Annotated in this window: 50 protein-coding genes and 3 pseudogenes (2 of these 53 only partly in view); 24 read left to right on the top strand and 29 right to left on the bottom strand. The window is 61.4% G+C overall.

The features are described from left to right. From mnmH to DNK50_RS13475, 4 genes are all read right to left on the bottom strand, one after another. A protein-coding gene (gene mnmH / locus DNK50_RS13490) for a tRNA 2-selenouridine(34) synthase MnmH (protein WP_112194483.1) crosses the window boundary here: on the bottom strand, positions 1-288 show its 5' portion. The gene continues 813 nt to the left of window position 1, outside the view; 288 of the gene's 1101 nt are visible here — the first part of the coding sequence; the start codon lies at positions 286-288; its stop codon lies off the left edge, out of view. After that, positions 288-1322, bottom strand: coding sequence for a selenide, water dikinase SelD (gene selD / locus DNK50_RS13485; RefSeq protein WP_112194481.1), 1035 nt, complete (start codon positions 1320-1322; stop codon positions 288-290). Before selD ends, mnmH begins: the two co-directional genes overlap by 1 nt. 94 nt (positions 1323-1416) lie before the next feature. After that, positions 1417-2166: a TerC family protein gene (locus DNK50_RS13480; RefSeq protein WP_032886672.1), complete on the bottom strand. Its 750-nt coding sequence runs from the start codon at positions 2164-2166 to the stop codon at positions 1417-1419. Between the two features lie 28 nt (positions 2167-2194). Continuing rightward, the gene (locus tag DNK50_RS13475; protein WP_112194479.1) at positions 2195-2446 is read right to left on the bottom strand and encodes a hypothetical protein; all 252 of its coding nucleotides are present in this window, start codon (positions 2444-2446) and stop codon (positions 2195-2197) included. A 134-nt stretch (positions 2447-2580) separates the two neighbouring features. Between DNK50_RS13475 and nhaR the strand changes: the two genes are divergently transcribed. Beyond that, positions 2581-3483 (top strand): transcriptional activator NhaR, encoded by a 903-nt coding sequence (gene nhaR, locus DNK50_RS13470; protein WP_112194477.1) that lies wholly within the window; start codon positions 2581-2583, stop codon positions 3481-3483. Between the two features lie 4 nt (positions 3484-3487). Here nhaR and DNK50_RS13465 read toward each other — a convergent pair whose 3' ends face one another. Next, positions 3488-4645 carry an MFS transporter gene (locus DNK50_RS13465; protein ID WP_099584884.1) on the bottom strand — a complete coding sequence of 386 codons (1158 nt, stop codon included), beginning with the start codon at positions 4643-4645 and terminating at the stop codon, positions 3488-3490. A gap of 240 nt (positions 4646-4885) precedes the next feature. Here DNK50_RS13465 and sstT point away from each other — a divergent pair, with 240 nt between their 5' ends. Next, a complete protein-coding gene (gene sstT, locus DNK50_RS13460) occupies positions 4886-6106 on the top strand; it encodes a serine/threonine transporter SstT (protein ID WP_099584883.1) in 1221 nt (406 codons plus the stop codon). A gap of 69 nt (positions 6107-6175) precedes the next feature. Here the strand turns inward: sstT and DNK50_RS13455 are convergent, their stop codons facing one another. Continuing rightward, positions 6176-6685 (bottom strand): DUF1993 family protein, encoded by a 510-nt coding sequence (locus DNK50_RS13455; RefSeq protein ID WP_032886679.1) that lies wholly within the window; start codon positions 6683-6685, stop codon positions 6176-6178. Positions 6686-6802: 117 nt separating this feature from the next. Between DNK50_RS13455 and DNK50_RS13450 the strand changes: the two genes are divergently transcribed. Further along, on the top strand, positions 6803-7450 hold the full coding sequence (locus DNK50_RS13450; protein WP_099584882.1) for a YceH family protein: 648 nt from the start codon (positions 6803-6805) through the stop codon (positions 7448-7450). Between the two features lie 119 nt (positions 7451-7569). Here DNK50_RS13450 and DNK50_RS13445 read toward each other — a convergent pair whose 3' ends face one another. Beyond that, positions 7570-8388 carry a shikimate 5-dehydrogenase gene (locus DNK50_RS13445; protein ID WP_112194475.1) on the bottom strand — a complete coding sequence of 273 codons (819 nt, stop codon included), beginning with the start codon at positions 8386-8388 and terminating at the stop codon, positions 7570-7572. Between the two features lie 156 nt (positions 8389-8544). Between DNK50_RS13445 and DNK50_RS13440 the strand changes: the two genes are divergently transcribed. The 3 genes from DNK50_RS13440 to DNK50_RS13430 all read left to right on the top strand — a co-directional run bounded on the left by DNK50_RS13440 (position 8545) and on the right by DNK50_RS13430 (position 9612). Further along, complete coding sequence (locus DNK50_RS13440) at positions 8545-8898, top strand: hypothetical protein (protein ID WP_099584880.1); 354 nt, start codon at positions 8545-8547, stop codon at positions 8896-8898. A 245-nt stretch (positions 8899-9143) separates the two neighbouring features. Next, positions 9144-9338 carry a hypothetical protein gene (locus tag DNK50_RS13435; RefSeq protein ID WP_032886687.1) on the top strand — a complete coding sequence of 65 codons (195 nt, stop codon included), beginning with the start codon at positions 9144-9146 and terminating at the stop codon, positions 9336-9338. Positions 9339-9429: 91 nt separating this feature from the next. Continuing rightward, a complete protein-coding gene (locus tag DNK50_RS13430) occupies positions 9430-9612 on the top strand; it encodes a hypothetical protein (protein WP_099584879.1) in 183 nt (60 codons plus the stop codon). A gap of 3 nt (positions 9613-9615) precedes the next feature. Here DNK50_RS13430 and DNK50_RS13425 read toward each other — a convergent pair whose 3' ends face one another. Beyond that, entirely contained in the window at positions 9616-10683 is a 1068-nt protein-coding gene (locus DNK50_RS13425; RefSeq protein ID WP_099584878.1) for an AI-2E family transporter, read from the bottom strand. Between the two features lie 160 nt (positions 10684-10843). Between DNK50_RS13425 and yegQ the strand changes: the two genes are divergently transcribed. After that, a complete protein-coding gene (gene yegQ, locus DNK50_RS13420) occupies positions 10844-12157 on the top strand; it encodes a tRNA 5-hydroxyuridine modification protein YegQ (protein WP_112194473.1) in 1314 nt (437 codons plus the stop codon). On the opposite strand, the pseudogene DNK50_RS29510 reads toward yegQ, so the two are convergent. The 3 genes and pseudogenes from DNK50_RS29510 to DNK50_RS13410 all read right to left on the bottom strand — a co-directional run. Then, a pseudogene (locus tag DNK50_RS29510) lies at positions 12154-12738 on the bottom strand (methyl-accepting chemotaxis protein); the annotation flags it as partial. The gene yegQ and the pseudogene DNK50_RS29510 overlap by 4 nt on opposite strands. 321 nt (positions 12739-13059) lie before the next feature. Further along, a pseudogene (locus tag DNK50_RS29505) lies at positions 13060-13833 on the bottom strand (cache domain-containing protein); the annotation flags it as partial. Between the two features lie 61 nt (positions 13834-13894). Then, complete coding sequence (locus tag DNK50_RS13410) at positions 13895-15214, bottom strand: Na+/H+ antiporter family protein (protein ID WP_162633411.1); 1320 nt, start codon at positions 15212-15214, stop codon at positions 13895-13897. A gap of 318 nt (positions 15215-15532) precedes the next feature. Between DNK50_RS13410 and DNK50_RS29500 the strand changes: the two are divergent. Beyond that, a pseudogene (locus DNK50_RS29500) lies at positions 15533-16801 on the top strand (chemotaxis protein); the annotation flags it as partial. A gap of 150 nt (positions 16802-16951) precedes the next feature. Beyond that, on the top strand, positions 16952-17707 hold the full coding sequence (locus tag DNK50_RS29495) for a methyl-accepting chemotaxis protein (protein ID WP_371926575.1): 756 nt from the start codon (positions 16952-16954) through the stop codon (positions 17705-17707). Between the two features lie 164 nt (positions 17708-17871). On the opposite strand, the gene DNK50_RS13400 is transcribed toward DNK50_RS29495, so the two are convergent. The 4 genes from DNK50_RS13400 to DNK50_RS13385 are packed head-to-tail and all read right to left on the bottom strand — an operon-like array spanning position 17872 to position 20469. Then, positions 17872-19191, bottom strand: a complete 1320-nt coding sequence (locus tag DNK50_RS13400) for a sensor histidine kinase (RefSeq protein ID WP_099584873.1) — start codon at positions 19189-19191, stop codon at positions 17872-17874. Further along, complete coding sequence (locus tag DNK50_RS13395; RefSeq protein WP_099584872.1) at positions 19188-19856, bottom strand: response regulator transcription factor; 669 nt, start codon at positions 19854-19856, stop codon at positions 19188-19190. The genes DNK50_RS13400 and DNK50_RS13395 overlap by 4 nt, the downstream gene beginning before the upstream one ends. Further along, positions 19856-20167: a PepSY domain-containing protein gene (locus DNK50_RS13390; RefSeq protein ID WP_099584871.1), complete on the bottom strand. Its 312-nt coding sequence runs from the start codon at positions 20165-20167 to the stop codon at positions 19856-19858. Before DNK50_RS13390 ends, DNK50_RS13395 begins: the two co-directional genes overlap by 1 nt. After that, entirely contained in the window at positions 20167-20469 is a 303-nt protein-coding gene (locus tag DNK50_RS13385; protein ID WP_099584870.1) for a PepSY domain-containing protein, read from the bottom strand. Before DNK50_RS13385 ends, DNK50_RS13390 begins: the two co-directional genes overlap by 1 nt. Before the next feature lie 158 nt (positions 20470-20627). Between DNK50_RS13385 and DNK50_RS13380 the strand changes: the two genes are divergently transcribed. The 4 genes from DNK50_RS13380 to codA all read left to right on the top strand — a co-directional run bounded on the left by DNK50_RS13380 (position 20628) and on the right by codA (position 25008). Beyond that, complete coding sequence (locus DNK50_RS13380) at positions 20628-21707, top strand: hypothetical protein (RefSeq protein WP_099584869.1); 1080 nt, start codon at positions 20628-20630, stop codon at positions 21705-21707. A 76-nt stretch (positions 21708-21783) separates the two neighbouring features. Then, positions 21784-22140, top strand: a complete 357-nt coding sequence (gene queD, locus DNK50_RS13375; protein WP_017736453.1) for a 6-carboxytetrahydropterin synthase QueD — start codon at positions 21784-21786, stop codon at positions 22138-22140. Between the two features lie 255 nt (positions 22141-22395). Beyond that, positions 22396-23688, top strand: coding sequence for a cytosine permease (codB, locus tag DNK50_RS13370; RefSeq protein WP_112194467.1), 1293 nt, complete (start codon positions 22396-22398; stop codon positions 23686-23688). 84 nt (positions 23689-23772) lie between these two features. Continuing rightward, positions 23773-25008 carry a cytosine deaminase gene (gene codA, locus DNK50_RS13365; RefSeq protein WP_112194465.1) on the top strand — a complete coding sequence of 412 codons (1236 nt, stop codon included), beginning with the start codon at positions 23773-23775 and terminating at the stop codon, positions 25006-25008. Positions 25009-25017: 9 nt separating this feature from the next. On the opposite strand, the gene DNK50_RS13360 is transcribed toward codA, so the two are convergent. The 5 genes from DNK50_RS13360 to DNK50_RS13340 form a co-directional block, all read right to left on the bottom strand. After that, positions 25018-27168 carry a lipase family protein gene (locus DNK50_RS13360; RefSeq protein WP_112194463.1) on the bottom strand — a complete coding sequence of 717 codons (2151 nt, stop codon included), beginning with the start codon at positions 27166-27168 and terminating at the stop codon, positions 25018-25020. A 4-nt stretch (positions 27169-27172) separates the two neighbouring features. Further along, on the bottom strand, positions 27173-27955 hold the full coding sequence (locus DNK50_RS13355; RefSeq protein ID WP_177411521.1) for a hypothetical protein: 783 nt from the start codon (positions 27953-27955) through the stop codon (positions 27173-27175). Next, complete coding sequence (locus tag DNK50_RS13350) at positions 27948-28784, bottom strand: DUF4123 domain-containing protein (protein ID WP_099584865.1); 837 nt, start codon at positions 28782-28784, stop codon at positions 27948-27950. The genes DNK50_RS13355 and DNK50_RS13350 overlap by 8 nt, the downstream gene beginning before the upstream one ends. After that, on the bottom strand, positions 28784-30802 hold the full coding sequence (locus DNK50_RS13345; protein WP_112194461.1) for a type VI secretion system tip protein VgrG: 2019 nt from the start codon (positions 30800-30802) through the stop codon (positions 28784-28786). Before DNK50_RS13345 ends, DNK50_RS13350 begins: the two co-directional genes overlap by 1 nt. Before the next feature lie 302 nt (positions 30803-31104). Then, a complete protein-coding gene (locus tag DNK50_RS13340) occupies positions 31105-32091 on the bottom strand; it encodes a diaminopimelate epimerase (protein WP_112194459.1) in 987 nt (328 codons plus the stop codon). Positions 32092-32265: 174 nt separating this feature from the next. On the opposite strand from DNK50_RS13340, the gene DNK50_RS13335 reads away from it, so the two are divergent. Continuing rightward, the gene (locus DNK50_RS13335; RefSeq protein WP_112194457.1) at positions 32266-33417 is read left to right on the top strand and encodes an MFS transporter; all 1152 of its coding nucleotides are present in this window, start codon (positions 32266-32268) and stop codon (positions 33415-33417) included. Between the two features lie 56 nt (positions 33418-33473). Here DNK50_RS13335 and DNK50_RS13330 read toward each other — a convergent pair whose 3' ends face one another. From DNK50_RS13330 to DNK50_RS13305, 6 genes are all read right to left on the bottom strand, one after another. Next, positions 33474-34385, bottom strand: a complete 912-nt coding sequence (locus DNK50_RS13330) for a hypothetical protein (protein WP_250926463.1) — start codon at positions 34383-34385, stop codon at positions 33474-33476. A 155-nt stretch (positions 34386-34540) separates the two neighbouring features. Continuing rightward, complete coding sequence (locus DNK50_RS13325; protein WP_112196935.1) at positions 34541-34768, bottom strand: hypothetical protein; 228 nt, start codon at positions 34766-34768, stop codon at positions 34541-34543. Positions 34769-34941: 173 nt separating this feature from the next. Next, positions 34942-35400 carry a hypothetical protein gene (locus DNK50_RS13320; protein ID WP_256595595.1) on the bottom strand — a complete coding sequence of 153 codons (459 nt, stop codon included), beginning with the start codon at positions 35398-35400 and terminating at the stop codon, positions 34942-34944. Between the two features lie 697 nt (positions 35401-36097). Continuing rightward, positions 36098-38503 (bottom strand): TonB-dependent receptor, encoded by a 2406-nt coding sequence (locus DNK50_RS13315; protein ID WP_112194455.1) that lies wholly within the window; start codon positions 38501-38503, stop codon positions 36098-36100. Between the two features lie 97 nt (positions 38504-38600). After that, a complete protein-coding gene (locus tag DNK50_RS13310; protein ID WP_112194453.1) occupies positions 38601-39545 on the bottom strand; it encodes a FecR family protein in 945 nt (314 codons plus the stop codon). Positions 39546-39574: 29 nt separating this feature from the next. After that, entirely contained in the window at positions 39575-40075 is a 501-nt protein-coding gene (locus DNK50_RS13305) for a sigma-70 family RNA polymerase sigma factor (protein ID WP_099584858.1), read from the bottom strand. 155 nt (positions 40076-40230) lie between these two features. Here DNK50_RS13305 and DNK50_RS13300 point away from each other — a divergent pair, with 155 nt between their 5' ends. From DNK50_RS13300 to DNK50_RS13290, 3 genes are all read left to right on the top strand, one after another. Then, positions 40231-41031, top strand: coding sequence for a glucose 1-dehydrogenase (locus tag DNK50_RS13300; RefSeq protein WP_112194452.1), 801 nt, complete (start codon positions 40231-40233; stop codon positions 41029-41031). Next, positions 41024-42865, top strand: a complete 1842-nt coding sequence (locus DNK50_RS13295; RefSeq protein ID WP_099584856.1) for a glycoside hydrolase family 15 protein — start codon at positions 41024-41026, stop codon at positions 42863-42865. Before DNK50_RS13300 ends, DNK50_RS13295 begins: the two co-directional genes overlap by 8 nt. Before the next feature lie 290 nt (positions 42866-43155). Continuing rightward, positions 43156-44061, top strand: a complete 906-nt coding sequence (locus DNK50_RS13290; protein ID WP_112194450.1) for an alpha/beta fold hydrolase — start codon at positions 43156-43158, stop codon at positions 44059-44061. Here the strand turns inward: DNK50_RS13290 and DNK50_RS13285 are convergent. Both DNK50_RS13285 and DNK50_RS13280 read right to left on the bottom strand, forming a co-directional pair. Then, the gene (locus DNK50_RS13285; protein ID WP_112194448.1) at positions 44058-46268 is read right to left on the bottom strand and encodes an ATP-binding protein; all 2211 of its coding nucleotides are present in this window, start codon (positions 46266-46268) and stop codon (positions 44058-44060) included. The two genes, DNK50_RS13290 and DNK50_RS13285, sit on opposite strands and share 4 nt — an antisense overlap. 110 nt (positions 46269-46378) lie before the next feature. Next, complete coding sequence (locus DNK50_RS13280) at positions 46379-47347, bottom strand: GlxA family transcriptional regulator (RefSeq protein WP_112194446.1); 969 nt, start codon at positions 47345-47347, stop codon at positions 46379-46381. Positions 47348-47436: 89 nt separating this feature from the next. Between DNK50_RS13280 and inhA the strand changes: the two genes are divergently transcribed. Next, a complete protein-coding gene (gene inhA / locus DNK50_RS13275; RefSeq protein ID WP_112194443.1) occupies positions 47437-48117 on the top strand; it encodes an isonitrile hydratase in 681 nt (226 codons plus the stop codon). Between the two features lie 33 nt (positions 48118-48150). On the opposite strand, the gene DNK50_RS13270 is transcribed toward inhA, so the two are convergent. Beyond that, positions 48151-48780: a LysE family translocator gene (locus tag DNK50_RS13270; protein WP_112194441.1), complete on the bottom strand. Its 630-nt coding sequence runs from the start codon at positions 48778-48780 to the stop codon at positions 48151-48153. A gap of 158 nt (positions 48781-48938) precedes the next feature. Between DNK50_RS13270 and DNK50_RS13265 the strand changes: the two genes are divergently transcribed. The 6 genes from DNK50_RS13265 to DNK50_RS13240 form a co-directional block, all read left to right on the top strand. Beyond that, positions 48939-49454, top strand: coding sequence for a sigma-70 family RNA polymerase sigma factor (locus DNK50_RS13265; RefSeq protein ID WP_099584851.1), 516 nt, complete (start codon positions 48939-48941; stop codon positions 49452-49454). After that, complete coding sequence (locus DNK50_RS13260) at positions 49441-50391, top strand: FecR domain-containing protein (RefSeq protein ID WP_112194439.1); 951 nt, start codon at positions 49441-49443, stop codon at positions 50389-50391. Before DNK50_RS13265 ends, DNK50_RS13260 begins: the two co-directional genes overlap by 14 nt. A gap of 105 nt (positions 50392-50496) precedes the next feature. Further along, positions 50497-52983, top strand: coding sequence for a TonB-dependent receptor (locus tag DNK50_RS13255; RefSeq protein WP_112194437.1), 2487 nt, complete (start codon positions 50497-50499; stop codon positions 52981-52983). Positions 52984-53417: 434 nt separating this feature from the next. After that, a complete protein-coding gene (locus DNK50_RS13250) occupies positions 53418-54857 on the top strand; it encodes an undecaprenyl-phosphate glucose phosphotransferase (RefSeq protein WP_099584848.1) in 1440 nt (479 codons plus the stop codon). Further along, positions 54857-56317, top strand: coding sequence for a mannose-1-phosphate guanylyltransferase/mannose-6-phosphate isomerase (locus tag DNK50_RS13245; protein WP_112194435.1), 1461 nt, complete (start codon positions 54857-54859; stop codon positions 56315-56317). The genes DNK50_RS13250 and DNK50_RS13245 overlap by 1 nt, the downstream gene beginning before the upstream one ends. A 1-nt stretch (position 56318) precedes the next feature. Then, positions 56319-56828: the 5' portion of a glycosyltransferase family 2 protein gene (locus DNK50_RS13240; RefSeq protein ID WP_112194433.1), read on the top strand. Its footprint extends 402 nt past the window's final position; the window shows 510 of its 912 coding nt (coding positions 1-510); the start codon lies at positions 56319-56321; its stop codon lies off the right edge, out of view.

Genomic DNA, 56828 nt, shown 5'->3' with positions numbered 1-56828 from the left:
AAAACAGTACAGGTAACCGTCGGGATGGGCTTGGGCGAATTGTGCCCACTGTGCAATGCGCTCGGCCTTGATGGCGCCGGACACCAATTCATGCCCCAACACAATCGCCGCCTGCTGCCCTTGCTGCTTGTAGCAGGTGCCGATGCGCTGGCGCTCGTCATCGTTCATCAACGGCAGGTTGACCACGCCGGGGAACGCGCCCTTGATGAATTCCACCGGCGCGCGGGTATCCATCATCGGCCGGTCGCTGAGGAAAATGTCGCGGTAATCGGTGATGTCAGTTGCCATCAAAACACCTCTACCGCGTTGGTCTGTCGCTCAACCAGAACGCCGATCGGCGCCATGCTCAAGCCCAGTTCCGCCGCCACGGCGTGGAACTCGGCGTCACCTTCAGGTGTGACGGCGATCAGCAGCCCGCCGCTGGTCTGCGGGTCGCACAGCACGCGCTTGTGCAGCTCTTGCACGCGCCCGAGCTTGCTGGCGTAGCTATCGAAGTTGCGTAACGTGCCACCGGGCACACAACCCTGATCCAGGTAGTACTCGACCCCAGGCAGCCGTGGGACTTTTTCATATTCGATGCGTGCGGTCAGGCCGCTGCCGTCAGCCATTTCCACCAGATGACCCAACAGGCCGAATCCGGTGACATCGGTCATGGCCGTTACCCCGGCCAGCTTGCCGAAGCGGCTGCCGGGCTTGTTGAGGGTGCACATCCAGTCGCGGGCCAGGCCGATGTCGGCCTCGCGCAGCTTGCCCTTCTTTTCGGCAGTGGTGAGGATGCCGATGCCCAGCGGCTTGGTCAGGTACAACTGGCAGCCGGCGGTAGCCGTGTCGTTGCGCTTCATATGGCGCTTTTGCACGATGCCGGTCACGGCCAGGCCGAAGATCGGCTCCGGCGCGTCGATGGAGTGGCCGCCTGCCAGGGGGATACCGGCGGCGTCGCACACCGAGCGGCCACCACGGATCACTTCCCGGGCAATCTCGGGCGCCAGCACGTTCACCGGCCAGCCGAGAATGGCGATGGCCATCAACGGGTCGCCGCCCATGGCGTAGATGTCGCTGATGGCATTGGTGGCGGCGATGCGGCCGAAGTCGAAGGGGTCGTCGACAATCGGCATGAAAAAGTCAGTGGTGGAGACCACGCCGCGCTCGTCGTCGATGGCGTACACCGCCGCATCATCCCGCGAGGCATTGCCAACCCACAGGTTGGGGTCGAGGTTCTGGGCGCCGCTGCCGGCGAGAATCACTTCCAATACTTGGGGCGATATCTTGCAACCACACCCCGCGCCATGGCTGTATTGGGTAAGACGAATCGGCTCGTTCATGTAGGACCTCACGCTATCAAGTGTCGGGATTCTAACAGACAGCAAAAAGCCGGCTGGGCTCTTGTGAGCACAGCCGGCTTTCAGGTTTCGGCGGTTACTGGCGGGCAGCGAGCAAACGCTTGTGGCGGTTACGTCGTGCGATGTTCAAGCACTCGATGGCCGCCGAGAAGGCCATGGCCGCGTACACGTAGCCTTTAGGCACATGGGCACCGAAGCCTTCGGCGATCAGCGTCATGCCGATCATAATCAGGAAGCCCAGGGCCAGCATCACCACGGTCGGGTTGTCGTTGATGAACTTGGCCAGCGGTTCAGCCGCCACCAGCATCACGATCACCGATGTCACCACGGCAATGATCATGATCGGCAAGTGCTCGGTCATGCCCACGGCGGTAATGATGCTGTCGATGGAGAACACCAGGTCGAGCAACAGGATCTGCCCGATCGCTGCGGCGAAGCCGATGGCCACGGTGTTGCCAACCGATGCTTTCTCTTCCGGCTCCGGGTCCATGCTGTGATGGATCTCGGTGGTGGCCTTCCACACCAGGAACAAGCCGCCGGCGATCAGGATCATGTCCTTCCACGAAAACGCCTGGCCGAGCACTTCGAACACCGGCGCCGTCAACTGCACGATGAACGCGATGGTGCTCAACAGGCCCAGGCGCAATATCAGCGCCATGCTGATACCGATGCGCCGTGCCTTGGCCCGGTGCTGCTCAGGTAGTTTGTTGGTGAGGATCGAGATAAAGATCAGGTTATCGATGCCCAGCACGATTTCCATGACGATCAAGGTGGCCAGTGCAACCCAGGCGGTGGGGCTGGCGGCCAGTTGTAAAAGGTAATCCATAGGTCAGTCCTGAGGTTGTGCTGGGAAATTAAGCTTCTTTACTGTTCGAGTCAGACTCTTTTTCTTCCTGATCGTCCTTTTTCTGCGGGCTGATCAGGCCTTGTGTCGCTTCACTCAATGCCTGCTCGGCGGCCTTGTGGGTGTCATCGATGGCTTGCTTGGCCGACTCGGTGGCCTTGCCCAACACCTGCTGCGCGCTTTTCTCGACCTGATCGCAACCGCTGATCACTACCAATGAAAGCGCAAGCAGCGATGCCGCGCCCAGGGAATTGAGTTTCATGATGTATTCCTCGTTAGAACCATTGGGTCCAAATAGTGGCCCCGCGATAGCGAGGCATTCTATGCAGGCGAACACTTCAGGAAAATTCGTATTTTTCTCGCGTATACTTCGTTTTTTACGAAGTGACGGCCGCGATGCTCAATTACCGACAATTGCACTACTTCTGGGTTGTGGCCAAGACCGGCAGCATTGTGCGCGCCTGCGAGCAACTCAACCTTACCCCCCAGACCATCAGCGGGCAGATCAGCCTGCTGGAGCAAACCTTCGGTATCGCGCTGTTCCAACGGGTCGGCCGCCAGCTGGAGCTGACCGAAGCCGGACGCCAGGCCCTGCCCTATGCCGAGCAAATGTTCCAGACCGGTAATGAATTGGAAGCGATGCTGCGCGCACAACCCAATGAACAGCAGATTGTGTTCCGGGTCGGGGTGGCGGATGTAGTGCCCAAGTCCATCGTTTATCGCCTGATCGCGCCGACCATGGAGCTGAGCGAGCCGCTGCGCATCACCTGCCGCGAAGACAAACTCGAACGCCTATTGGCCGACCTGGCGATCCAGCGCCTGGACCTGGTGATTTCCGACAGCCCCATGCCGTCGCACCTGGACATTAAGGGCTACAGCCAGAAACTGGGGGAATGTGGCATCAGCTTCTTTGCTACCCAGGCCTTGGCTGACCAACATGGCGGCGATTTCCCACAGTGCCTGCATGGCGCGCCGCTGTTGATTCCGGGCGCGGAGACGGTGGTGCGCAGCCGCCTGCAACGCTGGTTTGCCGAGCAGCAGATCCAGCCGAAGATCATCGGCGAGTTCGACGACAGCGCCCTGATGCAGGCATTTGGCCAATCCGGCAGCGGGATTTTTATCGCCCCCAGCGTGATCGCCGAAGAAGTCGTGCGCCAATACGGCGTGGCGCTGATTGGCCAGACTGACGCGGTCACCGAGTCGTTCTACGCGATCTCGGTGGAACGCAAGGTCAAGCACCCCGGCATCGTGGCGATTACCGAAGGGGCAAGGCGCGAGTTGTTTACCGCCCTGCCTTGACGGCTCAGGCCCTGGAGGCGACCGGTTGTTTGGCGGTCATCAGCCACAGCGCCAGCAGGATTGACACCAGAATAAACCCGGACGCTGCAAACCCCAGGCTGCCCAGGCCCAAGGTGTCGATCACCTGCCCACCGACCAACGCGCCCAAGCCAATCCCCAGGTTGGCCCCGGCAATGTTCAGCGACGCGGCAAACGCTGGCGCATGGGGCGCGGCCTTCATCAGCCGCACATGGCTGACCAGGAACATCGCTGCCTGGGTCACGCCCCACACCGCCATCGCCGCAGCCAGGCCGACGGTGGAATGAATCGCCGGGACCAATGCCACCATGCCGGCGATCATAAAGCCGCAGAACACCATCGACGCGATCAACGGGTGGCGATCCACCGCACGGCCGCCCAACGAGTTGCCGATCAATCCGACCGCGCCAAAGCCCATCAGGCACCAGCCCACCAACGTGCCATCAAACCCAGCCAGGCGTTCAAGGATGTCGGCCAAATAGGTGTAGGCCGTGAACATACCGCTGAACACCAGGATCGACAGCAGGATATGGCCCTGCATCAAGGGGTTGCGCAGGATCTTGAACTGCGAGCGCAGTGTCACCTCATCGTTCTTCGGCTTCGTCACCGGCAGGTAGATAAACAGCAGCAAAGCCTTGGCCAACGCCACCACCGCCAGGATAGCGAACGCGGTGCGCCAGCCGAACATATCGGAAATCAGCGTGCCCACCGGGATGCCGAACACGGTGGCGCAGACAATGCCGAAGCCGATTTTTTCGATGGCACGCCCGGCATATTCCGGGCCGACGATGTCGACCGCCGTTTCACTGGCCAAAGCCCAGAATACCGGCAGGCCGAGGGCCGGGATCAGCCGCGCCACGGCCATTACCCAGATATTCGGCGCCAACGCGGCCACGGTATTGGCCACCGCGAACATGATCAGGATGCTGATAAATAGGCGCTTGCGTGGGAAACGAGCGCAATACGCCGTCAGAAACGGCCCAAACGCTGCCACGGTGAACGCGAACAGCGTCACCAGCAGCCCCGCCTGGGACACGCTGACGTTCAGGTCCCGGGCAATCGACGGCAATAGCCCGACGATGATGAATTCTGTGGTCAGCACGGTAAAGCCGGCGGCCGACAGCAGCAGGATGGGAAACAGCATGAAAACTCCAGAAACAACGACATCAACGACAGCCCGAAGGGCCCGCTGACGGAATAGGAAAAGTGAGAGGGATGAATCTTAACAGAGTGTGTCCGGGTTTGACCAAGACCCTACGGCGCGGGTGACGGAATGCCGCATCGAGCGGGACGTGTCCTACAGCATGGTAGACTTGGCGCCTGTTCCTACAGCGCTTTCGCCTGCAATGCTGCGTCCTACTAAAAAAACTAGAGACAACTGTTTATGACTGCTGCCCCCTCCCTGTTGCAACGACTTATGCGCGTCAGCCTGGTTACCCAAATCGTTATCGGCCTGATCGCCGGTATCCTGCTGGCCCTGCTGATGCCCGAGGCCGCCCAGGCCACCGGATTTATTGGCAAGGTGTTCGTCACCGCGCTCAAGGCCGTGGCGCCGATCCTGGTGTTCGTGTTGGTAATGTCGTCGATCGCCAACCATAAACACGGCCAGGAAACGCACATCAAGCCGATCCTGTTCCTCTACCTGCTCGGCACCTTTGCCGCCGCAGTGGTGGCGGTGGTTGCAAGCATGTGGTTTCCGTCGCCCCTGGTGCTCGCCACCCACGAGGTGACCGTTACCGCCCCCGGCGGCATCGCCGAAGTGCTGCAAAGCCTGCTGCTCAGCGTGGTGGACAACCCGGTCAGCGCGCTGATGAACGCCAACTTCATTGGCATCCTGGCCTGGGCCATCGGCATGGGCATCGCCATTCGCCATGCGGGCGAAACCACCCGTACCGTGCTGGATGATTTGTCCAACGGCGTGACCCTGATCGTGCGCGTGGTGATCCGCTTCGCCCCGCTGGGCATTTTCGGTCTGGTCGCCTCGACCCTGGCCACTTCCGGTTTCGGCGCCCTGCTCGGCTATGCACATCTGCTGATGGTGTTGATCGGCTGCATGTTGTTCGTGGCCCTGGTGGTCAACCCGGCCATCGTGTTCTGGAAACTGCGCCGCAACCCGTACCCCCTGGTGCTGATGTGCCTGCGCGAGAGCGGCATCACCGCGTTCTTCACCCGCAGTTCGGCGGCGAACATCCCGGTCAACCTGGCGTTGAGCAAGCGCCTGGGCCTGCATGAAGACACCTACTCGGTGTCGATCCCGCTGGGCGCCACCATCAACATGGCCGGTGCGGCGATTACCATCACCGTGCTGACCCTGGCGGCGGTGCATACCTTGGGCATCAACGTCGACCTGCCGACCGCCGTGCTGCTCAGCGTGGTCGCGGCCGTGTGTGCCTGTGGCGCTTCGGGTGTGGCCGGTGGCTCGCTGTTGCTGATTCCGCTGGCGTGCAGCCTGTTTGGCATCCCGAGTGAAATCGCCATGCAGGTGGTGGCTGTCGGCTTCATCATCGGCGTGCTGCAGGATTCGGCGGAAACCGCGCTCAACTCGTCCACCGACGTGCTGTTCACCGCCGCCGCATGCCTGGGCAAGGAAGAACAGCCGGCTTAAACGCCGCTGACAAAAAAGCCCGGTGTGGTTCTTGAGTGAACCACACCGGGCTTTTTTATGGCTGGAGGCTTAGAAAGCGCCCATGTAGTCACGCTTGCCCACTTCCACACCGTTGTGGCGCAGCAAGGCGTAAGCAGTGGTGACGTGGAAGAAGAATTGCGGCAGGCCGTAGGTCAGCAGGTAGGACTGGCCGCTGAAGCGCTTCTCTTTCGGGGTGCCCGGGCGGGTGATGATCTCGATACCTTCCTTGCCGTCGACTTGCTCAGGCTTGATGGTGTCGACAAACGCCAGGACCTTGGCGATCAGCGCTTGCAGGTCGGCGAAGGTCACTTCGCTGTCTTCGTATTTAGGCACTTCGATCTCGGCCAGGCGCGCAGAAACACCCTTGGCGAAGTCGACGGCGATTTGCACTTGGCGCACCAGCGCGAACATGTCCGGGAACAGACGCGCTTGCAGCAGGGCGTTGGGTTCGATGTTCTTGGCGGTGGCGTGGGCTTCAGCCTTGTTCAGCACATCGCTCAAGGCGTTGAGCATTTGCTTGAAGACTGGGATGGAGGCGGCGTACAGGGAAATAGTCATGACAGTCTCATCGGTAATGGCAGGGTTGGAACCAGCGGCGATTATAGCCATGCCTGCGGCTTGTCTTTTATTTTTTCAGGATTAGGCTAGTGGCCTTCACTGCATAGGGAAAGCGCGATGACCGCCGAGCACGACACCGACACCCCTGAGCCGCGCCTGAACAGCACGGAAATCCGCATTCTGGGCTGCCTGATCGAAAAACAGGCGACCAACCCGGAAACCTACCCCCTGACCCTCAACGCCCTGGTGCTGGCCTGCAACCAGAAAACCAGCCGCGAGCCGGTGACAAACCTCAGCCAGGGCCAGGTCGGGCAAAGCCTTCGCGCTCTGGAAGGCCAAGGCTTTGCCCGACTGGTGATGGGCAGCCGCGCCGACCGCTGGGAACATCGCGTAGACAAGGCGCTGGAGCTCGTGCCGGCCCAGGTGATCCTGATCGGCCTGCTGTTTCTACGTGGACCGCAGACCGTCAATGAGCTGCTGACCCGTAGCGGGCGCATGCATGACTTCGAAGATGCCGAGCAAGTGGTGCACCAGCTGGAACGCCTGATTGCTCGCGGATTGGCGCTGCTGGTGCCGCGTCAGGCGGGGCAGCGTGAAGATCGCTATACCCATGCGCTGGGGGATCCGGCGGACATCGAGGTGATCATCGCGGCGCGGGGGAATCCGGTGGAGCGTGGGGCTGGCGTGTCTGCGGAGCGCATAGAAGAGTTGGAAGCGCGGATTGCCGCGCTTGAAGAGCGCCTGGCACACCTGGAACAGGCGTAACGCAGCAAACAATGTGGGAGGGGGCTTGCCCCCGATGGCGGTGGTTCAGTTGGAACAGCTTTGACTGACAGACTGCTATCGGGGGCGAGCCCCCTCCCACATTTGATCACCAGCAATCTTCAGCTTCGGGCGAAGGCCACGGCTTTTTCGAATTGATCCTGGGTTGGCCGCACCCCGGTATAAAGCACAAATTGCTCCAGCGCCTGGATTGCAATCACTTCCAGCCCGGTAATCACCCGCTTGCCTTGAGCCCGCCCACGCACGATCAACGGCGTTTCGGCGGGGATCGCCACCACATCGAACACAGTCTCGGCGTTATCAACCGCATCCGCTTCAAACGCCAGCGCATCGGCCTCGGCGCCGCCGGTCATGCCGATCGGTGTCACGTTGACCAGCATATGCGGCCGCATGTCGCCCAGTTCTGCACGCCACTCATACCCCAAGCTCTGCGCCAGCGCCCTGCCCGCGGCTTCATTGCGCGCCACGATCACGCCGTTGGCATACCCCCCGTCACGCAAGGCGCTGCCTACGGCCTTGGCCATGCCGCCGCTGCCGCGCAAGGCGAAGGTGGAATCTTTCGGCACAGCGTGCTTTTTCAGCAGTTGCTCGACGGCGATGTAATCGGTGTTGTAGGCCTTCAGGCGCCCATCGGTATTGACGATGGTGTTGAGGGAGGCGATGGCTTGAACCGAATCGTCGAGTTCGTCCACTAATTCAATGGCGGCCTCTTTGAACGGCATCGAGACCCCGCAACCGCGAATGCCCAACGCCCGGATACCGCCGATCGCGCCGGGCAAATTCTGGCTGCTGAACGCCTTATAGTAGAAATTCAGACCCAACTGTTCGTACAGGTGGTTATGAAACCGCAGGCCAAAATTCCCGGGGCGGGCCGACAGTGACATGCACAGCTGGGTGTCCTTGTTGGGGTGCATCTGCATGGATAACTCCTTTGAGTAAGCAAATCGGTACAGACCTTACACAACCTTTACCTAGCGGCCGTGCTGTTTTTCAGAAATATGTTGTCTTAAAAGTATCCCCGCGACGTTACTTGAGTCTATTGATTGCAGACCACAAGCGCAGGGACCAACCGAGGAATGACCATGATTCGTAAAATCCCCAAGATCGCCTTGCTGGTAGGTGCACTCGCTATGGCCGGCCAAGCCTCCGCCCACGGTGGTGGATGGGGTGGCCCGGCCGTCTTGGGTGCACTGGTCGGCGCCGCCGTGGTGGGCTCCGTGGTTGCCAGCCAACCCCGTGAGGTCTATGTGCAGCAGCCAGTCTACGTGCAACCGCAGCCGGTATATGCCGCGCCACCGCCGGTCTACTACGCACCGCCCCCGCCGGTGTATGTGCAGCAAGAGGTGTATTACCGCCCGGCACCGGTCTATTACGGCCCACCCCGTGGTTATTACGGCCCTCCCCACGGCTACTACCGTCGCGGTTGGTAAGCCCTTATCGTGATGTCGGAAACAGGCCTCGCCCTACAAGCGGGGCCTTTTTTTGTGTACGACGTCCGGATTTATCGTGCCAAGGTCGTTCTGAGGACAATGGCCAAGCGGCCATCCCACACTATTAAGGTCGAAAGTCTACTTGCCCGACCGGGGCTTACGCTGTCATGTTTGTGTCACCACACACTCCCACTATCGATCCAGTCCACCCAATAACAACCCAATAACAACAAGGACGACAGACCATGCCCACACAAAACCCGCACCGCACCGCTGGCCTCTGTACGTCCAGCAAGGTCTACAGCGCCCTCACGGAGCTCAAGCACCTGGAAGGCCACCGCACTGCAAAGTTCCTGGCGTTGTTGGCGGAAAACCTGGTGCGCAAAGGCCTGCTCAATGAGCAGGAAGTGGTGAGCATGCTCGATCAGGTAGTCGACTGACGCCTTTTGTTGATGTCGACTATTGACCCAGGTGATTTTTCCTAAATCGCCAGGCCCCGTAAGGTGACCCCCATAGCGATTGGAGGTCCTTATGCCCACTGTTCAAATCATGTCCGTCATCGGCAGCGCCGTCCCCGCCCCCCTTCGGGAGCTGGGCTTGCTCGCCTGCTGGTACCTGGTACGCGATGGCGAAACCATCAGCGGCCCGCTCACATCCCTGTCCGCCGCCGAAAAACAACGGCAACACGCCTCGAACTTCCGGCTCCACGCCTGAAGCTTATGGCAACGGCATCTTGACCCGCGGCTTGCTCTCCACAAACAGCGCCCAACTGGACATGAACAGCGCCGCCACCAGCGGCCCGATCACAAAGCCGTTGAGGCCAAACACCGACAGGCCGCCCAGGGTCGAGATCAGGATCAGGTAGTCCGGCATCTTGGTGTCCTTGCCCACCAGGATAGGGCGCAGTACGTTGTCCACCAGCCCGATCACAAACACGCCAAACAAGGCCAGCACCACGCCCTGCCAGATCGAACCGCTGAGCAGGAAGTAAGCGGCCACCGGCCCCCACACAATCCCCGCGCCCACCGCCGGCAGCAACGACAGGAACGCCATCAACACCGCCCAGAGCAACGCGCTGGGAATGTCCAGGAACCAGAAAATCAAACCACCCAATGCCCCTTGAGTCACGGCCACCAGCACGTTGCCCTTGACCGTGGCGCGCACCACCCGATTGAACTTGAGCTGCAAACGGCGCTTCTGCGGCTCGGCCAGCGGCACCGCCGTGCGCACTTTACGCACCAGTTCCGGGCCGTCGCGCAGCAGGAAAAACAGCAAATACAGCATGATGAAAAAGCTCACCAGGAAATCAAACGTGCCCTGGCCGAAGCTGAACGCCTGGGTGGCGAAGAACTGGCTGCCCTGCATCGCGCTCTTGACGATTTTCTCGCGCAGGCCTTCAAGGTTGCCCATGCCAAAGCGGTCCAGCAAATGCTGGAAATACGGCGGCAGGAAGTTCTTGAACTGCTCGATATAACCGGCCACGTCGAGCTTGCCGCTTTCAACGTTTTTGTAGAGCGTTGCGCCCTCTTGCACCAGCAAGGCGCTGGTGATGATCACCGGCAGGATCGCGATCACCAGGCACACCAGCAAGGTGGCCAGTGACGTTAGGTTGCGGTTCCAGCCAAACCGCTGCTGCAGGCGGCGCTGCATGGGCGCAAAGATGATGCCAAGGATGACCGCCCAGAACACCGCCCCGTAGAACGGCAGCAATATCCAGATAAAGGCGACGGTCACCAGGACCAGCAGCAACAACAGGGTTTTGAATTGCAGGTTGGTTTGATTCATGTTCGGTCCATGTCAAAAAAGCAGGGCGCGCGTTTACGTCCCGGTGCTTAGTCCGCCGCAACTCCTGGGAGTGCCATCTTTGTTGCGCTAAGCGTAGACCCAGATCAATAAAGCCCTGCACCGCTTCATCTACCCTCGCGCTTTTTTGCGACCCAAGCCCATGCCTCCTGTCATCGCCCCCGAACTGCTCGCCCCCGCCGGCACCCTGAAAAACATGCGCTATGCCTTTGCCTACGGCGCCGATGCGGTCTACGCCGGCCAGCCGCGCTACAGCCTTCGCGTGCGCAACAATGAATTCGACCACGCCCACCTGGCCCTCGGCATTGACGAGGCTCATGCTCAGGGCAAGCGCTTCTACGTGGTGGTCAACATCGCGCCGCACAACGCCAAGCTCAAGACCTTCCTCAAAGACCTGGCCCCGGTCATTGCCATGGGCCCCGACGCGCTGATCATGTCCGATCCCGGCCTGATCATGCTGGTGCGCCGGCATTTCCCGATGATGCCGATTCACTTGTCGGTGCAGGCCAACACGGTGAACTGGGCCAGCGTGGAGTTCTGGCAGCAGCAAGGGATTTGCCGGGTGATCCTGTCGCGGGAGCTGTCACTGGAAGAGATCGAAGAAATCCGCCGGCAGGTGCCGGCCATGGAGCTGGAGGTGTTTGTGCACGGCGCTTTGTGCATGGCCTATTCCGGCCGCTGCCTGCTGTCGGGCTACATGAACAAACGCGACGCCAACCAAGGCAGCTGTACCAACGCATGCCGCTGGAAATACCAGGCTACACCGGCGGTGGAGAACGCCACGGGGGATATCGTCCAGGAATATCAGCCAACCCTCGGGATCGGCGCGCCGACAGATCAGGTGTTCCTGTTGCAGGAAGCCAACCGTCCCGATGAGCAGATGCCCGCCTTCGAGGACGAGCACGGCACCTACATCATGAACGCCAAGGACCTGCGCGCCGTGCAGCACGTGGACCGCCTGACCCACATGGGCGTGCATTCGCTGAAGATCGAAGGGCGCACCAAGTCCCACTTCTATTGTGCACGCACCACCCAGGTGTATCGCCAGGCCATCGATGATGCAGTGGCCGGCCGGGCATTTGATCGCGACTTGATGACCCATCTGGAGTCCCTCGCCCAACGCGGCTACACCGAGGGGTTTCTCCGTCGGCACGTGCACGACGAATACCAGAACTACCAGAACGGCAGCTCCGTGTCCGAGCGCCAGCAGTTTGTGGGCGAGTTGACTGGCGAGCGCCGGGGCGAGTTGGCCGAGGTCAAAGTAAAGAACCGCTTTGCCGTGGGCAACCACCTGGAGCTGATGACCCCCGCCGGCAACTTCCACTTTGACCTGACCACGTTGCACAACGCCAAGGGCGAGGCCATCAAGGTGGCGCCAGGGGATGGGCACACCGTGTATGTACCGATCCCGACCGAGATGGACCTGCGCTTCGGCCTGTTGATGCGCGACGTTTAGATCCGGAACTGCCCGACCAACTGCCCCAGGCGCTGGCCCAAGTCCGCCAGGCTGCGAGAAGTCTGAGCGCCCAATTGGGTTTCATCGGCGACGCTGTCCACCGCCACCGCAATCTGGTGCACGCTGCGGTTGATCTCTTCGGCCACGGCGGTCTGCTCTTCGGCGGCGCTGGCAATCTGAGCGTTCATTGAGTTAATGGTGCCGATCAACTGGGCCATGGTGTCCAGGGACGCGCCGGCCTGGTTGGCCTGGGCCGAGGTGCCGTCACCGGCATCGCTGGAGCGGCGCATCGCGTCTACGGCGGCGACCGTGCCTTTTTGCAGGCGGTCGATCATGCCCTGGATTTCCTGGGTGCTGGTCTGGGTGCGGCTGGCCAAGGCGCGCACTTCGTCGGCGACCACCGCGAAACCACGACCAGCCTCCCCGGCCCGTGCGGCTTCAATCGCCGCGTTCAGGGCCAGCAGGTTGGTCTGCTCGGCAATCGAACGGATCACGCTCAATACGCTGACAATCGACGCCACATCCTGCTGCAAGCTGTCGAGGGACACGCCGCTGCTGCGGATGTCGCTCACCAGTGCATGGATCTGCGCGATGCTGCCGTCCACCACGCGCTTGGCGGCCTGGCCTTCAGCGTCGGTCTGTTGCGCCGCCACGGAGGCGCCTTGGGCACTGCGCGCCACTTCCTGCGCAGCCGAGGACATCTGGTTGATCGCGGTGGCCACCTGATCGGTCTCGTGGCGCTGGCGTTCCATGGCCTGCTCCGAGCGCTGGGCCTGGTCGGACACCTGGCTCACCAGCCCGGTCAGTTGCGCGGTCATTTCCGTGATCTGGCGCACCAGCCCGTGGATCTTGTCGACAAACCGGTTGAACGCACCGGCCAGGTCGCCCAACTCATCCTGGCTGGTGATGGCCAGGCGGCGGGTCAAGTCGCCTTCACCGGCAGCGATGTCATCGAGGTTGGCTTTCATCAAGTGCAGGGGACGCAGGATGGTATTGGCCAGCAGCATGCCCACGGCGGCGATCACCAGCAGCACCACCACCGCCACGCCGAGGATACTCAGCAACACGCCTTCCATGCGTTTTTCGACCTTGGCCTCGACCACCGCCACCTGGGCTTCGATGCCGTCGAGGTTCACGGATGTACCGATGACCATGTCCCACTTGGGCAGGTATTCGGTGTAGCCGAGCTTGGGCACCAGTTCGGTCTGGCCGGGCTGGGTGGAGCTGTATTGCAGGTAGTGGCTGCCGTCCTTGCCGACCTTGACCAGGTCGCGGTTGACGTAGACGCCGTTGGGGTCGCGGTTGTCCTTGAAGCTCTTGCCCACGCCATCAGGGCTGTTGCCCTTGAACAGGCGGATGGTTTCTGAGTCGTAGCCGAAGAAGTAGCCGTCCTTGCCGTAACTGGTGTTGGACAGCAGTCTGACCACCTCGGCCCGCGCCGCCGTGTCACCGGGGGCAGCTGCGTCGTAGAGCGGTTTGATGGTGCTCATGGCCACTTCCACATAACTTTGCAGGGTGGCCTTGGCGTTGTTGAGCAGACGCTGGCGGGTTTCATCCACCTCGTTGCGCGCCTGCCCCTGGAGGATCCACACAGTGGTCAGGCTGATCACCACGGCAAACAGCAACACCGGCACAACGGCAAGGGACAGGACTTTGGCCTTCAGGCTCAGACGCATGGCTTTTCTCTCTTATTAGGCGACTTGAGAGGTTATCGGCCAGCGGCGGTGAATCTGTAGATCAGAGTGTCATTGCCGCCAGCCAGCCAAATGCGAGCAATGGCAGGTTGTAGTGCAGGAAAGTCGGCACCACGGTGTCCCAGATATGGTGATGCTGGCCGTCGATGTTCAGGCCGGAGGTCGGGCCGAGGGTGGAGTCCGACGCCGGTGAGCCGGCATCGCCCAGCGCACCCGCCGTACCGACGATGCACACGATGGCCATCGGGCTGAAGCCCAGTTGCACACACAGCGGCACAAAAATCGCGGCAAGAATCGGCACCGTGGAAAACGACGAGCCGATGCCCATGGTCACCAGCAGGCCCACCAGCAACATCAACAATGCACCGACGCCACGGCTATGGCCGATAAACGCCGCCGAGGTTTCGACCAGCGAGCGCACGTCGCCGGTGGCCTTGAGCACTTCGGCAAAACCTGAGGCGGCGATCATGATGAAGCCGATCATGGCCATCATCTTCATGCCTTCGGTAAACAGGTCGTCGGTGTCGCGCCAGCGCACGATGCCCGACACCGAAAAGATCAGGAACCCGGCCAGGGCACCGATGATCATCGAGTCCAGCCACAGCTGAATGATGAACGCCGAGGCAATCGCCACACCAGCCACCAGCAGGGTCAGCGGGTTGTATTGCACCGCGACTTGCTCGACGCGCTCGATTTTTTCCAGGTCATACACGCGCTTCTTGCGGTAGCTGATAAACACCGCCACCAGCAGGCCAACCACCATGCCCAGGGCGGGCAGGCTCATGGCGTGGGTCACGTTGACCTGGCTGATGTCCACACCGCTCTTGGCCACATTGGCCAGCAGGATCTGATTGAGGAAGATATTGCCGAAGCCCACCGGCAGGAACATGTAGGGGGTGATCAGGCCGAAGGTCATCACGCAGGCAATCAGGCGTCGGTCCAGTTGCAGCTTGGTCAGCACGTACAACAGCGGCGGCACCAGTAGAGGAATGAACGCAATGTGGATCGGCAAGATGTTCTGCGAGGCAATCGCCACCATCCACAGCAAGCCGATCAACAGCCATTTGACGTGGCTGCCGCCGCTGGCGTCCTGGCGGTCCACCAGTAACAGCGCCTTGTCCGCCAACGCATGGGCCAGGCCGGACTTGGCAATCGCCACTGCGAAAGCGCCGAGCAATGCGTAGGACAACGCCACGGTCGCACCGCCGCCCAAACCGCCGTTGAAGGCTTTGAGCGTGGCTTCGATGCCCAGGCCACCGGTCAAACCGCCCACCAGGGCGCCGACGATAATGGCGATGACCACATGCACGCGGGACAGGCTGAGCACCAGCATGGTGCCGACCGCGGCGATGACTGCGTTAATCATGGTTACCTCAAGCAAAAACATAAAAAACAGGCATACCCTCGCTCAGGTGGCCATTGGCTGGCGACCCGCGTGCAGGCTTCAAGGAGGTCTTATTAGAGGGCGCGCACTTTGCAGGAGGTGGGGCTGCATGTCAAAAAACCGTGGCGAGGGAGCTTGCTGTGGCGAGGGAGCTTGCTCCCGTTCGACAGCGCAGCTGGAGCCGGCTTTTACCCCCCCCTCTAAGGCCCCGCCCAAGCAAGCTTGCTCACCAAAAAAGCAAATTTAAATTGATCGTTTGAATAAAGAACCCCCCAAAGCAGCCGACAACCTGACTCTATGTGCTTTCAGGTTAAGGATGTCCCGATGTCGCTCAGGCAGCTCTCCATTCAATGGAAAATCACCCTGCTCGCGGGCCTCTGCCTGCTGGGGATCGTGACCCTGCTGGTGGGTTTGTCGCTGTATCGCATGGCGCAGAGTTCGGAGCAGGTCCAGGCCTCCAGCATGCAGATGCTCAATACCTCCGCCCAGGCGCGCATCGAGGCTCAAGGCGAAGCCCAGGCGCTGGGTATCCGTCGTCAGTTCATGGATGCCTACCAGTACGGCCATGGCTTTTCCCGTCAGGTGCTGTTCCTGCGCGAGCAGGCCGAAAAGCGCTTCCTCGACGCCTTCGACACCCGCGAAGACCTGACCCGCCAGGTCAAGGCCGCCTTGCAGGCCAACCCGGACCTGCTGGGGTTGTCCCTGGTGTTCGAAGCCAATGCGCTGGACGGCAAGGACGAGTTGTTCGCCGATCAGGCAGAGTTGGGCAGCAACGACAAAGGCCGCTTCGCCCTGTACTGGTCGCAGCCGACGCCGGGCACGCTCACCTCAATGGCCCTGCCGGAAAGCGATATGGCCGACACAAGCATCGGCCCCAGCGGTGAACCGGCCAACGCCTGGTTCACTTGCCCGCGCACGACGCTCAAGCCCTGCGTGATCGAACCCTACTTTTATATGATCAACGGCCAGAACGTGCTGATGACCAGCATCGTGTTCCCGCTGACGGTCAATGGCAAAGTCATCGCGTCGCTGTCGGTGGACATCAACCTCAACAGCCTGCAGGCCGTGAGCCAACAGGCCAGCCAGAAACTGTACGACGGCCAGACTCAGGTGAGCATCCTCAGCGCTACCGGCTTGCTGGCCGGCTACAGCGCGGACGCCACCCAGTTGAGCAAACGCCTGGATCAGGTCGACACCGTCAGCGGCGCGCAAGTGCTCAGTGCACTGGCCAGCGGCCCACAGATCCGCAGCCTGCGCACCGACCATCAGCTCAAAGTGCTGGCGCCGTTCGCGCCGATTCCTGACGGCAAGCTGTGGGGCGTGTTGCTGGATGTACCGGAAAAAGTTCTGGTCGGCCCCGCCGAAGCGCTGAAGGCCCAACTGGATGCCGACAATGCACGTGGCACGCTGCTGGAGTTGGGGCTGGGCCTGCTGGCGGCGGTGATCGGTCTGATTCTGGTGTGGCTGATGGCCCGCAGCGTGACGCGGCCGATCCTCGGCGTGGCGCACATGCTCGAAGACATCGCCAGCGGCGAAGGCGACCTGACCCGGCGCCTGGCCTACGACAAGAAAGATGAACTCGGGCAGCTCGCGGGCTGGTTCAACCGTTTCCTCGACAAGCTGCAACCGATCATTGCCGAGGTGAAGCGCTCGGTGCAGGACGCCCGTGGCACTGCCGACCAATCCGCCGCGATTGCGACCCAGACCAGCGCCGGCATGGAGCAGCAATACCGCCAGGTCGACCAGGTGGCCACTGCCTCCCACGAGATGAGTGCTACCGCCCAGGATGTAGCCCGCAGCGCCGCCCAGGCCGCACAAGCCGCACGCGATGCCGACCAGGCCACCCGCGACGGTTTGACCGTGATCGACCAGACCACCACCAACATCGGTCACCTGGCGGCGGACATGAGCACCGCCATGGGCCAGGTCGAAGGCCTGGCCGCCAATAGCGAGAAAATCGGTTCGGTGCTGGAAGTGATTCGCGGCATTGCCGAGCAGACCAACCTGTTGGCGCTCAACGCCGCCATCGAAGCCGCCCGCGCCGGTGAGGCCGGTCGGGGCTTTGCGGTGGTGGCGGATGAGGTGCGCAACCTTGCGCGGCGCACCCAGGAATCGGTGGAAGAAACCCGCCTGGTGATCGAGCAACTGCAAAGCGGCACCGAGGATGTGGTCGGCTCCATGGGCAACAGCTATCGCCAGGCCCAGGGCAGCGTCGAACAGGTCGGCCAGGCCGTCACCGCCCTGCGCCAGATCGGCGATGCGGTCACGGTCATCAGCGACATGAACCTGCAGATCGCCAGCGCCGCGGAAGAGCAAAGCGCAGTGGCCGAGGAGATCAACAGCAACGTGGCGACCATTCGCGATGTGACCGAGTCGCTGTCGGAACAGGCCAATGAGTCGGCGCGGGTGAGCCAGGCATTGAATAGCCTGGCAAATCAGCAGCAGGGATTGATGGATCAGTTTCGCGTCTGATCTGAATCAGCCGTAGCTACGTCTTGACGCTCACCGGGCAACCGCACGCTTCGGGTCGTAGCAGCTGTCGAGCGCAAGCGAGGCTGCGTTGGCGCCCGCAGATCGCGGGGTGTCAATGCGTCCGTCACGCAGCCTCGCCAAGGCTCGACAGCTGCTACGGATGCTCAGATCTGGCGGTGTGGCAATTCGATCAGCACCTTGAGACCGCCCAGCTCGCTTTCCTGCAACTGCAGTACCCCGCCCCACACCTCGACGATATCCCGCACGATCCCCAGCCCCAAACCATGGCCGTCGATCTGCTCATCCAGGCGCGTGCCACGGCTGAACACCTGGTCGCGCTGGGTTTCGGGGATGCCGGGGCCGTCGTCTTCAACCGCCAGCAGGTAGCTGCGGGCGGTTTCACTGATCGTCAGCCGCACATCGGCATCCGCCCATTTGCAGGCGTTATCCAGCAGGTTGCCGAGCAGTTCCAGCAGGTCTTCCCGGTCCCAGGGCAATTGCAGGCCGGGGGCCGCGTGGTAGCTGAGGTCCAGGTGCTCGCCATGGACCATGTTCAGGGTGGCCAGCAAACCGGGCAGTTCTTTTTCACAGTCGAACAAGGCACCCGGCAGGGTTTCGCCGGCCAGGCGTGCGCGGTTGAGCTCACGATTAAGGCGTTGTTGCACCTGTTCCAACTGGTTGCGCAGCAGTTTGCTCAGCTCGGGATGATCCTTGAGCGCCTCGCTCGACGCCGCGCTCAGCAACACGGCCAGTGGCGTTTTAAGGGCATGCCCGAGGTTGCCGAGGGCATTGCGTGAGCGCTTGAGGCTGTCTTCGGTGTGGGCCAGCAAGTGGTTGATCTGCGCCACCAGCGGCTCCAGTTCCAGCGGCACCTGGGTGTCGAGTTGCGAGCGCTGGCCCTGTTGCAACTGGGCGATTTGATTGCGCGCAGTTTCCAGCGGGCGCAAGGCACGGCGCACAGTGACCCGCTGCAGGACCAACACCAGCAGCAACGCCGCCAACCCAAGCACCAGGCCGATCTGACGCATCAACCGGAAGCTTTCCCGCACTGGCGTGTAGTCCTGGGCCACGCTGATTGAGATCGACTGGCCAAAGCGTTTGTAGTCCGAACGCAACACCAGCAATTGCTGGCCTTCCGGGCCCAGTTGCAGGTTGCCCTTGATCCCGGCTTCGGGCAGTTGGGGCAACTCCTGGTCCCACAGCGAACGGGAGCGCCAATGAGTGTCGGCGAAATCAATCCGGAAATAATGCCCGGAAAACGGCCGCTGATAGGCCGGCGACAGGCGCTGCTCATCCAACTGCACGCCGTTGGGCCCGCGCACCAGCGCCACCAACAGGTTTTCAGCGTCGTTGCGCAACCCTGCTTCCAGATAGCGCTGCAAGCCAGCTTCGAATAACCACAGGCTGGTTTGTGCCAGCACCAGGCCGACAATCACCATCACACTGATCAGGCCCAGGCTGAGGCGGCGCTGAATCGACTTCATGCAGGGCTGGCGCCAAAGCGGTAACCCTGGCCACGCCGGGTTTCGATCACGGCGCGGCCCAGTTTGCGGCGCAGGTGGTTGACGTGGACTTCCAGCACATTGGAGTCGCGCTCGGTCTCGCCGTCATACAAGTGCTCGGCCAGGTGGCTTTTGGACAGGATCTGTTCGGGATGCAGCATGAAGTAGCGCAACAGACGGAACTCGGCGGCGGTCAGTTGGATCTCGTCACCGTCGCGCAGTACGCATTGACGGCCTTCGTCCAAGTGCAGGCCGGCGGCTTGCAAGGTGGGCTGGTTGGCCTGGCCGTGGGAACGGCGCAACAGCGCCTGGATGCGCAGGTGCAGCTCTTCAGGGTGAAAAGGTTTGCTCAGGTAGTCGTCGGCACCGGCCTTGAGCCCTTCGATCCGCTCGGCCCACGAGTCGCGGGCGGTAAGGACCAGCACCGGAGTGGCCAATGCGGCCGCACGCCATTGCGCCAACACCTCAAGGCCGGGCAGACCGGGCAGGCCGAGGTCGAGGATGATCAGGTCATAGGGTTCGCTGCGCCCCTGATACGCGGCGTCGCGCCCATCGGCCAGCCAGTCGACGGCATAGCCCTGACGCTGCAGGCCGGCCAGCAGTTCATCGGCCAGGGGTACGTTATCCTCCACCAGAAGCAGGCGCATCAGTCTTCCTCGTCTTTGATCAGTACACCGTTGGTGGCGTCGAGTTTAATCTCACGCACCACACCTTCGGTGGTCACCAGCTCCACTTCATAGGCATATTGGCCGTGTTTTTTCTCAAGCTCCGCCTCCAGCAAACGGGAGCCGGGATACCGTGCCATGGCCTGCTGCAACAGTTGCTCCAGCGGCAGGATCACGCCCTGCTGGCGCAGCGCGAGGGCTTCATCCTGGTTGAGGTCGCGGGCCTGCAAGCCCGAGCAGAACACCACCAACACCAACGCCACGCGACTGCCGGTGCGTAAATTTACCTTCATTACGTATCCTGATGATTCTTGAGAACCTGCCCGGTGAGCGCGTCCAATTCAACGTCCCATTCAATACCGTTGCGATCTTCCAGTTCGACCTCGTAGACATACTTGCCGTACGCTTCGTCCAGATCGGTGTCCAGCAGCGTCGAACCGGGGTGCAGGGCCAGCGCAGTGGCTTCCAGTTGGTCAAAGGCGACAATTGTAACAGTGGCCGGCACGGTCAGTGGCTTGTCGGGGTCCACGGCTCCGGCCTGGGTCGCCGTGGAGGCGATGATAGCGGCGGCGACCAGAGCAGTGAGGCGTTTCATGATAAGTCTCCGTTACACGATGTTATTCCTACGCCGGCCACGGTATCTGCTGCAACTTAACTGAAACTGAATTGCCACCATGGCAATTGCGCGGACAGCGGTTTTCCCACAGCTTGCGAGATTTCCTATACTGCCCCCTCGCTTCAACAGAGACCGGTATGACAGCCATCCACATCAAGTTTCCCGCCCTGACCCTCAAGGCCGGCAAACGCGCCCTCACCCGCATCCGCGAACAAGGCCTTGAGCCTGTCGATGTCGGCATCCTTCCCGGTGCGGCCGGCGGTCCCAAGGCGTTGGGCATCCAGGGCCTGGACCTGGCGCTGTTCGGCGACTGGCTGCCTCGGGCACCACGGGAACGGGCGCTGATCGGTGCGTCCATCGGCTCCTGGCGCTTTGCCAGCGCTTGCCTGCCCGACCCGGTGCAAGGCCTGCTGGACCTCGGCCGCCTGTACAACGAACAACGCTTTGCCAAAGGTGTGACCATGGCCGAGGTCACCCAGAGCTGCCAGCGCATGCTCGACGACCTGCTGGCCGGCCGCGACGCGCGGGTGCTGGACAACCCCGACTATCGGCTGAACATCATGGTAGTCAAAAGCCACGGCCTGCTCGCCGATGACCATCGCGGACGCCTGGGCCTGGGCCTGTCGTCGGTGATTGCCGATAACCTGCGTGGCCGCGCACGGTTGTCGCGGCACTTCGAACGGTTGATCATCCATGACCCGCGCCAGTTGCCACCGGTGCATCCGCTGAAGGATTTTCCGTCGAGGTTTCTTGAGCTGGATGCAGGCAACCTGCGCCAGGCGTTGCTTGCCTCGGGTTCGATCCCCATGGTGATGCAAGGCGTGCGCGACCTGCCCGGCGCAGGCGCCGGCACCTACCGCGACGGTGGCCTGCTGGACTACCACCTCGACTTGCCCTACCACGGCGAGGACATCGTGCTGTACCCGCACTTCACCGATCGGGTGATCCCCGGCTGGTTCGACAAAGGCCTGCCATGGCGGCGCAGCAATCAACAGGGTTTGCAGGACGTGTTGCTGCTGGCGCCATCCAGGGACTACCTGGCCCGCCTGCCCCACGGCAAACTGCCGGACCGCAGCGACTTCAAGCGCTTTTTGGGCGACGACAAAAGTCGCAATAAATACTGGCAAACCGCGATGAGCGAAAGCCAGCGGCTGGGGGATGAGTTTCTGCAACTGGCGGATAACGGTGGCTTGGGCGAGCGCTTGCAGGCGCTTTGACCCAGCGGTATGCGCGGCGCGTGATCAAGCTGTTAAACTCGCCGCCTGCCAGATACCTGACCGAGCTGAAAATACTGTGGAAATCTTCAAAGAGTTTACCTTCGAGTCCGCCCACCGCCTGCCGCACGTGCCGGATGGCCACAAATGCGGGCGCCTGCATGGGCATTCGTTCAAGGTGGCGATCCACCTGAGCGGCGACCTGGATCCCCATACCGGCTGGATTCGCGACTTCTCGGAGATCAAGGCGATTTTCAAGCCGCTCTACGAACGCCTCGACCACAACTACCTCAATGACATCCCAGGCCTGGAAAACCCAACCAGCGAAGTGCTGGCCAAGTGGATCTGGACTGAACTGAAACCGCTTTTGCCGGAACTCAGCGCGATCCGCATCCATGAGACCTGCACCAGCGGCTGCATCTATCGCGGCGAGTAAGCCGGCGTTATGAAGAAACCACCCTTGCGGTGGTTTTTTTGTGGCTGCGCACCAACTGTGGTGGCGAATCCACTGATCCAATTTGTATCACCCCCGCACCGCTTTCGTGCCCGATTGGGCACCACGGACACTCCCTCCTGCGTTGGCTCCCTGTTTGGCTATAAAGATTGTGCACCGTACCGTACGCCGGTCACTGCGACTGATTTGGCACGCGCGGTGCAACAGGCCTCGTCACTCATTCAGGGAGCAAGGCACATGACGCAGCAAGAACCGGGCAACGATTACCCCTTAAGCGAAGTCCCCATGCATGCGCGCAAGGGCCTGGCATCGACCGCCATGGTGCTGCTGGGCTTTACGTTTTTTACCGCAACCATGTTTGCCGGCGGCAAGTTGGGGGTGGCGTTCAGTTTCACTGAGATGCTCGGGGTAGTGGCGTTGGGTAACCTGCTGCTGGGTATTTACGCAGCAGCCCTGGGCTACATCGCTTTCAAGAGTGGTCTGAACTCGGTGCTGATGGGGCGCTTCTGCTTTGGCGAAGTGGGTAGCAAGCTCAGTGACTTGATCCTCGGCTTCACCCAAATCGGCTGGTACGCCTGGGGAACAGCCACGGCGGCCGTGGTGCTGGGTAAATATTTCGAGCTGAGCCAGGGCAGCGTGCTGGCCTTGATGGTGCTGTTCGGGCTGGTGTTCTGCGCCACGGCCTACGTGGGCTATCGCGGGCTGGAGATTTTGTCCTACATCGCAGTGCCGGCCATGGGCTTGTTGCTGTTTTTGTCGATGTGGGTCGCCACGATGAAAGTCGGCGGGCTGGATGGGTTGCTGGCGGTAGTGCCGAGCGCTGAACTGGACTTGTCCACGGCTATTACCCTGGTGTTCGGCACCTTTGTCAGCGGCGCGACACAGGCTACCAACTGGACACGGTTTTCCCGCTCGGCGAAGGTGGCAGTGCTGGCCAGCCTGATCGGTTTCTTTATCGGCAATGGCCTGATGGTGCTGATAGGAGCCTATGGCGCCATCGTCTATCAGCAACCTGATGTGGTGGAAGTCTTGTTGCTGCAAGGCTTTGCCATGGCGGCGATGGCGATGCTGCTGCTCAATATCTGGAGCACCCAGGACAACACCATCTATAACTTCGCCGTGGCCGGCTGCAATCTCTTGCGCACCAAACGCCGCAAAACGGTCACCCTGGCCGGCGCGGTGATCGGCACTCTGCTGGCGCTGCTCGGCATGTACGACATGCTGGTGCCATACCTGATCCTGCTGGGCACGGTGATCCCGCCGATTGGTGGCGTCATCATGGCGGACTTCTTCTACCGCTATCGCGGCCACTACCCTCGCTTGTCCGACGCACGCCTGCCGGCGTTCAACTGGCCGGGGCTGGTGGCGTATGCAGTGGGTACCGTGCTGGCATTCAACTCGCCATGGGTCGCGCCGTTGGTGGGGATCGCTGCGGCATCGCTCACCTACATCTCACTGAGCGCCGTACTGCGCGTGCGGGTGCCCCTGGCCGACGCTGACCCTGGAACCCGGGTTTCACGAGAATGGTAATCTGATGACCGTCTGGACATCGGCATCGCCCTGATGATCTGGCGACTGTCTGCCTGATTGTTTTTAGCCAAGAGGAACTTGCCCATGCACATCATCAACGCCCGCCTGCGCGACCGTGAAGGCCTGCATGATCTGCACCTGGAAAACGGCCGGATCGCCAGCATCACCCCACAAGCGACGCCGCCCGTACTGACGGCCGGTGACCTGGATGCCGCTGCCAACCTGGTGATCCCCCCCTTCGTCGAACCCCATATCCACCTTGACGCCACCCTTACCGCCGGCGAACCCCGCTGGAACATGAGCGGCACGCTGTTCGAAGGCATCGAGTGCTGGGGCGAACGCAAGGCCACCATCACCGAGCAAGACACCAGGACCCGCGCCAAGAAAACCATCCAGGCCCTCGCCGCCCACGGCATCCAGCACGTACGCACCCATGTCGATGTCACCGACCCCGACCTCACGGCGCTCAAGGCCATGCTGCAAGTGCGCGAAGAAAGCACGCACCTGATCGACCTGCAAATCGTCGCCTTTCCCCAGGAGGGCATCGAGTCCTACCGCAACGGCCGCGAGCTGATGGAAGAAGCCATCCGCCTGGGCGCCGACGTGATCGGCGGCATCCCCCACTTTGAATACACCCGCGACCAAGGCGTGAGTTCGGTGAAGTTCCTGATGGACCTGGCCGAACGCACGGGTTGCCTGGTCGATGTGCATTGCGACGAAACCGACGACCCCCATTCGCGCTTTCTCGAAGTGCTGGCCGAAGAAGCCCGCAGCCGCGACATGGGTGCCCGCGTCACCGCCAGCCACACCACGGCCATGGGTTCCTACGACAATGCTTACTGCGCCAAGCTCTTTCGCCTGCTGGGGCACTCCGGTATCAGCTTCGTCTCATGCCCGACCGAAAGTATCCACCTGCAAGGCCGCTTCGACAGCTTCCCGAAACGCCGGGGCGTCACGCGGGTCAACGAACTGCTCGAAGCCGGCATGAACGTGTGCTTCGGCCAGGACTCCATCGTCGACCCCTGGTACCCGCTGGGCAACGGCAACATCCTGCGGGTGCTGGAAGCCGGTTTGCACATCTGCCACATGCTCGGCTACCGCAACCTGCAAAGCGCCCTCGATTTGGTGACCGACAACAGCGCCAAGGCCATGGCCCTGGGTGATCGCTACGGACTGGAGCCTGGACGCCCGGCCAACCTGTTGATCCTTTCAGCGGACAGCGACTACGAAGTGATTCGCAGCCAGGGCCTGCCGCTGTACTCGATTCGTAACGGCAAGGTATTGATGAAGCGTCAGCCGGCACAGGTAGAGTTTGTGTAAGCGAGCGGGTCACTGGATTGGGTCGATATCCAGCGGTTGCGCCCTCCCCAACTCGCTCTGCGTGGCGGGAGGGATACTGGCGATCTGAGTCCGCGTCTGATTTTCACGATGGCGGAACCAGCGCTTGAGGCAAGGTTGCAACGTGACGGAGTGGGCATGGCTCCCGTAGATATCGCGGGCCTCAAGACGCCGCCAGCGCAGGGTTTGCAGGCGTTCGCGACTGCTGTTCAGGCGGTCGATCTCGGCGTTCAAGGGCTCGTGATATGCATAGGTCCGGTCGTTGGCTGGGCGATGTCGAGTCAATTCACGCCGCTTGTCTTGCAGTTGTTTGCGCATGGACGCCAGGGCATGGTCGAGCAGGTCGAATTCGCGCTGGGTCACCAGAGGGCCGTCGCTGTCCACCGCTTGTTGCCAGCGCCGCAACGTCGCCCAGGCGGCAGGTATGTAGCTGGCGGTCATGAAGTGCTGCTTGTATTGCACCAACTGTCTGATCAAACCTTCGCGGTCGGGCATATCCCCCTGCACTTGCAACGCCCGATTGCGGCCTGCCTCTTCGATGGACTCACAGCCGGGCTTCCAGAGTACCGACGAGTGCGTGCCATCGGGGAGCATGATCGGCATGAAGTGTTGCTGCTCGCCATGATGCTGGTAAGGGTTGCCGCCAATGCGTACCAGACCTGCGGCGAACAACAGGCCACCCGCCGTGGGCGCGCTGAATAGCGTAACGGCACCGGGAATCCAGAGTTTCGCGGTGGTGTTCATCCAGGGTGCCGGGACGCTGGGGACGGGGTCGTTGTGGTTGACGATGCGGTGGTGGACCAGCGTGGAAGCGCCAGCGGTGAACGCGGAGTCGGCGGCACGGGGCGCGCCGTAGGTATAGAGGAGGATGTTGTAGTTTGCATCGGGAATTCGTCGTAAGCCTTCAGCCAGAAGCAACGCAATCGCGCCGCCCAGGCTGTGGCCACACATCACAATGCGCTGGCCGGTGTGAAACTGATCGAGGTAGCGCAACACGAACTTACGTACTGCTCGGTACGCCTGATAGAAACCATCGTGCGCTTTGCCAACCCCCTCCGCGAAATGCACCTGGTGGGCGTTGGCATCGCGCAATCCATCTGCGGCACTGGCAGTCCCACGCACCGCTATCAGGATGACCTCATCGTGGTGAGTGATGAACGCTTGGGTATCAGTGCCGTCTTTTTCGTCATCGAAGAAATGCGAGCGCGCGGGGTGTTCCTGTTGATCGCCCAGTTCCGGGCGATTCTGGGGGTACAACGCAGGGTCGAACGGCAGGATTTCGAAGCGCCGGGAGTACGGGACTTCCTCATAGAGTGGGTAGAAACGCTGTGTTTGCTCAGGATCAACTCGCCACGCTTCCTGATGCCCAGCGAGCTGTTCGGCAAACAGATTCCCGACACTGGGATCCAGCGGAAAACGCACTTCATCCTGGGGTTTCTCCGGCGGCGCCTGACCGAAGCTGCAATAGCTAAGTGATGCAAATAACGCCAACTGGTATAGGTTCAAGGCGCAGAAATCATCCTGCGTTGACAACATCGGGCGCAGGGCTCGAAGCGGGCGGACTTCAAGAACGGTGTGGTTGTTGGGGAATAGTACGACCCCGAACAAGGTCGGCTGGGGGGGACCGAAGCTTAGGTCTGCCATCATTTTCAGGGCGTGGCGTTGGGGGCGGTGAGGTGAAGGTGCTGCCGGGGGGAGATGGGCGGTATGGCGAACTAGATCACTTACTTCAACCTGATAAAAACAATCCGTGTTCTGCCGTGAAATATTACTCTCGATACGTTTACCGTCAGGGTTTGAAAAAGCCGTTCGCTCAGCACGGAATTGAAGTTCGGAGATCGGCAATTGGTAAGTCCTACGTGTCATCAGTTCGCGGTAAGGTTCTTCTTGCCCGGTGTATTGATTATCTAAACTTAGAACCGCGGGGCCACAATAAAGACCCTGAAGCTTGGCGAATCCATCACCATTTAACCGTCCTTCGTATGGGGCCCCGGCACTGTCGTAGATAGTAAATGGAAGACCGCCATAGGGCTTTCCGCTACCTGTTTCATCCACTAAGCAAAAGCTCACCCATGTCCCTCGCAACGGGCACGCGGGCATCCTGTCACTGAAAAAAGCTCGCTTCCATGCGTTCTGCATCATGATTTCACTCCTTTACACTGCACGTTGGATAGACATCACATATGCGCCCATCCGGCATTTTTATGGGCGTGAAGTCCTTGGTATTACTGCCGCAATACGCGTGCAGATCGTCGAAACTTTTACCTCTGCAACGCCTCCACCCGCCAGGAACAGCTATCCATCTATCGTCAAAAGCCGGATGTTCCACCTCCGTTAAGGTCAGCACCACCCTGAGCGTCTTCCCACGTAGCTCATCACGCTGTGCAACCCCACCTGCGCCTTTTTTTTGCAGTTGACCCGCCGCGCCCAGTGAACGGCATTGCAGAATCTTTCTGATCCCATGAATAGTGCCTACCGTTCGAAACAACCACTGACATTGACCCGGCAGTACCTGAACACCGGACTCAGGCATCCGGGACGTATCAAGGCGATCAACAATGGAAACACCCCCAATATCCCCCCCAACATCCCCATCCCGTGTCCCCCATTTCGCATAAAAATCAAACTCCACGCCACGCAACACCAGCGGGCACCCGTCCACTGTTTCATTCAGCGGCAATTGATAACTCACCCGACTGGCCGCTGCTTTGTAGTCTGTAAAAAAGACCTTGCGCTCCGGCCGCTTGCCTCGGCGCCTTGGCAACGTGCAGGCCTCACCCGTCGCGGGCCCGTAATTGGCAGCTGTTTTAAGTTCAAATTGCGGCGGCAAATCCACCTGCAGCGTAAAGCTATCGACCGGCTTTGCCGCGCACCCCCACAGCCCCGCCATTCCCAGCGCAAGCGACACCCCCAAGATGCGTCTAGTCATCTGCTTTCTCCATCCGGTGCCACTGCTGCAACACCCGTTGGAAATGATCTTCGGGGGGTTCTCCAGCGGTTGGCTGCCAACGAATACCACTGTCGCGAGTGGCCTCTTCCAACCGTCGCACCACCAGAAACTCAAGTTGTTCAGGCCTGCGCCATTGCCAAGCGCGAGCTTGTTCCAGCACCTGGGTCAACCAGACTCTGGGGTCTTGGAATTCGACCAGCGCCGCCAGGCTTTCACTGTGCTCAGCCAGCAGATAACGCAAGATATTGGCGTGCAAAATGGCGTGGGCATTTGGGTTGGGTATGCTCAGCCAAGGCGCTGGATCAGGCACCGAATAGTCACCGGGTAACGGGTTGTTCCCACAGTGCCAGCGGCCTTCATGCCAGTAGCACACACTGATCAGCGGGCCAAGGAATGCTGGCCACTGCTCACTGCTCAGGTGGTTCAGCGCCCGCGCCAGCGTACGATTGTCGTGAAAGCGGTACAGCGCCTGGTTACCTTGCGGCCCGACCAGCAGCCGGTCGCGCCAATGTTGCGTCACGCCCGTCAGGTCCACGGCTGGCAAACTGCCCAACCAGCCCCAATTCGTCTCGGGGTTTTGAAGAAGATCCAGCAGCGCAGGCTCGCCGACCTGATCCAGCAACAGGATCAAGGGGCCCGCCGTGGCGATTTCCGCCAGCGGGGTTTGTGCGTAGAGGCTGCAATACTCGAGTAACCCCCGCGCTGCCAACATCGGCTGGCGGGCTGCGTTCTCGCCTTCAAGTATCAAGCACAACCTGCGCCCTGCCTGCAGTTGTTGGCTCATCCATTGGCTTGGAAGAGTGTCCATCAGGGCGCCCTCTCACTGACATTGCACAGCCCTTCTCGGCAGCACTCGCACACCGCACAGAAGTCCGCGCCCAGTTCCCTGGCCAAGTGCATGATGGCGCCCTGGACAACGGAGACTTTCGGGCGCTCGACAACCGATGCAGACTTCGCCGAACGAATGGCGGACGGAGTGCCACCCAAGGTGATGGGCCGGCTGGCGAAAATGCCGCCCGCTTGGATAACCAGGTGCTCTCCTCCGGCTTTGAAGCTCAGTTGCGCACCTGCGTCGATCACCAGGCTGACACCGGCCTTGAGATGCACCTGTTGCCCGGCTTCAATCACCAGGGTTTGTCCGACATACGTCTGGCTATCAGCCTGCACATCCAAGTGATCGCTGGCTTTAAGTACCACCTTGCGATCACCCGTGACGTGACGATGCTCTTCGCTTTCCAGGTGAACCGTGCTTAACCCCCGAATGATTTCCCGCCGCTCACCCGCGACTTCCAAGTGAGCGTCATGCCCCACCTGCTGCTCAAGATCCCGTTGAGCGCGGACGTAAATAAGTTCCTCGCCACGACGGTCGTCAACGTGCAACTCGTTGGAACCGCCGCCGCCCAGGGTACTGCGGCTGCGCAAGACACTGCGGGTCTTGTGTTGCGGCAAGGGATAGGTCGGCATGTGCAACGCGTTGGGCAGGCATCCGTGGACCAACGGCTGGTCCGGGTCACCTTCCAGGAAGGTCACCAGTACTTCCATGCCCACCCGTGGGAGCATCGTGGTGCCAAACCCGTCACCGGCCCAAGCCGACGCCACCCGCACCCAACCACTGCTTTTGTCGTCGGTCTTGTCCAGCCGGTCCCAGTGAAACCGCACTTTCACCCGGCCGTACGCATCGCAATGCACCTCCTCACCGGCAGGCCCGGTCACCGTTGCGGTCTGGGTGCCGTTGATGGTCGGCTTGGGGTGTTTGAGGGGCGGTCGATGCGTCGCCCTCCACGGTGTCGCCGTGAAGCGGTTGCGATACCCCTGGAAGGTGCCGTCCTCACCTACTGCCTCCTCCAGCACCTGCGGCTGATAGCCCTCATGACGGACCGAGGTAATCAACCACAAATCGTTGCAAAGCGGATCTGGATGGTCACGCAACTCAAGAAAGTGCCCACTGCACAGCGCCGGTTGGTCGCTTTCGCCCGACGCACGATAACGGTCGCGCTGATGGCGTTCCAAGCCTCTGCGAGCCAGGCGCAAACCCCGTTCATGGCCACTGAACCCGGCGGGATAGCGGTAGTCTTCAAGGGATTGTTCTGCTGTGGAACCCGTAGCGGCCTGCAGGCGCAGGGACGGATGCTCGAAATCATGATCACGCCGCACCGTTTGCCCACTGCGGGTACGAAGCCGCACATCGAAACGCTGGATAACCCGAGTATCAGCCTTCGGTCCGCCTGCAGGGGAATAACGCTGCGCGGGCAAGCGGCGAAACACAGTCTGGTCATCGCCAAACACCAGCACATGCGCGTCTGCGCTGTGACGGAAGTGGTAATGAATGCCCTCCTCTTCGCACAGCCGCTGGACGAACTGCAGATCGGTTTCCGCGTATTGCACACAGAACGTGCGCGGCGGGTACACCACCGGGCCCAGCTCAAAGACATGGCTGTCGGCCAAAATGCCGTGTTGTTCAAGGACTGTGGCGATGATCTGGGGAACGCTGCGCTGCTGGAAAATCCGCTGGTCGCGCCGGTGGGCAAGGTAGGCAAGACGCGGTGCCAGCGTCAGGTGGTAGCAGGTGAGTCGTCGACCCGGATCCTGCCGGCCGATTGCGTAAACCTGCCCGTGCAGGCCTTCGCTGGCTTCACCGAAATCCAGGTAGGCGGGTTGATGAAGCAACGCCTCCAGGTCAAGGTCGGGGTCTTCACTGACGCCCTTTATCTGGATGAAATACGGTTGATCGAGAAACTCCTGGCCTTTGAATTCAAGTACCTGGAAGTCTGTATTCATACAGGGAAATATCAACTTGAAACGTGAAGAAACAAACGCGTCAACCATCCTTTGTTACCCGCCAATGTTATTGCCAATCTGAATTTTTATCCGGCTGAACACTGAATAAATGCCGATAAAAAGCGCCTGAACGCCGCAAAGCTTAGCGATCCCAGGAAAAAAATCGGCCCTGTTAAAGTAAAAAAGAAGTTTCGTACGGCAAAGCTAGAAGTGTCTTTTAGGAAACAAAGAATCGAGGCCCTAGACCACTTAATTAAAAAAAGAAATCCCCTACAACAACTTGCAGTTAAATAACTAATAGATAGCGAAACGGCTGACAACCACTCCGGGCTTCAGCCGTTCAAACAGGTTTATGCCTGAGGCGATGCAGTCCCAAAAAGGCTGACGCTCAGTAGCGTTTCAGCCTGCGTCTGCAAACGCACTGGCGCAGTGCCACCCGGCATCACCACCGCCACTTCACCACCTTCGACCCAACCCGCTCGCCACGCCGCACATGCCACGGCACTGGCGCTGGTGCCGGAGGACGCCGTGGGGCCCTCTCCCCGTTCGAACACACGGGCAATAATCCGATTGCCGGACTGCCTGGCCGCCCACTGCAAATTGACCCCCGCCAAACAGGGCCGACCACTGCCTGCCGGGGGCGCAAAGGCTATCGCCTGCAGTTGTTCGAACAGCGCGGGCTGCTGCATCAGCAGGTTGTCCGGCAAGGCCGACACGTGCTCGACCAACGTCACGCAATGGGGGTTGCCCACGCGCACAAACTGGCTGTGGGTCCACTGCGAGTCAATCGCCGCCAACGCTGTTACGTGGCTCAGTTCAGTACCGCCGAGCAACGCCTGCTCGACCCCGTGCGCGCCCACCGCCGACGGCCCGAAAACGGGCAAACCCAATGCCAGCCAGAAGCCCTGGCGGTGCTCATGGACGGCTGGCTCGACCCGCGTTGCTACCGGCGACCCCGCATCAGGTTTGTCATGATGCACGCGCAATTCACAGGCTTGGGTCATCAGGCCCTGGTCGGTGAGTGCCTGGGCAAAAATCGTCAGCCCGTTGCCACTGCGTTCGGCCAACGAGCCATCGGTGTTGACGATCAACAGGTCAAACGGCGGCTCGGCCTGGAAAGGGCCAACCAGCAAGCCATCACATCGGTGGGCTTTCGCATTGGCTGGACGCGGCGTCGAACCCCAGTCGCACTCCGACGTTATCGCCAGGGACGCCCAACGCTCGCGAGCACACGCGGCCTGCGCGGCGCTATCGGGCAGCTCGATACCCCGGCCGCGTAAAAACGCAGGGCTGACTACGCCATAAATATTGCCCCGTGCATCATAGAACCGGGTCATGGCGCCGCATGCCTTAAAATCTTCATCGTTTAGTCCGTTCGATTGCCTACACACTGGACCAGCAGCGTATTACACAACAAAGCGTTTGTGGGAACCCGGCTCGATCCCCAAGGCCTGATGTGCAAGGATGTCGCGCCGGACATCGTTCGTTGAACGCAAAACCAAGGATTCTTCATGACTGCCATCCCCACCTCAGCGCCCGTGGTTCCCGGGCGACTGGAACAAATGTCGACCCGTATCGCATTTTTCATTGCCGGCTTCGGTATTGCAGCCTGGGCGCCGCTGGTGCCCTATGCCAAGGCGCGTGCGGCGTTGAGTGATGGCACGCTGGGTCTGCTGTTGTTATGCCTGGGGGTGGGGTCGATCATCGCGATGCCGGCTGCGGGGGCGTTGGCATCACGCTACGGTTGCCGACGTGTACTGAGCGCCGGCACGGTCATGATATGCCTGGCCTTGCCGATACTCGCCACGGTCAGCTCGATTCCTTTGCTGATCGCCGGGTTGTTTCTGTTTGGCGCGGGACTGGGCACGGTGGACTCCACGGTGAACCTGCAAGCCGTCATTGTTGAGCGCGCGAGTGGCAAAACCATGATGTCGGGCTTTCATGGTCTGTTCAGCCTGGGCGGCATCGTTGGGGCTGCGGGGGTTGCCGGGTTACTGGGGTTGGGCCTGTCGCCTCTGCAAGCAACGCTGGTAGTGATCGTCATCATGGCGGTGGCGCTGCTCAAGGCCGCGCCGCACTTGCTGCCCTACGGCAGTGAAAGTTCGGGCCCGGCGTTTGCGATTCCCCACGGCGTGGTGCTGTTTATCGGCTGCCTGTGCTTTATCGTTTTTCTGGCCGAGGGGGCGGTGCTCGACTGGAGCGCGGTGTTCCTCAGCGCCGAGCGCGGGTTGGATGAAGCCTACGCCGGCCTGGGTTACGCCGCCTTCGCTTTGACCATGACCGCGGGACGCCTGACTGGCGATGCCATCGTACGGCGCCTGGGCGCTACGCGGGTGATTGTGGCGGGGGGTTCCCTGGCAGCCGCCGGGGTCTTTCTCGCCACATTGTCGCCCGCCTGGGAGATGGCTTTGCTGGGTTACGCGCTGGTGGGGGCCGGCTGTTCAAATATCGTCCCGGTGCTCTACACCGCCGTCGGCAAGCAGACCCTCATGCCGGAGCATACCGCTGTACCCGCCATTACCACGCTGGGGTATGCCGGTATTCTGGCCGGGCCCGCCATGATCGGCTTCATTGCTCACGGCAGCAGCCTGGCAAGCGCCTTCCTGTTGATCGGTGGATTGCTGGTGGCCGTGGCAATCAGCGGAAAAATACTGCGGGTATAAATGATATAGAGCACGAGCTTCTTGAGTCGCTCAAGAAGCTCCCTCAGGAAGCGCGTTCAGAGGCCTTTTTCTTTTTTCTCGTTTTCCATCCAGCGGTCAACGCTGTAGTTCTTGATCCAGCCGTCATGGTTATGGCTGCCAAAAATATTGGTGCCGTTCGCCTTGTTACTGTCCAACGAGTCGAGCAAGCCTCGCTCAACCAAATTCTTGGTGATATACACCTGGTTCTCGCTGTATTTTTTCTTCGGGAACCCGGTCGCCGGATCCCGCACGGTCTGACCATTTTTATCCGTTTCGTCGGGGTCCTTGCTCATCTCGATAATCGTGTCTTTCTTTACATAGCGGTGCTTCTCAAAAAAGAAACTGTAGTCTTCCGACCTATCGCGTATGTCATCAAACATGGCTCTGAATGCCTGGACCAGCTGCAGATCGGTTTTCGCATGGTACGGATCTGCGCTCTGGGTGTTGGGGTTGGTATTGCCAACCAATGAACCCGAGGCCTTGGACAGACTTTCAGCGGTGAGGTGTCGATCCTTTCCAAGCACCGCCTGGTTCAAACGCGGGCGGTTGACTGTCTCCCGAAACAGCATGATGACGCGCTCGGGGACCGCGCTGGTGCTCGGGTCCTCGCTCGCGATCTTGTGCATCGATTGCTGGGTCAGGTGCCCGTCCTCCTTGAATGCATCCAGTACTGGCAACTTCAGATTGTTACTCAAGTCGGTCGCCAGCAGGTGGTCGTCCGAACTGACGTAAGGATTCCCGACTTTCGACATGCCACCGTACATGTTCTGACCGTCAAAATGCCGGGCGGCACCGTTGGCGAATCGATCGGAATAAGGCTGTGCAACGGGGAGTGGCTTGCCCAGCGCACGCGAATCTACCGAAAATCGAGCATGCCCCCCGCCTCCCGGTAGCGCATCAGCGGCTTTCGGTACTGTACGTAATAAATCATTAACCCTGCTAATCATGGTTCTTCTCCACTAAATGTTGACTCCATCGCCTAAGCACTGACACAGGCTGAGTGGCGTTCATGCATCAGTGGTTCCTCCGAAAGGCCGAGCAAAATTCGACTAACTGTAACCATCTGCCCGCCCAGGGACCGACTCGCATCACCCCGGCATACTTAACGCCTGGGCAGCTTGAGCTTGCTCCAGATACTCGGGAAGAGTGAGCACGGCGAACTGGACGCCTGTTCTTCTGCCACCGTTCGAGCGCCCTTGTCGAAATCCTCGGCGGTAGGTGCCTTGAAGCTGCTCTTGGGCGACGACGTGAGATTGACCTGCGGGGGTGGCATGACCAGCGTCGCAGCGTTGTACTGGGCGTGGCGGGGTTCAAATGATGGCGAATTCATGGTCAAGACCTTATCCGGTAGATAAAGGCACCCGCCGATAGCCAGTGGCGGAGGTCGTTTTCTAAGCCGTGGCGTTGCGTAGATGATGTGTTCATGATTGAACGTGCGGCTCATGCATGCGCATTTTGACTGCCGGGTGCCCCGTGCTGCGCGGCACGAGGCAGTCGGGTGGTCTAACGCAGCAGGCTCAGCAGCTTCAACAGTTCGGATCGCGTAGCCTTTCCGTCACGCAACGGTCCAAAAATATTGTCCATCAATCCACCTAGGTCCGAGCGCGCCATGACCTCCCTGGACAATTGGATGAGATGATCCCTATGCCGATCACCGGTCAAAGGTTGCGACGCGAGTTTTTCGAACGTACTCAGCTCTATTGAACGGTTCCAGAACCCCCCCTTCAACGCATTAAAATGCCTGAGCACGTCCAAGACGATGTCTTTGTCGGTGGCGAGTTTCAAGGGGTTGTCGGAACGCAGATAGCTCTTGATGTCATTCCTGGACAAGCGGTTATCCAATTCACCTGTCCGACCGTTTCGATCCAAGGCCTGCATCAGTTCCGGACGGCGCACCAGCTCTCTTGCCAGGCGAATATTGCTGTCAATGTGCGGATTACCGGTCAATGGGCGAGCCGCCATATTGTGTACGCTTTGGGTCGTGACCTCTCGCGACGGCCATGGGCCCCGAAAGGCATCATAATTTTTCAATAACTGCTCGGCCAGTTGCTCTCCAGTTCGCTTGGAATAATGAGGATCCGGCCGCGAGGGATTCGGACGCGGTGGCGGGCCTGGATTTGGTCGCACGCCCTCAGGCAGCGGACGCGCCGGTGGGCCCGGATTTGGCCGCACCCCCTCCGGAAGCGGACGTAACGGTGGGCCAGGGCGCAAGTGGCCGTGACACGGTGCCGGGTGCCTCGGTGCGCTATCAAACATCAGCCCGGATTGGCGGCCTTGAGTGTTGAAGGTCACGCCTACCGTCTGCTGGCGACTTGCAGACGGATGAGGTTGCGCAGGACCGGACGGGGCACCTGCGTGTGTGTCGTGATTGGGGGACTGTGTAGCAGGTTGGTTGAGTACTGATACCGACATTGAGCTCTCCAGTTCGGTTTTTTCAGGCGCCTCACCTCGCGGACCCAGCCCTCGACGTCAACTAACCGTCAAAAAAACCAGCGCAAGCAGGCTCTTTCTGTGTGGCAGAACAGGGGAAGTCGGTTCCTGAAAGTGCTGAAGTTTTCCAATACCTCGTAGGAAGAGCCCATACGGGCGCTTGCCGTGCAACCTGTGCATGGCCGCCCCTGGTCGGGAGGGGCGGCGACATCTGGATGTCAGCGCAGAATCAAAACCCGACGCTCGCCTGCACAAAGAACGTACGCGGCTCGCCCAGGTACAGCCCGGCGTTGTTGTCGCTGGAGCGCGTGTAGTGCTGCTGGTCATACAGGTTTTTCACGCCCACGCCCAGTTTCAGGTTCGACAGGTGCTCGCCGAAGTCATACCCGCTGCGCACGTTGACTGAAACATAACCGGGGATATCACCGTATTGGCCGTCTGCCGTGCCTTGGGTGACGTAGGTGCTGGTGGTGCCCGGTGCGCGCTGGCCGGACTGGGCGTAAACGTCCAGGTTATGGGTCCAGCGGTTGACGTCGTAGCGCAGGCCCAACGTGGCCACTTCCCGTGAATACAACGGCAGGTCACGGCCCTTGAAGGGTACGTCACCTTCGGAGGTGGCCTTGGTGTAGGTGAAACCGGCATTGGCGGTCAGGCCGTCCAGGCGTGGGTCCAGGTTCGACAGGTCATAGTGAGCCGACGCTTCGATGCCGGTGTGCTTGGTGGCGCCCAAGTTGGTCCAGCCCACGGCATTGCTGACGTATTGCAGTTCATCCGAGAAGTCGATGTAGAAGTACGTCAGTTCGCCGCCCCACACGCTGTCGTTGTAGCGAGTACCGACCTCGTAAGTCTTGGCCTTTTCCGGGTTCAGGCCGTTGGCGGTCTGGTCGCCGGTTCCGCCCTGGCCCAGTTGGAAGTACTGCAGGCTGCCGAAAGACGTTTCGTAGTTGGCGAACAACTTCCAGGCATCGGAGAGGTGGTACATCACGCTCAAGGCCGGCAGGGGTTCGTTGTTGTGGACCTCGCGGCGTTTTTCCGAGGTGCGGGTGCCGTTCAGTGCAACCACTGGGCGGTCGTGCCACTCGGTGCGGATATCTTCGAAGCGAATTCCAGGCGTCACCGTCCACTTGCCGATATCGATTTTGTTATCAATATAGAACGCGTTGGCTTCGGTACCGCCTGTGCGGTCTTGATACACGTGGCCGTCACTCTGCCCACCCGGTGTCGGCACGTTGTTGATCAGGTTCAGGCTGGTGGCCTGCTCATGCATGCCTTCTTTGAGGTAGCGATAACCGACGCTGACTTCCTGGGTGCTGGGGCCCACATCGAACACATGGGACACCCGCGGCTCGATGCCGAACGTGTAGTAGGTGCGCGGGTAGGAACTCAGGGTCGCGAGGTCGCGGTTGGCGATGTTGCTGCCACGGAAACTGTCGGAGTAGTAGGTCAGCACTTCGGCCTGGGTACGGTCGTCGATCTGCCGGATGTACTTGAAGGACACATCCTTGCGTCGCCCGCTGAAATTGTCCCAGTCGCGCACCGACTGGTACGGGTTGGCGTCGAACTGCTTCTGGGTGAGGCCGCCGGGCATGTCGGCGCTGGCGTCGTAGTAGTGGAAGTTCAGCGAGAAGTCGTCTTGATCGGTGGGTGCCCAGTGGGTCTTGAGGATTACGTCGTCGATGTCGTTGGAGTTGTTGCTGTTGCGATAACCGTTGCCATTGACCCCGGAGTACAGCAGCGCAACGCCGATGCCGTTGTCGGCCGTGCCGCCGATGAAGGCGTTCTCGATGTGCTTCCAACCGCCATGGGCGGAGGTTTGCAGGGTGGTGCCGACCTCGCCGGAAAATGTCTGCGGGATCGCACGGGTCACGAAGTTGATCACGCCGCCGACGTTCTGCGGCCCATAACGCACGGAGCCGGCGCCACGCACCACGTCGATGCTGTCAAGGTTACCGGCGGAAATCGGCGCCATCGACAGCTGTGGCTGGCCGTACGGCGCGAACGCCGCCGGCACGCCATCGATCAGCACCGTGGAGCGTGGCGACAGGCGTGACGTCAGGCCGCGCACGCCGACGTTGAGGGAAATATCGCTGCCGCCGGTGCCGTTGGATTCCTGCACCTGCACGCCAGGCACGCGACGCAGCACGTCACCGACGTTCATCGCGCCCTGCTCCACCATGGCTTCACGGCGAATCACCGTGCGTGCGCCAGGATGGTTTTGCACCACTTCGGCGTTGGCATCGCCGAGCCAGTCGCCGACCACGCGGATGTCGGTGGCACCCAGTTCCACGGGAGAACCGGCCTCACCCGTGCCGACGCTCAGCGGGCGCAGGGTCACGGAACCGGCGTCGATCTGATAGTCCAGGCCACTGCCTTGCAGCAGTTGGCGCAGGGCTTGTTCGGGAGAGAGGTTGCCGTCGACAGCAGGTGACTGTTTGCCCGCGACCATGTCGGGGCTGAAAAACACCTGCAAGGACGTTTGCTGGCCCAACTGGCTCAGCGCCGCGCCCAGGGGCTGGGCCTGGATATGGATAGCGTCGGCCGCATAGGCCGCAGGCAGTGCGGCGCTGACGGCAAGTGCCAGGGCCAATGGCGCCCAACGGGAGATTTTATTGTTGTTAACGGCGAGTATTTTCACGTCTGACCCAGTCCTGTGATCGCAAGAGTATGCGGCTGTTAATGCAAACCAGTTGCAGCTGCAGGAGAAGACGATGGACGCGGAAAAAACCTGAACCTCAGCGTGAAATAATTTCCTGGCTGCCATCCGGCAGGGTTCGCAGGGCTACAGGCAGAATGTGCGGCAATGCTTTGAGCAAGGCATCGGTGTCGTTGGCTTTGAACACGCTGGTCAGCCGCAGGTTACCGACGGCAGGCGAGCTGACGCGCAGCGGTTGCTCGCGGTAGCGCGACACTTCCCGCGCCACTTCCCCCAGCGTCGCGTCGTTGAACACCAGTTTGCCGCTGCGCCAGGCCGTCAGCTCATCGGTATTCACGGCGTAGGACGCCGCCACCAGCCCTTTGCGGTCCACATGCGTCCCCAGGCCCGCCGTCAGTGTCACCACCTCATCCGGTGAACGCCCTTGGACCTTCACGGTGCCGGCCTCAACCATCACCCGGGTCTGGTCGTCATCGCGGCGCACATCAAAGCGCGTGCCGGTGACCGTCACCTGCCCTGCCCCGGCCGCGACCACAAAGGGGCGGCTGGTGTCGTGCTCGACGCTGAACATGGCTTCGCCCTGTTTAAGCTCCACACCGCGCCGGCTTTTTTCGTAGTGCACCGCCACCACGCTGCGGCTGTTCAACTCCATCACCGAACCGTCCGGCAGTGCCACCTGGCGATGCTCACCCAGGCGCGTGCTGAACTCGGCACTGTAGGGCTTCGGATGATCAAGGCCACTGAACAGGCCCAGCCCCAGGGCAATCGCGACCACACTGGCCGCGACGGCATAACGCAGCACGGCCCGCCGCTTGGGAGGCGCCTCGCATAACGCCTGCAAACGGGCCTTGGGCAGCAGGTCGGTGGCACTCCACAGGCCTTGCAGCACATCGAATTCATACTGGTGTTCGGGGCTTTCAGCGCGCCACGCGTCGAAACGCTGGCGCTCGGTGGCGTCCAGCTCGGCGTCTTGCAGGCGTACAAACCATTGCGCGGCTTCATCGCGGGCACGGCTATGCATCATGGAAGGTCCTGTTTCAGAGCGAGCTTGAGTCATGGGGCCAGCGCGTCCAGGCGGTCACGCAGATGCCGCAGGGTGCGGATCATATACTTTTCCACCATGTTCTTGGACAACCCCAGGCGTTCGGCGATTTCCTGCTGGGTGAGGCCCTCGATTTTCTGCCAGATAAAAATCTTGCGGCAGTTGAGCGGTAACTCGGCCAAGGCCCGCTCGATGGATTGCGCCAACTGGATCGCGTGCATGGCATGCTCCGGGTCGCCACTGTGGGGTGAGCGCTGATCAAAGTCTTCCAGGGCGATGGCGTCGCGGCGGTCCTCGCGGCGGTAGGCGTCCACCGCGATGTTGCGCGCCGTTTGATGCAAATAGGCGCGCGGTTGCGTGATGTCGGTGGAGGTGGACTCCAGCACCCGCACAAAGGTGTCGTGGGCCAGGTCTTCGGCCTGCTGACGGTTTCTCAGGCGGCGCGTCCAGGTTCCGATCAACTCTTCGTAGTGCTCGAAAAAGCCTGTTCTGCGGGGCGGCTGAGGGATCATCGCGGAGGCACTGGGGAGGCGGGGCGTGAATAGTAATGCTTCCTATTAAGTGGAGCAATTGCTACCTGTCGCCCGCCGGCTACCACGCGGATGAACTTACCTTGCGCGCCATCAGTCAGCTAACTGAACTCATCAATTAACAGGCTGGGTGGGCAATGCACATCTCGTTGGAGCAACAAGTGGCACTGGTGACGGGCGCCAGTTCCGGAATCGGCGCTGGCGCGGCCAAGGCCCTGGCGCAGGCCGGGGCTGCGGTGGTGCTGAACTACAACCGCCAGGCCGCCCCGGCGCAAGCACTGGCGGCGCAGATCAACGCCGACGGCGGCCGGGCGATTGCCCTTGGCGCCGACGTGTCCAAAGAGGCCGATGTAGAACGGCTGTTCGCCCAGACCCTCGATGCGTTCGGCCACTTGGATATCCTGGTGGCCAACTCCGGCATGCAGAAGGACGCCGCCGTGGTCGACATGACCCTCGACGACTGGAACAGCGTGATCGGCGTCAATCTCACCGGCCAGTTCCTCTGTGCCCGCGCCGCGCTGCGTATCTTCAACCGCCAGGGCATCCGTGAAGGTGTGTCGCGGGCGGCGGGCAAAATCATCCACATGAGTTCGGTGCACCAACTGATCCCCTGGGCCGGGCACGTGAATTACGCCGCGTCCAAAGGCGGCGTGGAGATGCTGATGCGCAGCCTCGCCCAGGAAGTCAGCGAACAGCGCATCCGCATCAACGGCATCGCGCCAGGGGCGATTCGCACGGCGATCAACCGCGCCGCCACCGAAGGCGCGGCGGAAAAAGAGCTGCTCAAGTTAATTCCATATGGCCGTGTCGGCGATGTGGAAGACGTGGCCAACGCCGTGGTCTGGCTGGCCAGCGACGCCTCCGACTATGTGGTCGGCAGCACCTTGTTCATTGATGGCGGCATGAGCCTGTATCCGGAGTTTCGTGGCAATGGTTGATTTGAAGAAGGTTGATTTTAAAAACGAAGCCCAGAGCGCCATCGATGCCCACGGCATCATCGGCGACATGCGCAGCGCCGCGCTGGTGAACGATAAAGGCAGCATCGACTTTTTCTGCTGGCCGGAATTCGACAGCCCGTCGATCTTTTGCGCGCTGCTCGACACCCCCGACGCCGGCATCTTCCAACTCACGCCTGACCTGCCCAACGCCCGCCGCGAACAGATCTACCTGCCGGACACCAATGTGCTGCAAACCCGCTGGCTCAGCGATGAAGCCGTGGTGGAAATCACCGACCTGCTCAGCATCAGCGAAGAAGTCGATGACCTGCCCCTGCTGATCCGCCGGATACGCGTGGTCAGCGGCCAGGCCAACATTCACCTGCGCTGCGCCGTGCGCCACGACTATGCACGCACGCCAACCACCGCTTCCCTCGATAACGGCACTGTGTGCTTCAACGCCGATGGCCAGCCCGGTATGCGTCTGTCGAGCAGCCATCCATTGCAACTCGAAGACAACGCGGCCGTGGCGAGCTTTACCCTGACTCAGGAAGAAGGCGCCGAATTTGTCCTCGGCGGCCAGGACGATGAACGTGTCGACAGTCGCTGTACCGACCTGGCGCTCGCTCACACCTTGAAGTTCTGGCGTGGCTGGATCGCCCAATCGAACTACCGCGGGCGCTGGCGCGAAATGGTCAACCGCTCGGCGTTGGCGCTCAAACTTCTGACCTCGCGCAAACACGGCGCAATCATTGCTGCCGCCACCTTCGGGCTGCCGGAATCACCCGGCGGCGAGCGCAACTGGGACTACCGCTACACCTGGATCCGCGATGCGTCGTTTACCGTCTACGCCTTTATGCGCCTGGGTTTTGTCGACGAGGCCAATGCCTACATGCGTTGGCTCAAGGGCCGGGTCAGCGACTGCTGCGGCCAGCCGACCAAAATCAACATCCTCTACGGCATTGACGGTCGCCAGGAGTTGCCTGAAACCCACCTGGATCACCTGAGTGGCCACGGTGGCGCCAGGCCGGTGCGCATCGGCAATGAGGCGGTCGACCAGATCCAGCTGGATATTTATGGGGAGTTGATGGACGCGGTGTACCTCGTCAACAAGTACGGCGAAGCCATCTCCCACGAGGGCTGGAAACACACGGTAGAAGTCGTCGATCAGGTCTGCGAAATCTGGGACCAGAAAGACGTGGGCATCTGGGAAATGCGCGGCGAGCAACACCACTTCCTGCATTCGCGATTGATGTGCTGGGTGGCCCTAGATCGCGCAATCCGCCTGGCTTCCAAACGCTCGTTGCCGGCGCCGTTTGCGCGCTGGGACAAGACGCGCCAGGCGATCTACGCCGACATCTGGAGCAATTTCTGGAACGACGAACGCGGGCATTTTGTGCAGCACATCGGCAGCACGGCGCTGGACGGCTCGATGCTGCTGATGCCACTGGTGCGCTTCGTCGCGGCCACCGACCCCCGCTGGTTGAGCACCCTGGACGCGATCCAGAAAAGCCTGGTGCGTGACGGCATGGTCTACCGCTACCGCAACGACGACAGCCAGATCGACGGCCTGCAAGGCACCGAAGGCGCATTTACCGCGTGCTCGTTCTGGTACGTCGAATGCCTGGCCCGCGCCGGCCAGGTGGAGAAAGCCCACCTGGAATTCGAACAACTGCTGCGCTACGCCAACCCACTGGGGCTGTACGCCGAAGAGTTCGACAGCCATGCACGGCATCTGGGCAACACGCCACAAGCGTTGAGCCATTTGGCGCTGATCAGCGCGGCGACGTTCCTGGACCGCAAGTTGAGTGGGGAGAAAACGGTGTGGCAACCTTGAGAGCTGGTCGGTAAGGCGCCGATGCATCGCACTCCAAATGCGTGGCGCATTGACCGACACACACTCAAGGGCTGACACACGATTCTGTGGTGAGCGGGCTTGACCCGCGCTGGGCTGCGCAGCGGTCCCAATAAAGGCAACAAGGTTTTCCTATGAGAACTCAGCGCCTGGTTTGGGGGCTGCTGCGCAGCCCAGCGCGGGGCAAGCCCGCTCACCACAGAAGCCCGCTCACCACAGGGGGCTTGCTTCCCTTCAAATGTACTAACGCTGGCCAACCACGGAGCCCAACCATGACCCTGACCGCCCGATTGCACCACGTGCAAACCTCCGTGCTCGACATCCACTACGAGGCCCACGGTCCTGCCGATGGCGAGCCGGTGATCCTGCTGCATGGTTTCCCTTACGACCCGCGTGCTTATGACGCGATTGCGCCGGTGCTCGCCGAGCGCGGCTGCCGGGTGTTGGTGCCGTATCTGCGCGGTTATGGGCCAACGCGATTTATCAACGCGCAGGCCATGCGTTCCGGGCAACAGGCGGCGTTGGCCAAGGATCTGCTGGATTTCATGGATACTCTGTGCATCGCGCAGGCCACGCTGGCGGGTTATGACTGGGGCGGGCGCGCCGCGTGTATCGTTGCCGCGCTGTGGCCGCAGCGGGTACGCGGGCTGGTGACCGGGGACGGCTACAACATCCAGGACATTGCCAAGTCGCCCACGCCTCGGGCGCCGGTGACGGAGCATCGGTTGTGGTACCAGTATTACTTTCATACCCAGCGCGGTGTGGACGGGTTGACCGCCAACCGCCGCGAACTCTGCGAGCTGCTGTGGTCGCTATGGTCACCGTCCTGGGCCGAGGGGCCGGCTCTGTATGGGCAGACCGCACCGTCCTTCGATAACCCGGACTTTGTCGAGGTGGTGATTCACTCCTACCGCCACCGATTCATGTACGCGCCCGGCGATCCGGCGCTGGAAGCCATCGAGCAGGCGCTGGCGCTGCAACCGGCGATCTCGGTGCCGAGCATCTCGTTGTGCGGTGCCGATGACGGCGTAGGCCCGCCGCCGGAAGAGGACGACGACCTGGAGCACTTCAGCGGTTTTTACCGACGCCAGGTGTTGCCCGGCGTGGGCCACAATATTCCCCAGGAAGCACCGCAAGCCACGACAGCAGCGATCATCGAGTTACTCGACAGGGCTTAGGACACCGCCGCAATCCTGAAGCTGAACACGCTGCCCTGCCCCTCCACGCTTTCGGCCCAGAGCGTGCCGCCGTGGGCTTCGATGATGCCGTGGGAAATATACAAACCCAGGCCGCTGCCGGTGGGGTTACCTTCGCGGGATGTCCAGTAGCGCTCGAAGATGTAGGGCAATTGCGCTGCGCCGATGCCCACGCCGTTATCACAGATGCGAAACAGGACTTCGTGTTCTGCCGCCAGGGCGATCACCTCGATCGCGCCCCCCAGCTCGGTGAATTTCAGGGCATTGCCGAGCAAGTTGGAAAACACCTGGAACAAACGCTCCGGGTCAGCCTGGACCTGCAGGCCGGGCTGAGCCCGCCACGTCAGGTTGATGCCCTTGGCAGCCGCCAACGGCTGCCACATCAAGCCGAGTTGATCCAGGGTCGACTTCACATCCAGCGGCTGCAGGACCACCTGGTAACGCCCGGATTCGATGCGTGAAATATCAATCAGGTCTTCCAGCAGCGTATTCATGCGCGACGTGGCGGTCTGCATGGTTTCAATCGCCGTGGCCAGACGCAGGTTGGATTTGGTCTCGTCGGCGGGCACCAGTTTGCGCATCATGCCGCACTGCATCAGCAGGATCGTCAACGGGCTGCGCAGGTCATGGGAGACCACCGCCACCAGTTCATCCCGTGCCCGTACGGCCGCATGCTCGCGCTGCACCTGACGCGCCAGGTCATGTTCAAGGGCATTGCGGCGCAGGCTTTCCACGGCCAGCAATTCCGAGGCTGACCATTGCAACGCCTTGCCGTCGACTTGTTGCTTCCACAACTCGAGCGACTGGCGGGGGCTCAGCGCAACCGCCGCCGCTTCGCGCACTTTGATCGGCTCCCCGCTCCAGTGCACCGTGGTCTTGACCTCGGATCGAAACCACATCACCGCGTTGTCCGCAGGTTTAGGCAAGCGAAAGGCCAGCAGGCCGCTGGCGATCCCTTGATAAGCGGCCGCCGGCGCAAAGTCCGCACTCAGTTGGTGACTGCACACCACGCCTTTGCCCTGCTGCTGAACCCAAGGATACAGGGCGCGAATCTGCGCTTCGGTGGGGCACACGCCAACGCAGTGCAGACGCTCCTCCACCAGAATCGCCACGCCATCGGCGGCCGTCAGGTTCAACAGCGTTTGCGTGTGCGGCCGCAGGCTCTCCATCACATCGCAGGTCGCAACGGCCATCGCGCCGACTAACGCGTCGATCATGTCGATTTTTTGCTTCTGCTGGGCACGCGCCTCCTGTTCCTGGAGCACGGTGATCTGCATCGACAGTAACTGGCCGATGCTGATACAGGCCACGCGCAGTTCATGGGGCACACGCAGGGGCTCGCGGTGGCCGCAGGTGATCAAGCCCCAGAGTGCGCCGTCCTTGAGCAGGGAAATGCTCATCGAGGAGCGCACGCCCATGTTCTTCAAATAATGACAGTGCACCGGCGAGACACTGCGCAGCACTGCAAAACTCAGGTCCAAGGGTTGGCCATTATCCGGACGCAGCGCTGGCAGGATCGGCACCGGCGTGTAGGCCGCATCGGGAATCACCCGGATCCAGTTCAGCCGGTACAGCTCGCGGGCCTGGGGTGGGATGTCCGATGCCGGGAAACACAGGCCCAGGTAAGGTTGCATGCCATCGCTGAGGGATTCGCCGATCACCTGGCCGTGGCCTTCCTGCTCAAAGCGGTAAAGGGTCACACGGTCGTAACCGGTCAATGCGCGGATCTCGGTGACGCAGGTGCCATACAGTCCATCGAGGGTCTTGGCCGATTGCAGGCGGCGCAATGTCCGGGCCACCGGCAATACAGCCGTGTGCAAGGGTGCCACGAACCGCTCCAGCTCCAGAAACAACAGACTCTGGTGGCGATGCAGCAACACTTCAAAGCGGTCACCGTTGAGGGTCACCTGACGCGTTTCGTCCTCATCCGCCTCCAGGTCCGCGAGCGCCAAACGTACCAATGCCAGGGCTTCTTCGCCGATCAGGCGACCCAGCGCCTGGCCGGACAACGGCTCGGGGCCCAGACCCAATTCGGTATTGACGTTGGTGCTGGCCTGCAACACGTCCAGCGTGGGTTCACTGAGCGTCAACAACAATCCATGGGGCTGGATCGAGCCGGGAATGTGAATAGGCTCGCTCGCGCAATCGTCCCGCAGAGGGACCGCGCTGATCGCAGGTAATGGTTTCATGAGCAACATCACGCCGGGGGGCGGAGGGAGTAGCGGCGCAGGCGAAAGGACTCACCGCGGAAGGTAGTGCGGCCAACATAGCACCTTGATTCAACTGTGTACGTTTTCGTTCAGGCCAGCGCGCAAAAGCGCTCGCGATAGGCCTGGGGCGTGACTGACAAGGCCCGCAAAAAGCTGCGGCGCAGGGTTTCTTCACAACCAAATCCGCACTGCACGGCGATGCGTTTGATTGACGCGTTGCTGTCCGCCAATTGCCGGCGGGCGGTTTCGACGCGGATCAGTTCGACGGCGCGCGCGGGGGTCTGCCCGGTTTCGGCGCGGTAGTGGCGCACGAAGCTGCGCTCGCTCATGCCGGCCTGGGCGGCCAGGGTCGCAATGTTCAACTCCAGGGAGAGGTTTTCGGCCATCCAGGCGTGCAGTTCGGCGAAGCGGCTGTCGCCCTTTTGCAGCGACAGGGTCACGCTGAATTGCGATTGGCCGCCGGGGCGCTTGAGAAACACCACCAGGTGCCGCGCCACTTCCAGCGCGACTGCGCCACCGAGGTCTTCTTCCACCAAGGCCAGGCACAGGTCGATGCCGGCGGTCACACCGGCCGACGTCCACACCGCGCCCTGCTGGATGAAGATCGGGTTGGACTCCACCGTCAGCGAAGGAAACCTGCGCGCCAGTTCTTCGCAGCGCGTCCAGTGGGTCGCCACGCGGCAGCCGTCGAGCATGCCGCTGGCGGCGAGCAAAAAGGCGCCCGTGCACACCGAGGTCATGCGCCGGGTGTGCCGGGCCTTTTCCCGCACCCAGTCCACCAGTGCGAGGTCTTCAGAAGCGCCGTACACACCCCAGCCGCCGGCGATCACCAAGGTGTCGCACGGCGCATCGACGGCGGGCAACGGCTCGGCCACCAGGGCCAGGCCCGCAGAGGTCATCACCGGTTCACGCTGGGCGGCGATCACCGAGACGGCGTAAGGCAACGGCAGGCCGCGCTGGCGGGCCAAGTCATTGGCGGAGGCGAACACCTGCAACGGCCCGGTCACGTCGAGCACCTGGGCGTTATCGAAAGCGAGGACGTGGACAATTCTGGGCATGATTGGCGTGATTCGTGGGGTCAATGGCGTATTCGCCAAAGCCTAGGCCTCTAGAGTGAAGCCGTCCACCCCTTATCGGAGCATTCTTGATGACCTTGCAGATCGGCTTTGTGTTGTTTCCCGGCATCCAGCAACTGGACCTGACCGGCCCTTATGACGTGCTGGGCTCGCTGCCGGATGTGAAGTTGCACCTGGTGTGGAAAGACCTGGCGCCGGTCACGTCCAGCACCGGGTTGGTGTTCACACCGACCACCACCTATGCCGACTGCCCCAACCTGGATGTGCTCTGCGTGCCCGGCGGTTCTGGCGTCGGCGCGCTGATGGAAGACCCGGCCACCCTGGACTTCCTCAAGGCCCAGGCCCAGACCGCGCGCTACGTGACCTCGGTGTGTACCGGCTCGCTGGTACTCGGCGCGGCGGGTTTGCTGCGCGGCCGCAAGGCCACCACCCACTGGGCCTACCACGACATGCTCGCGCCGCTCGGCGCCATCCCGGTGCAGGAGCGCGTGGTGCGTGACGGCAACCTGTTTACCGGGGGCGGGATCACGGCGGGGATCGACTTCGCGCTGGTCCTGGCGGCTGAGTTGTACAGCGAAGCGGCGGCGCAACTGGTGCAGTTGCAGATCGAATATGCACCGGCCCCGCCGTTCGAGTCGGGCAGCCCCCAGACGGCGCCCGCCCACGTACTGGAAGAGGCGAAGAAGCGCACGGTGGAATCGCGCCGGGTGCGCGGTGAGATCACCGCACGGGCGGCGGCGCGATTGGGCTGACGCTGTAGCGGGCAAGGCTTGCCCTGATGCCAGTCAGTTGGGGCGCGACATCACCGCCAGGCGCACGGCGAGCAGCATCAGTACCGTCGCCAGACCCCACTTCTGCAGCCAGGCGCTGTGTGTGCGCCTGGCAAAGAACCGGCTGAGCCCGCCACCAAAACACCCCAGCAGTGCGTGAAACACACCGGCAATCACGGTCAGCACGCCGCCCAGCACCAGCAATTGCAGGGCGATAGGCCCGGCCTCGGGCCTTACGAACTGCGGCAGGAACACCAGAAAAAACAGCAATGCCTTGGGGTTGAGCAAGCTATTGAGCATCGCCTGCCAACCTACTCGGCCCAAGGGCACACGGTTGATGTGGGCCATGCCCAGACCAGGGCGTTTCTGCAAGGTCTTGAACACCAGCCACAACAGGTAGATCACCCCCGCATACCGGATCACATCAAAGGATGGCGGCCAACTGGCGACCAGCGCCGTCACCCCGCTGGCCGTCAATACCGTCAGCAGCAGGTCCGCCACAATGATGCCCAGCGCCGACGCTATTCCACCGCGCCAGCCGTGAGTCACGCCGTGGCTGACAACAAAGGCCATGTTCGGTCCCGGAGACAGCAGCAACAGCACCACTGCACCGGAAAATATCGCCAGGGTCGTCACGTCGATCATGCTCAGCCCTCCGTCGGGAAAGCACGCAGCCTAATCGGCCGGCCTTGGGCAAACAAAAAATTGTGCTGGATACAATGCCCCCCGGTGATTGCTCATTGCCACGGCCAACGTCTAGAATGCGAAACATTATCAATTAAGACTGCTGCGCCAGGATGCCCATGTCGAGCGATCACCCACTGGACCATGCCGCTATCGGCCAGCTGTACCATGCCCATCATTCCTGGCTGCGTAGCTGGTTGAGCCGGCGCACCGGTTGCCGCGAGCATGCCGCCGACCTGGCCCAGGAAACCTTCGTGCGCCTGCTCAATGCGCGCAAGCAGCAGACGGTGCAGCAGCCCCGCGCGTACCTGAGCAGCATCGCGCGCAGCCTGATGATCGACCAGTACCGCCGCCGTGAACTGGAGCGCGCCTACCTGGAAAGCCTCGCGCATTTCCCGCAGGTGCAAGTGCCGTCGGAGGAAACCCGGCGGTTGATCCTCGACAGCCTGGAACGTATCGACCGCCTGCTCGACCAACTCAAGCCACGTGTGCGCGAGGCGTTCCTGCTGGCCCAACTCGACGGCCTGACCTGCGCACAGATCGCCCTGCGCCTGAACGTATCCAAGGCCACCGTGGAACGCGACCTGGCCAAGGCACTGCACGCCTGTTATCGGTTGCGATATGCCGAACGATGACCCGCGCCTGGTCGACCAGGCCATCCAGTGGATGATCACACTGCGCTTCAACACCGCCGACGATGCCAGCACCGCCGCATTTGACCGTTGGCTGCACACCAGCGCCGAGCACCAGCAGGTGTGGCAGCGGGTGGCGACCATGAATGACGATTTCAGCCAGTTACCGGCCCAGGTTGGGCGCCATGCCCTGCGCGGTGCGCGCCAACGCATCAGCCGCCGTGACGGCTTGAAACTGCTCGGGCTGGTGGCCGGCACGGCTGGTTTGACCTGGCTTGGCCGCGACTACACGCCGCTGCCCGCCATGCTGGCCGATTACCGCACCGTCACCGGGGAACGGCGCTGGGTGGCGCTGAACGATGGCAGCCACATCCAGCTCAACAGCGCCAGTGCCTTCGATACGGCGTTTGATCTGGAGCGGCGCCTGGTGCACTTGCGCCAGGGTGAAATCCTGGTCAATACCGGCGGTGACAGCCGACCCTTCTGGGTGCAGACCCGCGACGGTTACCTGCGCGCCCTCGGCACCCGTTTCCTGGTGCGTGAAGACGCCCAAGGCACGTTGCTCGCCGTGCAACAGGGCACGGTGGCGCTGTTTGCAGGCCGCCATGACGCCAGCGCCCGGCAGTTGGTCCAGCCGGGCGAACAGGTGCTGTTCGACCGCCATGGCATTCGCCCTCCCCGCGCCAATGGCCTGGACCCTTGGGCCTGGAGCGACGGCGTGATCAGCGCCCACAACATGCGCCTGGATGACTTCCTTGCCGAGCTGGGACGTTATCGCAACGGCCTGCTACGTTGCAGCGAAGCGGTCGCCGGGATGCGCGTGTCGGGCACCTATCAGTTGGACGATACCGATCAAGTGCTCAGCCTGGTGGCGCATTCGCTCAAGGTCGACGTCACCTACCGCAGCCGTTATTGGGTGACCGTCTCGCCCCGCGTATAACCTGTCAAAAATAAATGAGGTGAATTCGCATTGCCGCTCGACCTGTAAGGAAAGGCCGATCAACAGGCCGGTTCTGTTCACTTCCTTCAGGAGCATCCCGCGGTCATGCAAGCGATCCCCTTCCAACGTTCCCCCCTCAAGCGCACGGTGCAGGCCGCTTTGCTCGGCGCCTGCCTGAGCAGCGCCGCCGTGCCGCTGGCCGTGAGGGCTGAAACCCCAGCCGGCGATACCCAGACCCGCGACTGGCAGATCGCCGCCGGCTCCCTGGCCAACGCGCTGGACCAGTTCGCCCGTCAGGCCGGTGTCAGCCTGTCGTACGACGCCACCAGTGTCGCCGGCAAGGCCAGCCCAGGCCTCAGCGGCCGCTTCGACCCGCAACAGGCTCTTGGCCAGTTGCTGCGAGGCCAAGGCCTGGACGCCCAGCGCCAGGGCAACAACACGTGGTTGCTCCTGCCGCAAGTAGCCCAAACCGGTGCCCTGAACCTGGGCGCCACAATGGTCACCGGCGAACGCTTGGGTGCCCTTACCGATGGCACCGGTTCCTACACCACCGGCGCCGTGACCATCGGCAAAGGTGAACATAGCCTGCGGGAAACACCGCAGTCGGTCAGTGTGCTGACCCGCCAACTGATGGATGACCAGAACCTCACCACCATTGACGACGTGATGGAACGCACGCCGGGGATCACCACGTACGAGTCGCCCATGGGCGGCAAGTACTTCTATTCCCGTGGTTTCAAGATGCTCGGCCAGTACCAGTACGACGGCGTGCCACTGGACATGGGCAAGGACTACGTACAAGCCGACAGTTTCAGCGCCAACATGGCGATCTACGACCGGGTGGAAGTGCTCAAGGGCGCAGCCGGAATGCTCAAGGGCGCCGGCACCGCCAGCGGCGCGGTGAACTTCGTGCGCAAACGACCACAGGCCAAGCCCACCACCAGCCTGTCGTTGTCCGCCGGCACCTGGGACAACTACCGCGCCGACGTCGACACCGGTGGCCCGTTGAATGACAGCGGCACCGTGCGCGGCCGCGCAGCGATCAGCCAGCAGACTCGCGATTCCTACATGGACATTCAGAAGCGCCAGGACCAGGCGTTCTATGGCGCATTGGACATCGACCTCAACCCCGACACCACCTTGGGCGTCGGCGCCAGCTACGAAGACGTCGACGCCAGCCCGTGCTGGGGCGGCCTGCCGCGCTACGCCGATGGCAAAAGCGCCAACCTCAGCCGCTCCACGTGTCTGGGCCAGTCCTGGAACGACTGGCAAAGCCGGCGCACCACGTTCTTCGCCGACCTGACGCATCAATTCAACGATGACTGGAAACTCAAGGTCTCGGCGGTGCACAGCCGCAACCTGCAAGACACCAAGTACGCCGCCAGCGAAGGCACCATCGCCTACGACAACCCGACGCCCACTGCCAACTCTTACGCGGCGCTGATGGACTACAACCATAAGGACTTCGGCCTCGACGCCTACGTCGACGGCAAGTTCGAAGCCTTTGGCCTGGAGCATGAGCTGATCGTCGGTGCCAACGGCAGCCGTGGTACCCAGGACGACGTGTACGCGATCCAGAACCTGCCCAGGCGCCAGAGCATCTACCAACCCGATCATCACTTCCCGGAACCGGCCAACAGCAGCTTCTGGCCGAACATGTACCGGGGTGGCACGGTCAAGGAGACCGCCACTCAATATGGCACCTATGCCACCTTGCGCCTGCGCCTGGCCGAGCCGCTGATGCTGATCGTCGGCAGCCGCGTCAGTTGGTACGAGAACCGCCGCCAATCCTACAACCTGGCCTGGGGCGAATGGGCCACGCAGGATGCACGCACCCGCGAAACCGGCGAAGTCACGCCGTTTGCCGCGCTGATCTACGACCTCAACGAGCACCTCTCGGTGTACGCCAGCTATGCGGATATTTTCCAGCCGCAAAGCTCTTACGCCACCGTCGACGGCGCGGCCCTCCAGCCGAAGGTCGGCGACAACTACGAGTTGGGCATCAAGGGCGAATGGTTCGACGGGCGCCTCAACAGCTCCCTGGCATTGTTCCGCGCGATTGAGAAAAACGGCGCCGAGTCCGACTACACCACCCAATGCGCGACCTCCGCCGACGGCTTTTGCTACACCGATAAAGGCAAGGTGCGCGCCCAGGGCGTGGAGGCCGAAATCAGCGGTGAAGTGCTCGAACGCCTGCAACTGTTCGGCGGCTATACCTACACCCAGACCCAATCCCTGAGCACCATCGACGTCGCGAAGCAGGGTGGCACGTCCAACACCTACGTGCCCCGTCACATGCTGCGCGTGTGGGGCGACTACCAGCTCGACGGCGCGCTGTCGAAATGGAGCGTCGGCACAGGGGTCAATGCCCAGAGCAGTAACTATCGCGTGCAGACCATCAAGCTCGAACAACCCGGTTACGCCACTTGGAACGCACGCCTGGCGTACCGCGTGGATGACACCTGGACAGTGGCGCTCAACGGCAACAACCTGTTTGATAAAACCTACTACAACACCGTGGGCACCGCCTCCTGGGGCAACTTTTATGGCGAACCGCGTAATTTTACAGTGAGTTTGAAAGGCAACTTCTAACCCCTCGAAAACCCCGCTGGCAGGGCACTTAGTGCGCCCTGCCTCCCCTCTTTGTCCCCCTTTCCTACCGCGTTTATAAAAAGGTTTTACCGTTAAGCAGGAAAAATCTCACATTTGTTCCTACACTCAAAAACACACCCCCCTTCACCGAGTGACTGGACAAGGAATGTCAATAAAATGCCGAAAAAGAGACTGATAAACCTGTCTAGCATGCCACCTCCGCACCATCGTCAATCCGTTGACTAGCATTGAAAAGGGAACACTCCTTTAGTCACGACACCCGCGAAAACCATTCAAATGAATATATATTTTTTGAATGAAAAGTTGCGTATTACCCAGCGTAGCCGTAGTTCGACGTGCCTCTAAAGCAGCCTGCTGCTTTATTGAATACATCAACCGAACAGCTGCGTCTGGAGTGCAATGAGGGATGTTTTATGCGAGAAAAGTCGTCCGTCGACAGCCTGTTTTTAACGCGTGCCGGTTTTGTTGAGTTCTTTGTTGTTTTCGTCAAATTCATACATGGTCTGAGCGCCATTCTGCCCCCGTTGGTGCTGGTGGTTTTCATCGACCCGATGGACCCGGAGCTACGTAGTCATTTCCTCGGCCTGCTGGTATTTTTCGCGGTCCTGACGATCATTCTGTTCCAGGCTCTGGGCATCTATTCCGAAGAATTGTTCAGTAACCGGCTGCGCCTGAAAACCAAGGTCAAGGCGTGGTCCGCGGCGTTTTGCATCCTGCTGTTCATGTACCAGATCCTGCAGTTTTTCCCGCAGTTGACCCCGCGCAACCTGGCCGCGTGGTACGTCGCCAGCCTGTGCCTGTTCTGCCTGGAACGCCTGCTGATGCTGCGCCTCTACCGCAACCTGATGCGCAAGGGCAAATATCTGCAACGCACGGTGATCCTGGGTTTTACCGACACCGCCGTGCACGTCGCCGACCACCTGCAACGCAATGGCGATATCCGTTCCGGACTGGTCGGTTTTATCGACGATCGCACCGAACGCATCCCCAAGGAATTGAGCAAGCTGCCCTTGTTGGGCAACACCCGCGACCTGGAAAAACTGATCCGCGCCGAACAGGTCAACCAAGTGATGATCTGCCTGCCGTGGGCCGCCGAGCAGCGCATCCACGGGTTGGTCAACCGCCTGCGGCAGATGTCGGTGAACGTGATGCTGGTGCCCGACATGGCGGCCCTGCGCTACGGCCACAGCAAAATCACCGACGTCGGCGGCATCCTGATGTTCAACACCTCGCAACTGCCGCTGCGTGGCTGGTCGCCGGTGATCAAGCGCCTGGAGGATTGCTTTCTCGCCAGCCTGGCGCTGGTGTGTCTGTCGCCGGTGATGGTGGCCACAGCGATTGCGATCAAGCTCGACTCCAAGGGGCCGGTGCTGTTCCGCCAGAACCGCTACGGTTACAACGACAACGAAATCCGCGTGTTCAAGTTCCGCTCGATGTACACCGACCAGAGCGATTTCACCGCCGAACGCCAGACCACCCGCCAGGACCCACGTATCACCCGCGTGGGCCGCATCATCCGCAAGACCAGCATCGACGAGCTGCCGCAACTGTTCAACGTGCTGCTGGGCAACATGTCGATGGTCGGCCCGCGCCCCCATGCCACCGCGACCAAGGCCGCCGGTGTTCCGTTTGAAGTGGCAGTGAGTGAGTACAGCTCGCGCCACCGCGTGAAGCCCGGCATCACCGGTTGGGCGCAGATCAATGGCTACCGAGGTGAGACCGACACCCTGTTCAAAATCCAGAAACGTGTCGAGTACGACCTGGAGTACATCTCCAAGTGGTCGGTGTGGTTTGACCTGTACATCGTTTTCATGACGGTCCCGGCCGTCCTTTCCACCAAGGAAGTCTATTGATGAATACCCTCAACGGATTGATTCCCTGCATCGTTTCCGGTGGTTCGGGCACCCGGCTGTGGCCGGTGTCGCGGCAGAACATGCCCAAACCCTTCATGCGCATGCGTGACGGCCAGAGCCTGCTGCAAAAAACCTTCCAGCGCGCCGCCAAACTGCCTGGGGTGCAAAGCGTACTGACAGTGACCAACCGCGACCTGCTGTTTCGCACCCTCGATGACTACCGGTCGGTCAACAACGCCCGCCTGCCTCTGGACTTGCTGCTGGAACCGTTCGGCCGCAATACGGCGGCGGCCATCGCAGTGGCAGCGTTGCATGTGCAGGAACACTTCGGCGGCGATGCGCAATTGCTGGTAATGCCTGCCGACCATCTGATTCTCAATGAAGTCGCGTTCGCCGACGCCGTGACCCAGGCCCGGGACCTTGCCGAAGCCGGCTACCTAGTGACCTTCGGCATCCAGCCCGACCATCCGGAAACCGGTTTTGGCTACATCGAACAAGGTGAAAAACTGCGCCACGGCAACCGGGTCAAACGCTTCGTCGAGAAACCCGACCTGGCGACCGCCCAAGGCTACCTCGACGGCGGCAAGCACTTGTGGAATGCCGGCATGTTCTGCTTCAAGGCCAGCACCCTGGTGGACGAACTGGCCGCCCATGCCCCGGCCGTGCTGGAAGCCGCACGCGCCGCGCTGGAACACAGCCAGAGCCTGCAAAACAACACCTCGCGCCAGCGTGAACTGGACGCCGACGCCTTCGGCAGCGCGCCGGACATTTCCATCGATGTAGCACTGATGGAAAAGTCCGACCAAGTGGCCGTGGTGCCCTGTGACATTGGCTGGAGCGATATCGGCTCGTGGGAAGCCCTGCGCCAGCTCACCCCCAGCGACGCCCATGGCAACCAGGTCAATGGCGAAGCGATTTTGCATGACGTGCACAACTGCTACATCGACTCACCCAAGCGCGTATTGGGCGCCGTGGGCGTGCGCGACCTGATCATCGTCGACACCCCCGACGCGCTGCTGATCGCCGATGCCCAACGCAGCCAGGATGTGCGCTACATCGTCGCCGAGCTCAAGCGCCAGAACCATCCGGCGTACAGCCTGCACCGCACCGTCACCCGGCCGTGGGGCACCTACACCGTGCTGGAGGAAAGCAGCCGCTTCAAGATCAAGCGCATCGTGGTCAAGCCCCAGGCATCGCTGTCATTGCAGATGCACCACCACCGCAGCGAGCACTGGGTGGTGGTCAGCGGCGCGGCGCAGATCACCAACGGCGAACGGGAATTCCTGATCAACGCCAACGAGTCCACCTACATCCCGGCCGGGCACAAACACCGGCTGACCAACCCCGGCATCATCGACCTGGTGATGATCGAGGTGCAGAGCGGCGAGTACCTGGGCGAAGACGACATCGTGCGCTTCGACGACATCTACGGCCGTGCGCCCGCCGACGTGAAAAAATGATATGCGCACGTCCCTGATCATCCCGACCCGTAACGCCTCCAGCCACCTGGCACGCCTGCTGCCGGCGCTGAAAATGCAAACCCTGCAGCCGGACGAGATGCTGGTGGTGGACAGCGCCTCCAGCGATGACACCGTGGCGCGTTTTCGCGAGTTCGGCGCTCGGGTCGAAGTGATCGACGCCCGTGACTTCAACCACGGCGGCACCCGCCGCTGGGCCAGCGAGCAGGTGGGTGGCGATGCGTTGATCGTGATGACCCAGGACGCCATTCCCGCCACGCCCGAGACCTTCGCCAACCTGCTCGCCGAGTTGCAGCAGGACCCGCTCAACGGCGTCGCCTACGGACGCCAACTGCCCCACCCCAACGCGGGGGTGCTGGGCGCGCAATCGCGGCACTTCAACTACCCCGAGCACAGCCGCAGTAAAAGCCTGGCCGATGCACCCACGCTGGGGATCAAGACCTGCTTCAGCTCCGACTCGTTTTCCGTGTACCGGCGCAGTGCATTGCACGCG

The sequence above is a fragment of the Pseudomonas sp. LG1E9 genome (assembly GCF_003290225.1).
GTDB lineage: Bacteria > Pseudomonadota > Gammaproteobacteria > Pseudomonadales > Pseudomonadaceae > Aquipseudomonas > Aquipseudomonas cyclaminis.
This window is presented reverse-complemented; position numbering and strand designations above follow the sequence as displayed.

What these genes read in the sequence shown, in the direction of transcription:
- DNK50_RS13475 (WP_112194479.1), bottom strand. Translation starts at nt 2,446, where the DNA reads ATGAAACTCAATTCCCTGGGCGCGGCATCGCTGCTTGCGCTTTCATTG.
- selD (WP_112194481.1), bottom strand. Translation starts at nt 1,322, where the DNA reads ATGAACGAGCCGATTCGTCTTACCCAATACAGCCATGGCGCGGGGTGT.
- DNK50_RS13360 (WP_112194463.1), bottom strand. Translation starts at nt 27,168, where the DNA reads ATGATGCAGAACGCATGGAAGCGAGCTTTTTTCAGTGACAGGATGCCC.
- DNK50_RS13435 (WP_032886687.1), top strand. Translation starts at nt 9,144, where the DNA reads ATGCCCACACAAAACCCGCACCGCACCGCTGGCCTCTGTACGTCCAGC.
- codB (WP_112194467.1), top strand. Translation starts at nt 22,396, where the DNA reads ATGACGCAGCAAGAACCGGGCAACGATTACCCCTTAAGCGAAGTCCCC.
- DNK50_RS13265 (WP_099584851.1), top strand. Translation starts at nt 48,939, where the DNA reads ATGTCGAGCGATCACCCACTGGACCATGCCGCTATCGGCCAGCTGTAC.
- DNK50_RS13325 (WP_112196935.1), bottom strand. Translation starts at nt 34,768, where the DNA reads ATGAATTCGCCATCATTTGAACCCCGCCACGCCCAGTACAACGCTGCG.
- DNK50_RS13260 (WP_112194439.1), top strand. Translation starts at nt 49,441, where the DNA reads ATGCCGAACGATGACCCGCGCCTGGTCGACCAGGCCATCCAGTGGATG.
- DNK50_RS13250 (WP_099584848.1), top strand. Translation starts at nt 53,418, where the DNA reads ATGCGAGAAAAGTCGTCCGTCGACAGCCTGTTTTTAACGCGTGCCGGT.
- DNK50_RS13330 (WP_250926463.1), bottom strand. Translation starts at nt 34,385, where the DNA reads ATGATTAGCAGGGTTAATGATTTATTACGTACAGTACCGAAAGCCGCT.
- DNK50_RS13345 (WP_112194461.1), bottom strand. Translation starts at nt 30,802, where the DNA reads ATGGTTGACGCGTTTGTTTCTTCACGTTTCAAGTTGATATTTCCCTGT.
- DNK50_RS13445 (WP_112194475.1), bottom strand. Translation starts at nt 8,388, where the DNA reads ATGCAGATGCACCCCAACAAGGACACCCAGCTGTGCATGTCACTGTCG.
- DNK50_RS13385 (WP_099584870.1), bottom strand. Translation starts at nt 20,469, where the DNA reads ATGAAACGCCTCACTGCTCTGGTCGCCGCCGCTATCATCGCCTCCACG.
- DNK50_RS13400 (WP_099584873.1), bottom strand. Translation starts at nt 19,191, where the DNA reads ATGAAGTCGATTCAGCGCCGCCTCAGCCTGGGCCTGATCAGTGTGATG.
- DNK50_RS13480 (WP_032886672.1), bottom strand. Translation starts at nt 2,166, where the DNA reads ATGGATTACCTTTTACAACTGGCCGCCAGCCCCACCGCCTGGGTTGCA.
- DNK50_RS13320 (WP_256595595.1), bottom strand. Translation starts at nt 35,400, where the DNA reads ATGGCGGCTCGCCCATTGACCGGTAATCCGCACATTGACAGCAATATT.
- inhA (WP_112194443.1), top strand. Translation starts at nt 47,437, where the DNA reads ATGACCTTGCAGATCGGCTTTGTGTTGTTTCCCGGCATCCAGCAACTG.
- DNK50_RS13290 (WP_112194450.1), top strand. Translation starts at nt 43,156, where the DNA reads ATGACCCTGACCGCCCGATTGCACCACGTGCAAACCTCCGTGCTCGAC.
- DNK50_RS13440 (WP_099584880.1), top strand. Translation starts at nt 8,545, where the DNA reads ATGACCATGATTCGTAAAATCCCCAAGATCGCCTTGCTGGTAGGTGCA.
- DNK50_RS13390 (WP_099584871.1), bottom strand. Translation starts at nt 20,167, where the DNA reads ATGAAGGTAAATTTACGCACCGGCAGTCGCGTGGCGTTGGTGTTGGTG.
- sstT (WP_099584883.1), top strand. Translation starts at nt 4,886, where the DNA reads ATGACTGCTGCCCCCTCCCTGTTGCAACGACTTATGCGCGTCAGCCTG.
- DNK50_RS13340 (WP_112194459.1), bottom strand. Translation starts at nt 32,091, where the DNA reads ATGACCCGGTTCTATGATGCACGGGGCAATATTTATGGCGTAGTCAGC.
- nhaR (WP_112194477.1), top strand. Translation starts at nt 2,581, where the DNA reads ATGCTCAATTACCGACAATTGCACTACTTCTGGGTTGTGGCCAAGACC.
- DNK50_RS13465 (WP_099584884.1), bottom strand. Translation starts at nt 4,645, where the DNA reads ATGCTGTTTCCCATCCTGCTGCTGTCGGCCGCCGGCTTTACCGTGCTG.
- DNK50_RS13295 (WP_099584856.1), top strand. Translation starts at nt 41,024, where the DNA reads ATGGTTGATTTGAAGAAGGTTGATTTTAAAAACGAAGCCCAGAGCGCC.
- DNK50_RS13270 (WP_112194441.1), bottom strand. Translation starts at nt 48,780, where the DNA reads ATGATCGACGTGACGACCCTGGCGATATTTTCCGGTGCAGTGGTGCTG.
- DNK50_RS13430 (WP_099584879.1), top strand. Translation starts at nt 9,430, where the DNA reads ATGCCCACTGTTCAAATCATGTCCGTCATCGGCAGCGCCGTCCCCGCC.
- DNK50_RS13280 (WP_112194446.1), bottom strand. Translation starts at nt 47,347, where the DNA reads ATGCCCAGAATTGTCCACGTCCTCGCTTTCGATAACGCCCAGGTGCTC.
- DNK50_RS13455 (WP_032886679.1), bottom strand. Translation starts at nt 6,685, where the DNA reads ATGACTATTTCCCTGTACGCCGCCTCCATCCCAGTCTTCAAGCAAATG.
- codA (WP_112194465.1), top strand. Translation starts at nt 23,773, where the DNA reads ATGCACATCATCAACGCCCGCCTGCGCGACCGTGAAGGCCTGCATGAT.
- DNK50_RS13255 (WP_112194437.1), top strand. Translation starts at nt 50,497, where the DNA reads ATGCAAGCGATCCCCTTCCAACGTTCCCCCCTCAAGCGCACGGTGCAG.
- DNK50_RS13245 (WP_112194435.1), top strand. Translation starts at nt 54,857, where the DNA reads ATGAATACCCTCAACGGATTGATTCCCTGCATCGTTTCCGGTGGTTCG.
- yegQ (WP_112194473.1), top strand. Translation starts at nt 10,844, where the DNA reads ATGCCTCCTGTCATCGCCCCCGAACTGCTCGCCCCCGCCGGCACCCTG.
- DNK50_RS13305 (WP_099584858.1), bottom strand. Translation starts at nt 40,075, where the DNA reads ATGATCCCTCAGCCGCCCCGCAGAACAGGCTTTTTCGAGCACTACGAA.
- DNK50_RS13285 (WP_112194448.1), bottom strand. Translation starts at nt 46,268, where the DNA reads ATGAAACCATTACCTGCGATCAGCGCGGTCCCTCTGCGGGACGATTGC.
- DNK50_RS13350 (WP_099584865.1), bottom strand. Translation starts at nt 28,784, where the DNA reads ATGGACACTCTTCCAAGCCAATGGATGAGCCAACAACTGCAGGCAGGG.
- DNK50_RS13450 (WP_099584882.1), top strand. Translation starts at nt 6,803, where the DNA reads ATGACCGCCGAGCACGACACCGACACCCCTGAGCCGCGCCTGAACAGC.
- DNK50_RS13335 (WP_112194457.1), top strand. Translation starts at nt 32,266, where the DNA reads ATGACTGCCATCCCCACCTCAGCGCCCGTGGTTCCCGGGCGACTGGAA.
- DNK50_RS13380 (WP_099584869.1), top strand. Translation starts at nt 20,628, where the DNA reads ATGACAGCCATCCACATCAAGTTTCCCGCCCTGACCCTCAAGGCCGGC.
- DNK50_RS13425 (WP_099584878.1), bottom strand. Translation starts at nt 10,683, where the DNA reads ATGAATCAAACCAACCTGCAATTCAAAACCCTGTTGTTGCTGCTGGTC.
- DNK50_RS29495 (WP_371926575.1), top strand. Translation starts at nt 16,952, where the DNA reads ATGGAGCAGCAATACCGCCAGGTCGACCAGGTGGCCACTGCCTCCCAC.
- DNK50_RS13395 (WP_099584872.1), bottom strand. Translation starts at nt 19,856, where the DNA reads ATGCGCCTGCTTCTGGTGGAGGATAACGTACCCCTGGCCGATGAACTG.
- DNK50_RS13310 (WP_112194453.1), bottom strand. Translation starts at nt 39,545, where the DNA reads ATGATGCATAGCCGTGCCCGCGATGAAGCCGCGCAATGGTTTGTACGC.
- DNK50_RS13300 (WP_112194452.1), top strand. Translation starts at nt 40,231, where the DNA reads ATGCACATCTCGTTGGAGCAACAAGTGGCACTGGTGACGGGCGCCAGT.
- DNK50_RS13355 (WP_177411521.1), bottom strand. Translation starts at nt 27,955, where the DNA reads ATGACTAGACGCATCTTGGGGGTGTCGCTTGCGCTGGGAATGGCGGGG.